At 72.3% G+C, this 56319-nt stretch carries 52 protein-coding genes (1 of these 52 cut by a window edge); 32 read left to right on the top strand and 20 right to left on the bottom strand.

What is annotated here, in order from left to right:
- Positions 1-136, top strand: partial view of a hypothetical protein gene (locus ACWCSV_RS01220; protein WP_451137792.1) — the end only. 1361 nt of this gene lie to the left of the window's left edge; only the last 136 of its 1497 coding nucleotides appear in the window; its start codon lies off the left edge, out of view; the stop codon is at positions 134-136.
- Between the two features lie 115 nt (positions 137-251).
- Here the strand turns inward: ACWCSV_RS01220 and ACWCSV_RS01225 are convergent, their stop codons facing one another.
- Positions 252-1574, bottom strand: a complete 1323-nt coding sequence (locus tag ACWCSV_RS01225; RefSeq protein ID WP_451137793.1) for an ABC transporter substrate-binding protein — start codon at positions 1572-1574, stop codon at positions 252-254.
- Positions 1575-1748: 174 nt separating this feature from the next.
- Between ACWCSV_RS01225 and ACWCSV_RS01230 the strand changes: the two genes are divergently transcribed.
- Entirely contained in the window at positions 1749-2195 is a 447-nt protein-coding gene (locus ACWCSV_RS01230) for an SCO4402 family protein (protein WP_451137972.1), read from the top strand.
- 28 nt (positions 2196-2223) lie between these two features.
- On the top strand, positions 2224-3114 hold the full coding sequence (gene purU / locus ACWCSV_RS01235; protein WP_451137794.1) for a formyltetrahydrofolate deformylase: 891 nt from the start codon (positions 2224-2226) through the stop codon (positions 3112-3114).
- 52 nt (positions 3115-3166) lie between these two features.
- Here the strand turns inward: purU and ACWCSV_RS01240 are convergent, their stop codons facing one another.
- Together ACWCSV_RS01240 and ACWCSV_RS01245 are read right to left on the bottom strand one after the other, a co-directional pair.
- Complete coding sequence (locus tag ACWCSV_RS01240; RefSeq protein ID WP_451137795.1) at positions 3167-4636, bottom strand: maleylpyruvate isomerase N-terminal domain-containing protein; 1470 nt, start codon at positions 4634-4636, stop codon at positions 3167-3169.
- Entirely contained in the window at positions 4633-5253 is a 621-nt protein-coding gene (locus ACWCSV_RS01245; protein WP_451137796.1) for an RNA polymerase sigma factor, read from the bottom strand. The genes ACWCSV_RS01240 and ACWCSV_RS01245 overlap by 4 nt, the downstream gene beginning before the upstream one ends.
- 352 nt (positions 5254-5605) lie before the next feature.
- Here ACWCSV_RS01245 and ACWCSV_RS01250 point away from each other — a divergent pair, with 352 nt between their 5' ends.
- From ACWCSV_RS01250 to ACWCSV_RS01260, 3 genes are all read left to right on the top strand, one after another.
- Complete coding sequence (locus tag ACWCSV_RS01250) at positions 5606-5980, top strand: STAS domain-containing protein (RefSeq protein WP_451137797.1); 375 nt, start codon at positions 5606-5608, stop codon at positions 5978-5980.
- A 104-nt stretch (positions 5981-6084) separates the two neighbouring features.
- Positions 6085-6651 carry an EF-hand domain-containing protein gene (locus tag ACWCSV_RS01255; RefSeq protein WP_451137798.1) on the top strand — a complete coding sequence of 189 codons (567 nt, stop codon included), beginning with the start codon at positions 6085-6087 and terminating at the stop codon, positions 6649-6651.
- 688 nt (positions 6652-7339) lie between these two features.
- Positions 7340-7843, top strand: coding sequence for an ATP-binding protein (locus tag ACWCSV_RS01260; protein WP_451137799.1), 504 nt, complete (start codon positions 7340-7342; stop codon positions 7841-7843).
- Between the two features lie 60 nt (positions 7844-7903).
- On the opposite strand, the gene ACWCSV_RS01265 is transcribed toward ACWCSV_RS01260, so the two are convergent.
- Positions 7904-8896 (bottom strand): GlxA family transcriptional regulator, encoded by a 993-nt coding sequence (locus ACWCSV_RS01265; protein ID WP_451137800.1) that lies wholly within the window; start codon positions 8894-8896, stop codon positions 7904-7906.
- Positions 8897-9054: 158 nt separating this feature from the next.
- Between ACWCSV_RS01265 and ACWCSV_RS01270 the strand changes: the two genes are divergently transcribed.
- The 4 genes from ACWCSV_RS01270 to ACWCSV_RS01285 all read left to right on the top strand — a co-directional run bounded on the left by ACWCSV_RS01270 (position 9055) and on the right by ACWCSV_RS01285 (position 13228).
- Entirely contained in the window at positions 9055-10284 is a 1230-nt protein-coding gene (locus ACWCSV_RS01270; protein WP_451137973.1) for an MFS transporter, read from the top strand.
- Complete coding sequence (locus ACWCSV_RS01275; RefSeq protein ID WP_451137801.1) at positions 10281-10760, top strand: ribosomal maturation YjgA family protein; 480 nt, start codon at positions 10281-10283, stop codon at positions 10758-10760. The genes ACWCSV_RS01270 and ACWCSV_RS01275 overlap by 4 nt, the downstream gene beginning before the upstream one ends.
- Positions 10761-11101: 341 nt before the next feature.
- Positions 11102-12466, top strand: a complete 1365-nt coding sequence (locus ACWCSV_RS01280; protein ID WP_451137802.1) for an MFS transporter — start codon at positions 11102-11104, stop codon at positions 12464-12466.
- Positions 12467-12553: 87 nt separating this feature from the next.
- Positions 12554-13228 carry a tetratricopeptide repeat protein gene (locus ACWCSV_RS01285; RefSeq protein ID WP_451137803.1) on the top strand — a complete coding sequence of 225 codons (675 nt, stop codon included), beginning with the start codon at positions 12554-12556 and terminating at the stop codon, positions 13226-13228.
- On the opposite strand, the gene ACWCSV_RS01290 is transcribed toward ACWCSV_RS01285, so the two are convergent.
- Positions 13155-14360, bottom strand: coding sequence for a flavin-containing monooxygenase (locus tag ACWCSV_RS01290; RefSeq protein WP_451137804.1), 1206 nt, complete (start codon positions 14358-14360; stop codon positions 13155-13157). The two genes, ACWCSV_RS01285 and ACWCSV_RS01290, sit on opposite strands and share 74 nt — an antisense overlap.
- Before the next feature lie 199 nt (positions 14361-14559).
- Here ACWCSV_RS01290 and ACWCSV_RS01295 point away from each other — a divergent pair, with 199 nt between their 5' ends.
- On the top strand, positions 14560-15117 hold the full coding sequence (locus ACWCSV_RS01295) for an ATP/GTP-binding protein (RefSeq protein ID WP_451137805.1): 558 nt from the start codon (positions 14560-14562) through the stop codon (positions 15115-15117).
- A gap of 78 nt (positions 15118-15195) precedes the next feature.
- Here the strand turns inward: ACWCSV_RS01295 and ACWCSV_RS01300 are convergent, their stop codons facing one another.
- Positions 15196-15618 carry a hypothetical protein gene (locus tag ACWCSV_RS01300; RefSeq protein ID WP_451137806.1) on the bottom strand — a complete coding sequence of 141 codons (423 nt, stop codon included), beginning with the start codon at positions 15616-15618 and terminating at the stop codon, positions 15196-15198.
- Between the two features lie 77 nt (positions 15619-15695).
- Here ACWCSV_RS01300 and ACWCSV_RS01305 point away from each other — a divergent pair, with 77 nt between their 5' ends.
- Positions 15696-16517, top strand: a complete 822-nt coding sequence (locus ACWCSV_RS01305; protein ID WP_451137807.1) for a helix-turn-helix domain-containing protein — start codon at positions 15696-15698, stop codon at positions 16515-16517.
- Positions 16514-16762, top strand: coding sequence for a DUF397 domain-containing protein (locus ACWCSV_RS01310; RefSeq protein ID WP_451137808.1), 249 nt, complete (start codon positions 16514-16516; stop codon positions 16760-16762). The genes ACWCSV_RS01305 and ACWCSV_RS01310 overlap by 4 nt, the downstream gene beginning before the upstream one ends.
- A gap of 37 nt (positions 16763-16799) precedes the next feature.
- Here ACWCSV_RS01310 and pspAB read toward each other — a convergent pair whose 3' ends face one another.
- Both pspAB and htpX read right to left on the bottom strand, forming a co-directional pair.
- Entirely contained in the window at positions 16800-17384 is a 585-nt protein-coding gene (gene pspAB / locus ACWCSV_RS01315; protein ID WP_451137809.1) for a PspA-associated protein PspAB, read from the bottom strand.
- Positions 17385-17445: 61 nt separating this feature from the next.
- On the bottom strand, positions 17446-18357 hold the full coding sequence (gene htpX / locus ACWCSV_RS01320) for a zinc metalloprotease HtpX (RefSeq protein WP_450774810.1): 912 nt from the start codon (positions 18355-18357) through the stop codon (positions 17446-17448).
- A 196-nt stretch (positions 18358-18553) separates the two neighbouring features.
- On the opposite strand from htpX, the gene ACWCSV_RS01325 reads away from it, so the two are divergent.
- The gene (locus ACWCSV_RS01325) at positions 18554-18922 is read left to right on the top strand and encodes an FKBP-type peptidyl-prolyl cis-trans isomerase (RefSeq protein WP_451010573.1); all 369 of its coding nucleotides are present in this window, start codon (positions 18554-18556) and stop codon (positions 18920-18922) included.
- 158 nt (positions 18923-19080) lie between these two features.
- Complete coding sequence (locus ACWCSV_RS01330; protein WP_451137810.1) at positions 19081-19866, top strand: transglutaminase domain-containing protein; 786 nt, start codon at positions 19081-19083, stop codon at positions 19864-19866.
- A 95-nt stretch (positions 19867-19961) separates the two neighbouring features.
- Here the strand turns inward: ACWCSV_RS01330 and ACWCSV_RS01335 are convergent, their stop codons facing one another.
- Positions 19962-21077 (bottom strand): tyrosine-protein phosphatase, encoded by a 1116-nt coding sequence (locus tag ACWCSV_RS01335; protein ID WP_451137811.1) that lies wholly within the window; start codon positions 21075-21077, stop codon positions 19962-19964.
- A 203-nt stretch (positions 21078-21280) separates the two neighbouring features.
- Between ACWCSV_RS01335 and ACWCSV_RS01340 the strand changes: the two genes are divergently transcribed.
- Positions 21281-21748, top strand: coding sequence for a hypothetical protein (locus ACWCSV_RS01340; protein WP_451137812.1), 468 nt, complete (start codon positions 21281-21283; stop codon positions 21746-21748).
- 71 nt (positions 21749-21819) lie between these two features.
- Here the strand turns inward: ACWCSV_RS01340 and ACWCSV_RS01345 are convergent, their stop codons facing one another.
- Positions 21820-22506: a pyridoxine/pyridoxamine 5'-phosphate oxidase gene (locus ACWCSV_RS01345; RefSeq protein ID WP_451137813.1), complete on the bottom strand. Its 687-nt coding sequence runs from the start codon at positions 22504-22506 to the stop codon at positions 21820-21822.
- A 181-nt stretch (positions 22507-22687) separates the two neighbouring features.
- Positions 22688-23338, bottom strand: coding sequence for a TetR family transcriptional regulator (locus ACWCSV_RS01350; RefSeq protein ID WP_327176296.1), 651 nt, complete (start codon positions 23336-23338; stop codon positions 22688-22690).
- 427 nt (positions 23339-23765) lie between these two features.
- Here ACWCSV_RS01350 and ACWCSV_RS01355 point away from each other — a divergent pair, with 427 nt between their 5' ends.
- The 3 genes from ACWCSV_RS01355 (at position 23766) to ACWCSV_RS01365 (ending at position 25899) form a co-directional block, all read left to right on the top strand.
- Entirely contained in the window at positions 23766-24578 is an 813-nt protein-coding gene (locus ACWCSV_RS01355; RefSeq protein ID WP_451137814.1) for a VOC family protein, read from the top strand.
- 153 nt (positions 24579-24731) lie between these two features.
- Positions 24732-25145 carry a hypothetical protein gene (locus ACWCSV_RS01360; RefSeq protein WP_451137815.1) on the top strand — a complete coding sequence of 138 codons (414 nt, stop codon included), beginning with the start codon at positions 24732-24734 and terminating at the stop codon, positions 25143-25145.
- 55 nt (positions 25146-25200) lie between these two features.
- Positions 25201-25899, top strand: coding sequence for a response regulator (locus ACWCSV_RS01365; RefSeq protein WP_451137816.1), 699 nt, complete (start codon positions 25201-25203; stop codon positions 25897-25899).
- Between the two features lie 240 nt (positions 25900-26139).
- Here the strand turns inward: ACWCSV_RS01365 and ACWCSV_RS01370 are convergent, their stop codons facing one another.
- Complete coding sequence (locus ACWCSV_RS01370) at positions 26140-27414, bottom strand: sensor histidine kinase (protein ID WP_451137817.1); 1275 nt, start codon at positions 27412-27414, stop codon at positions 26140-26142.
- A gap of 434 nt (positions 27415-27848) precedes the next feature.
- Between ACWCSV_RS01370 and ACWCSV_RS01375 the strand changes: the two genes are divergently transcribed.
- Positions 27849-30071, top strand: a complete 2223-nt coding sequence (locus ACWCSV_RS01375; protein WP_451137818.1) for an MMPL family transporter — start codon at positions 27849-27851, stop codon at positions 30069-30071.
- A 438-nt stretch (positions 30072-30509) separates the two neighbouring features.
- Positions 30510-32924 carry an outer membrane protein assembly factor BamB family protein gene (locus ACWCSV_RS01380; RefSeq protein WP_451137819.1) on the top strand — a complete coding sequence of 805 codons (2415 nt, stop codon included), beginning with the start codon at positions 30510-30512 and terminating at the stop codon, positions 32922-32924.
- A 61-nt stretch (positions 32925-32985) separates the two neighbouring features.
- Here ACWCSV_RS01380 and ACWCSV_RS01385 read toward each other — a convergent pair whose 3' ends face one another.
- Positions 32986-33606: a hypothetical protein gene (locus tag ACWCSV_RS01385; protein WP_451137820.1), complete on the bottom strand. Its 621-nt coding sequence runs from the start codon at positions 33604-33606 to the stop codon at positions 32986-32988.
- Between the two features lie 397 nt (positions 33607-34003).
- Between ACWCSV_RS01385 and ACWCSV_RS01390 the strand changes: the two genes are divergently transcribed.
- Positions 34004-34573 (top strand): hypothetical protein, encoded by a 570-nt coding sequence (locus ACWCSV_RS01390; protein ID WP_451137821.1) that lies wholly within the window; start codon positions 34004-34006, stop codon positions 34571-34573.
- A 202-nt stretch (positions 34574-34775) separates the two neighbouring features.
- Here ACWCSV_RS01390 and ACWCSV_RS01395 read toward each other — a convergent pair whose 3' ends face one another.
- The 4 genes from ACWCSV_RS01395 to ACWCSV_RS01410 form a co-directional block, all read right to left on the bottom strand.
- A complete protein-coding gene (locus tag ACWCSV_RS01395) occupies positions 34776-34967 on the bottom strand; it encodes a hypothetical protein (RefSeq protein ID WP_451137822.1) in 192 nt (63 codons plus the stop codon).
- A gap of 223 nt (positions 34968-35190) precedes the next feature.
- Positions 35191-38085, bottom strand: coding sequence for a BTAD domain-containing putative transcriptional regulator (locus ACWCSV_RS01400; protein ID WP_451137823.1), 2895 nt, complete (start codon positions 38083-38085; stop codon positions 35191-35193).
- Between the two features lie 602 nt (positions 38086-38687).
- Complete coding sequence (locus ACWCSV_RS01405; protein WP_451137824.1) at positions 38688-39533, bottom strand: MerR family transcriptional regulator; 846 nt, start codon at positions 39531-39533, stop codon at positions 38688-38690.
- A gap of 290 nt (positions 39534-39823) precedes the next feature.
- On the bottom strand, positions 39824-40027 hold the full coding sequence (locus ACWCSV_RS01410; RefSeq protein WP_003967102.1) for a cold-shock protein: 204 nt from the start codon (positions 40025-40027) through the stop codon (positions 39824-39826).
- 678 nt (positions 40028-40705) lie between these two features.
- On the opposite strand from ACWCSV_RS01410, the gene ACWCSV_RS01415 reads away from it, so the two are divergent.
- The 4 genes from ACWCSV_RS01415 to ACWCSV_RS01430 all read left to right on the top strand — a co-directional run bounded on the left by ACWCSV_RS01415 (position 40706) and on the right by ACWCSV_RS01430 (position 46761).
- Positions 40706-41584, top strand: coding sequence for a menaquinone biosynthetic enzyme MqnA/MqnD family protein (locus ACWCSV_RS01415; RefSeq protein WP_451137825.1), 879 nt, complete (start codon positions 40706-40708; stop codon positions 41582-41584).
- A gap of 1189 nt (positions 41585-42773) precedes the next feature.
- Complete coding sequence (locus tag ACWCSV_RS01420; RefSeq protein WP_451137826.1) at positions 42774-44765, top strand: protein kinase domain-containing protein; 1992 nt, start codon at positions 42774-42776, stop codon at positions 44763-44765.
- Between the two features lie 72 nt (positions 44766-44837).
- Positions 44838-46037 (top strand): cyclic dehypoxanthinyl futalosine synthase, encoded by a 1200-nt coding sequence (gene mqnC, locus ACWCSV_RS01425; RefSeq protein ID WP_451137827.1) that lies wholly within the window; start codon positions 44838-44840, stop codon positions 46035-46037.
- A gap of 70 nt (positions 46038-46107) precedes the next feature.
- Positions 46108-46761, top strand: a complete 654-nt coding sequence (locus ACWCSV_RS01430; RefSeq protein WP_451137828.1) for an amidohydrolase family protein — start codon at positions 46108-46110, stop codon at positions 46759-46761.
- A 32-nt stretch (positions 46762-46793) separates the two neighbouring features.
- Here ACWCSV_RS01430 and ACWCSV_RS01435 read toward each other — a convergent pair whose 3' ends face one another.
- The gene (locus ACWCSV_RS01435) at positions 46794-47660 is read right to left on the bottom strand and encodes a hypothetical protein (RefSeq protein ID WP_451137829.1); all 867 of its coding nucleotides are present in this window, start codon (positions 47658-47660) and stop codon (positions 46794-46796) included.
- Between the two features lie 29 nt (positions 47661-47689).
- Complete coding sequence (locus tag ACWCSV_RS01440; protein WP_451137830.1) at positions 47690-48247, bottom strand: SigE family RNA polymerase sigma factor; 558 nt, start codon at positions 48245-48247, stop codon at positions 47690-47692.
- Positions 48248-48563: 316 nt separating this feature from the next.
- On the opposite strand from ACWCSV_RS01440, the gene ACWCSV_RS01445 reads away from it, so the two are divergent.
- Entirely contained in the window at positions 48564-49256 is a 693-nt protein-coding gene (locus ACWCSV_RS01445; RefSeq protein WP_451137831.1) for a demethylmenaquinone methyltransferase, read from the top strand.
- A 242-nt stretch (positions 49257-49498) separates the two neighbouring features.
- On the opposite strand, the gene ACWCSV_RS01450 is transcribed toward ACWCSV_RS01445, so the two are convergent.
- Complete coding sequence (locus tag ACWCSV_RS01450) at positions 49499-50050, bottom strand: GNAT family N-acetyltransferase (protein ID WP_451137832.1); 552 nt, start codon at positions 50048-50050, stop codon at positions 49499-49501.
- 97 nt (positions 50051-50147) lie between these two features.
- On the opposite strand from ACWCSV_RS01450, the gene ACWCSV_RS01455 reads away from it, so the two are divergent.
- The 5 genes from ACWCSV_RS01455 to ACWCSV_RS01475 all read left to right on the top strand — a co-directional run bounded on the left by ACWCSV_RS01455 (position 50148) and on the right by ACWCSV_RS01475 (position 56170).
- On the top strand, positions 50148-51431 hold the full coding sequence (locus ACWCSV_RS01455; RefSeq protein ID WP_327176274.1) for a geranylgeranyl reductase family protein: 1284 nt from the start codon (positions 50148-50150) through the stop codon (positions 51429-51431).
- A 282-nt stretch (positions 51432-51713) separates the two neighbouring features.
- Positions 51714-52313, top strand: a complete 600-nt coding sequence (locus ACWCSV_RS01460) for a dihydrofolate reductase family protein (protein ID WP_451137833.1) — start codon at positions 51714-51716, stop codon at positions 52311-52313.
- Positions 52314-52401: 88 nt separating this feature from the next.
- Entirely contained in the window at positions 52402-53097 is a 696-nt protein-coding gene (locus ACWCSV_RS01465) for an NUDIX domain-containing protein (protein WP_451137834.1), read from the top strand.
- A gap of 549 nt (positions 53098-53646) precedes the next feature.
- The gene (locus ACWCSV_RS01470; RefSeq protein WP_451137835.1) at positions 53647-54567 is read left to right on the top strand and encodes an alpha/beta fold hydrolase; all 921 of its coding nucleotides are present in this window, start codon (positions 53647-53649) and stop codon (positions 54565-54567) included.
- Between the two features lie 391 nt (positions 54568-54958).
- Positions 54959-56170 carry an esterase/lipase family protein gene (locus ACWCSV_RS01475; RefSeq protein WP_451137836.1) on the top strand — a complete coding sequence of 404 codons (1212 nt, stop codon included), beginning with the start codon at positions 54959-54961 and terminating at the stop codon, positions 56168-56170.
- The last annotated feature ends 149 nt before the right edge of the window (positions 56171-56319 follow it).

Consider the following 56319-nt stretch of genomic DNA (forward strand, 5'->3'; position numbering starts at 1 on the left):
CGCCAACACCAATGAGACGAGCAGGGCCGGCGTGAAGAGCGGCGAGGCGACCACCGCCAAGAAGCAGGCGTCCGGCCTGTGGAACTCCATCGCCGAGAAGTACGGCCTCACCAGCCGCGCCTACACGGAGCTCTGAGCCCCCGAGGAGCCCCGAAGCCCCCCTCCGGAGCCCCGGTCCCCGCACCTCGCGTGTGCGGAGCCCGGGGCTCCGGCGCTGCTCGGCCCCGGACGGCCTCGGCCCCGGACGGGCCTCAGCCCCGGACGGCCTTCGCGTCGGACAAGGTCTCCGTGACGTCCGTGAACCCCTTCTTCTGCGACACCAGCCGCCCCCCGCGGACCACCTGGAAGGTGACCGTGCCGTTGACGATCCGGGGGTACGCGGCCGAGCCGAGCATGTCCTGGTAGCGCCAGCGCAGTTCGGGGGTGAGGCCGCCGGTGTCCACCTTCAGCCCGTGGTTCAGCACCGAGGTGACCGCCGACGCGCCCACCTGGCCGTCGCCCAGTGCCTCGACGGCTGCCGCCAGCACGGTGTACGCGATCCAGGTGGTCTGCACGGCGGAGTCCGCCGGGTCGATGCTGTCGTCCTCGAAGGCGTACTTCCGGACCGCCTCGCGCATCGTGTTCCAGCGGGCGTCCGAGGAGACCGGGTACCAACCGGTGACGTACGCCCCCTCGAAGGGGCTGTCGCGCCCGCCGGTGCTGTCGATGAGCGGCTGGCTGACGCTGCCGAGCACCGAGGAGATCCGCACGCGGTCGTCGTCTCCGGGGAGCCGGCGGAAGGAGTCGAAGAAGGTACCGGTGCGGTCGCCGAGGACGGCGGTGACACAGCCGCCGTCCGCCGCGTGGAGCGCCTTCGCCGCCTCGGAGTCGTACGAGGTCGCGGCCTCGGGGGCGACCACGTCGGCGGCGGCGTGCCGGTGGCCCAGGGCCAGCCCGGCGTCGAGCAGCGCCGCCATGCTGTCCCCGGTGATGGAGTCGGGGCGGACCAGGGACACGGTGGCGCAGGAGCCCGCCAGCTGCCTGCCGTTGCCCGCCAGGAGCGCCGCCTGACCGCCGTTGACGGGGTACGACACGAAGCTCTGGAACTCCTCGTCGGACGCGCCGTACCCGCCGATGTACGGGATGCCGGCGGCCTCCAGCGGCGCCATGAAGGTCTGGCCGTGCCGGCTGTACGCGCCCACCACCGCCGTGACGTCCCGGTCGACGGCCTCCCGCGCGCACTTCTCGGCGCCCGCGAGGGAGTCCTCCTCGTCGCAGGTCAGCACCTTCAGCTCGTGCCCGCCGACACCGCCCCGCGCGTTGACCCACTTCGCGTAGGTGGAGGCGATCGCCGTCACCCCGGCCATCGTCACGGAGTCCGTGTCGTCGGATGCGCCCGGTGCCCAGGTCATCACCGTGACCGTGCCCCCGGAGTCCGCGGCCGCCCCGGGGAGCGCTCCGCAGCCGGACAGCAGCAGGGCTCCGGCCGTCGTCGCCCCGACGAGGAGCCGGCGCGTGCCCGCGGCCCCGGGGGAGCCGGAGGAGGGGGCAGAGCCGAGGGAACCGAGAAGTGGGGCGCGTCGCCGTCCGGTCATGGGAACGGAGCCTGCCCGGCCCCGGGTAACGGAGTCGTGTGCGAAGGGCAACGGCGCGTGGCGGGGCGGTGAACTCCGGGGGTCCGTACAAACCCGACGAGAGGGAACGTACGATCGACAACCGTGCACCCAGGTTCGGAGAACTCTTCCCGTCGAGGCCGCCGCTCCACCACCATGGACGGCATGCCGCTCAATGACATGCCGTGGTGGCGCTGGCGCAGCAACGTGCGCTCGGCGCTGCACATGCTCTCGGACCCCGTCTTCCACCAGGAGTGCTGGCTGGCCGGCCGGGAAGGGTACGGAGACGTCACCGACGCCGTGTACCGCCTGGTCGAGGACACCTGGCTGGACAACTGGTCCGCCGAGAAGTACATAGGGACGATCTTCCGCGACCCGGCCGAGGCCGCCGCCGTGGACGCCGCCGTGCTGCGGGTGCTGCGCATCATGCACCAGGTCGGCGCGGACGCCCCCGTCTCCGCCTACCTGGAGCACGCGGGGTGGCCGGAGGCCGTCCAGACCACCCGCGAGGCCCATGTGCTGCTCGCCACCAACGACGGCGACGACCCGGACGCCCCGCCGCGTTCGCTGGACGTCCTCCGCATCATGACCAGATCGGCCTGAGACCGGGCGGGTGTGGCAGGCTACGGGGATGACCGCGCCGCAGCCCGCTTCCCCCGCCCCGGACGCCGAGTCCGAGCAGTACGTCCTCATCCTGTCCTGCCCCGACAAACAGGGCATCGTGCACGCCGTGTCGAGCTACCTCTTCATGACCGGGTGCAACATCGAGGACAGCCAGCAGTTCGGCGACCACGACACGGGCCTGTTCTTCATGCGGGTCCACTTCTCGGCGACCTCGCCGGTGTCCCTGGAGAAGCTGCGGGCCAGCTTCGCCGCGATCGGCGACTCCTTCCACATGGAGTGGCAGATCCACCTCGCGTCGGAGCGGATGCGGGTCGTGCTGATGGTCAGCAGGTTCGGGCACTGCCTGAACGACCTGCTGTTCCGGTCCCGGATCGGCGCGCTGCCGGTGGAGATCGCGGCCGTCGTCTCCAACCACGAGGACTTCGCCGAGCTGGTCGGCTCGTACAACGTCCCCTTCCGGCACATCCCCGTCACCCGGGACACCAAGGCCGAGGCCGAGGCCGAGCTGCTGGAGCTGGTCCGCGCGGAGAACGTCGAACTCGTCGTCCTCGCCCGCTACATGCAGGTCCTCTCCGACGACCTCTGCAAGGAACTCAGCGGCCGGATCATCAACATCCACCACTCCTTCCTGCCGAGCTTCAAGGGGGCCCGCCCCTACCACCAGGCGCACGCCCGCGGCGTGAAACTCATCGGCGCGACCGCGCACTACGTGACGGCCGACCTCGACGAGGGCCCGATCATCGAGCAGGAGGTCGAGCGGGTCGGCCACGGCGTCACCCCGGACCAACTGGTCGCGATCGGACGGGACGTGGAGTGCCAGGCGCTGGCGCGCGCGGTGAAGTGGCACGCGGAGCGGCGCATCCTGCTCAACGGCCGCCGCACGGTGATCTTCGCCTGACGGCGCGGCTCCGGCCCGGCCCGCCCGTCGGCGTCCGACAGGGCCGCCCGCGTCACAGCCGGCTGAGCGAGGCCGCCGCGAACAGCACGTCCCGGATGGCCTGACGGTCGCCGACCTGCCCCGCGGCCGCTTCCACGGGCGGCACATGTCCCGCGACGAGCTCGCAGAACTCCACGCCGTCGAGGGCGATCTGGGCCACCGCGAGGTCGGCCGAGCCGACGGCGGCGGGCGAGTCCAGCGGGATGTACCAGTCCCCGCCGCCCCGGCCCTCCACTTCGAGGTGCAGCGAGCGCCCCGGCGAACCCGCCGCGACCAGCTCCTTCGCCGGGGAGGCCAGCCCCGCCCGGCGCCGTACCGCGAGCGCGCCGGGCAGCAGCCGGGCCGCGAGATCGACCATCCGGTTCAGATGCCCCGCGGCCGGCGGGGCGTACGGGTAGTGGACCGCCCGCGCGATGTCCCAGCCGTGCACCCAGCACTCGAAAGCCCGCTCCAGGAGCGAGTCCCGGACCGACAGCGAGAAGCTCCCGTACGAGACGGAGTCGTCCGCCACCGCGTGCTCGGCGAACGAGACCGTGCGCAGCAGGGTGTGGTTCAGGTCGCGCCACGGGGTGCGGACGGACCGGGTCGCCGGACGGGACGACTCCGCCCAGACGGCCTCCGTGCGCGCGGTCGGCGTACGGGGCAGGTCCCGCGGGCCCGACGGGTCGTGCAGGCCGAGCGCCTCGGCCACGATGCCGTCGACCGCCAGCAGATGGGCGATCACCCCGGCCACCGTCGTCTTCCGGGTGGCGGGCTTCTCTTCCTCGAACCACCGCAGCCGCACCGGCGCGTGCCACTCGGCGTCGCCGATGTCCCGGAGCAGCGCGTCGAGCCGGGCGGTCTCCGCGTCGTACGGCGCCGCCCACTCCGGCAGCGGGATTCCGGCCGGACGCCGTTCGAGGCAGGCCTCGATGACCCGGGAGCGTAGCTTCGGATCCAGGTCCAGCGAACGGTCGGTGTGCAGCAGCCCCACCGCGTCCCGCAGGCGCGTCCCCTCCTCGCGGCAGGGCTGGCACGCGGCGAGGTGCTCCTCGACGGTCGCGCTCTCCTCGGCCGAGCAGGCGGCCAGCGCCCATGCGCCGAGGAGGGACCGCAGCACGGAGTGCGAGGCCTCCGGCATCGGGATCACCGGCACGGGCACGGTCGGCAGCACGAACGGAGGAGGCTCCTCCGGCCGACGGCGGGGCCGCACCGCTTCATGCTCCGCTTCCGGGCCGGCCTCGGTCTTCTCGTGCGCCACTGCCCAGGCCCCGGTCCTGCCCTCGGCCTCCGCCGCCGGTTCGTTCTCCACCCCCGGGTTCTCCGCTTCCGGCAGGTCCGCCACGTCCGTCAGGTCCGCGAGATCCGCCAGGTCCGAAGGGAGCACCGGGCGAGGGACGGCGCCGAGGGCCAGGTCGTCCGGGGCGCTGCGCGGCCCCGGTATGCGCCGGGCGCGCCGCACCTCGTCCCCGGTGCCGCCGCGTCCGTCGTCGTGGCCGCTCACAGCGCACGTCCGTAGCCGGGCGGCGAGAAGCCGTCCACCGGTGCGAGGTTGGCGCTCGACAGCAACTGGAGCCCGAGCCGCAGTCGTCGGCGGGCCTCGATCTCGGTCACCCCGAGGTCGGCGGCGGCCTGCCGGTAGTCGCGGCGCTGGATGTACGCGAGTTCCAGCGCGGCCCGCAGCGGTTCGGGCATGGTGGCCGCGATGTAGTCGGCGCGGGCCGCCGCGGTCGCCTTGCGCAGGCGTTCGTCCAGGGCGGAGGTGGCCGGTGGGGCGTGGCCCGGGCCGCCCTCCGCGCCCTGTCCTGGCCGGTCCTCGTCCTCGTACGCCTCGGCCTCCTCCGAGCGCAGCCGCGCCACGGAGCGCCGGTGGGCCAGCCGGGCCACCCAGGACCGCATGGAGCCCAGCCGGGGATCGTAGGCGTCCGGGTTCTCCCAGACGTGAGTGAAGACCTCGCGGGTCACGATGTCCGCGGCGGCGTCGTCGTCGAGCATCCGGTGGGCCTGGCTGTGGACGAGGGCGGCGAACCGGTCGTAGAGCTCGCCGAGGGCCGCCGCCTCACCGCGGGCCAGCCGTTGCTGCATCCTGCGGTCCCAGCGGGGAGGTGCGCCGTACGCCATGAAACCCCCAGCCCTGCGCCCTGCGGTCGGTCCCGGAACGTGCCCCCGTGCCCCTCGTGCACCTTGAATGTAGTCCGCGACCCCGTCCGAACACGAACCTTTGCGCCAACTACCTCGCCGCAGGGCCGCTGAATGGTAATGGGGGCCGGGTGACGGGAGAGCGGGCGGAGGGCGGTGACGGGGTGGCTTCTTGCCGGTCGGGTGTCCGGCAAACCCGCGTGCACACGGAAGGGTGGCTCGGTGTTTCATGGAGGGGCGAATGGGCAGCCGCGAGGAGGAACGGAATCCTCCGCATCGACACCGGTACGGCACCGGTCTCGTCGGGAGCCCCCGGAACGAGAGGTCCAGTCGCGTGACGCTGAAGGTGGACGAGGCCGAGCAGGGCGATTGGACCGTGCTCCGGATAGACGGCGAACTCGACCTGGTGACATCACCCGTCGTCCGTCAGTCCGTGCACGGCGCCGTCGCGGCCGGCCGGCACCAGGTCGTCCTCGACCTGACGGAGGTCCTCTTCTGCGACTCCAGCGGTGTCGGTGTGCTGATCGCCTCCCGCCGTCTGATGAAGTCCTGCGGCGGCCGGCTGCGGCTCATCCTGCCTGCCCGGGGCGCCGAGGACGGATCCCACGTCAACCGGGTGCTCGCCGCGCTCGGCGTGCGCCGCCTCTTCGAGGTCTACCCCGACGCGGACGCCGCAGTCGACGAGACCGCTCAGCCGCTGCCGGCCTGAGAGACCAAGAGACCTCCGGTGCGGTGAGGTTGTCATACCGCGTCGTCACACGGACGTCGCGCCGCGGTGACACGTGACGCCCCCGGGCGTCGTACGCTCCCGCCATGGACAGCGCAGAATACGAGCGCAAGATCGCGCACCGCTTCGCCGCCTTCGACCAGGACGGCAGCGGCTACATCGACCGGACCGACTTCAACGCCGCCGCGGCCCGGCTGCTCGCCGAGTTCGGCACGACGGCCCGCTGTGACCGGGGGCAGGCCCTCTACAGCGGGGCGGAGGCCTTCTGGCAGGGCATGGCCGGGATCGCCGACGTCGACGGGGACCAGCGGGTCAGCCGCGAGGAGTTCGTCGGCGGCGCGGTGAAGCGGCTGCGGGACAGCCCCGAGCGGTTCGCGGAGATCGCCCGCCCCTTCCTGCGCGCGGCCATCGCCGTCGCCGCCGACGGCTCGGAGGGCCCCGCCTCCTCCGCCTTCTCGCCCCGGGGCACGTCCGCCTCCAGCACGGCCCCGGTCGACGCGGTGGAGCGTGTGCTGCGGGTGCTCGGTGCGGACGTGGACATCGCGCGCATCGCCGCCCGCAGCCTGGACACCGACCAGGACGGGCGCATCGCCGAGGACGACGCCGTGGCGGCCCTCGCCGCGTACGTCACCGTGGTCGAGCCGGACGCGTGAAGGCTCCCGTGCGCGGGCCGGTCGCCTGATTCCCGGGGCGGGCCGGGTGTCCCGAGGGGCAGCCCCGGGCTCCGTACGGGGCTGCCCCGTGCGAGCCCCCTGCGCCCCGGCCGCGCACTCCGTAGTGCGCCGGGCGTGCGGGTGGGCGTGCATTCGCTCAGGCGTCCTGTCTCCCTCTTCGCGCAGATGTCCGGCCCGGCCGCCCGCCGGCGGCGGAGCGAACCGTTCCGCCAGGGGTGAGCCCGCCCGCCGCATGCGGTGACGTGCGGTGACGTACGCGCGCCGCCGTCCGCGCCGAATCGGGCACGCCTCGTGATCATTTCGTCACCGGCAGGAGTCGTCGGCGTGCTCGGGTACGCTCCGTGGGATGCGAGAGCCAGTGGAACCGGACCTTCCGGAGGCAGCCCGCGCGGCGGTCGAAGACCGGGTGCGGGGCGTTGCCGGTACCTCGGGGAGCTGCACCGGGCCGGGCCGGACGGCGATGCCAGGGGTGCGGAGGGCCGTCTCGACGGCCTCCCGCCGAGTGCGCCGCACAGTATGCACCACGCGTACTCCTTCGCGCGTGAATATGCCCGAAGCGCTTGTTGCGGTGACTGTACGTCAACCATGCTGTCGCGCACAGGAATCACGTTCCGTGATCCTGAGGAGGCGCGAGGCGATGTGTCCGCCGGTTCGGATGGTGTGAGCGGTGCAGGTGCTTCAGGTTCAGCTGGAGGTCGGGGCGGATCCCGCAGAGGTGGGACGTGCCCGCAGATGGGCGCGGTCGCGCCTGGAAGGTTCGGGGATAAGGGATGACGAGCCGCTCGCCGAGACGCTCATCCTCCTGATCTCGGAACTGGTCACCAACGCGGTCGTGCACACGGGCTGTCCGGCCGTACTGCGGATGCTCTTCGGCCCGACCGGTGCGCAGGGGGCGGGCGGCACCGTGCGCGTGGAGGTGGCGGACGCCAGCGCCCGCCCGCCGAAGCAGCGGCACGCGGAGGGCGACGACACCAACGGGCGCGGCCTGGAGCTGGTCGACGGGCTCGCCGACCGGTGGGGCTGGATGCCCGAGGGCACCGGGAAGCAGATCTGGTGCGAGGTCGACCGGAACGGCCGCGCGGCCGCCAAGGAGTGCACGGAGACCCCGCCCCCGCTCGACTCCTACGACCCGCTGCTCGCCTTCACCGACCTCTACCCCGACCTGACCTGACGTCCGCGCGGGCGCCCCTTGCCGGCCCGGATGCGGACGACGGCCCCGGCCCGGAGCCGGTCACCCCCGGGTGCCGGCGGTCGCGCGGAAGGTTCTGCGGTAGACGGTCGGGGGAACGCCCAGCGCGGCCTGGAAGTGCTGGCGGAGCGAGGTCGCGGTGCCGAAACCGGACTGCCGGGCGATCCGGTCGATGGTGAGGCCCGAGGACTCCAGGAGCCGGCGGGCGTGCTCCACCCGCTGCTGGGTGATCCACTGGCCGGGGCTGATGCCGACCTCCTCGCGGAAGCGCCGGGTGAAGGTCCGTACGCTCATCGACTCCCGTTCCGCCATGTCCCGCAGCTGGATCGGCCGGTCCAGCCGGCCCAGCGCCCACGCCCGTGCGGCGGTGGTGCTGGCGAACCGGGTTTCGGGCACCGGGCGTTGGATGAACTGGCGCTGACCGCCGTCCCGGTGCGGGGGGACGACCGTACGGCGGGCCACGTCGTTGGCGACGGCGGTCCCGTGGTCGCGGCGCACCAGATGGAGGCAGAGGTCGATCCCGGCTGCCACCCCGGCCGAGGTGAGCACCTCCCCGTCGTCCACGAAGAGCACGTCCGGATCGACCCGGATCTTCGGGAAGAGCCGCTGGAAGTGGTCGGCGGACGCCCAGTGGGTGGTGGCGGGGCGGCCGTCCAGGTACCCGGCGGCGGCGAGGACGTACCCGCCGGTGCAGATCGCGACGAGCCGGGTGCCTGGTCTGATGCGGGCCAGCGCGGCGGCGAGTTCGCCGGTCAGGCGGCCCTCGCTGTGCACCGGGCCCAGTTCGTACGAGGCGGGGACCACGACCGTGTCGGCGGTGGCGAGGGCCTCCGGGCCGTTCCGGACCATCACGGAGAAGTCGGCGTCCGTCTGGACCGGGCCGGGCGGGCGGACGGAACAGGTCACCACCTCGTACAGCCGCCCGCCCGGGTCGTCGGGGCCGAGACTCCGGGCGATCCCGAAGATGCGCTGCGGGATGCCCAGTTCGAACGGGAGCAATCCGTCCAGGGCGAGCACGACCACACGGTGGGGCACGACGACCTCCTCGATTAATCCCTGGTGGTATAGACCTTCGCCTGGTACACCAATGCGGTGTGAGCGACAAGCAGCGGGGCGCCACCCGCATTCCCGCGTACAGCGACCTGGGGACGGCACCCTCCCCGCAGCAACCGGCCCACCGGCCGGACCCGACCATACTGCCGGCGGGATTCGGGGATCACGCGGTCCCGGCGGCCCCGCTCTGGAACCGCAACTTCCGGTACTTCTTCGTCGCCCGCACCGTCGCTCTCTTCGGGGACGGCATGATCCCCGTGGCCCTCACCGCCGGACTGCTCGGCGCGGGCCGCCCCACCTCGTCCGTGGGGTACGCGCTCGCCGCGTGGATGGCCCCGCTGGCGGTCTTCGTCCTCTTCGGCGGAGTGCTCGCCGACCGGTTCACGCCTCGCCGCATGATGGTCGCCGCCGACGCGCTCCGGCTGGCCGGGGCCTCGGTGCTGGCGGTTCTCTTCGCCACCGGCAACCCGCCCCTCTGGGCGGTCTGCGCGCTCAGCGCGGTCGCGGGCGTCGGCGCCGCGCTGTTCCAGCCGGGCGTCGCCTCGACCGTGCCCCGGATCTCCACCGACGTGCAGCGGGCCAACGCGGTGCTCCGGGTCTCCGAGGCCCTGATGACGATGGCGGGCCCCGCTTTCGCGGGTGTCCTGGTCGGACTGGCGAGCGCCGGAGCGGTGTACGTGGCGAACGCGGCCACCTTTGGCGTCTCCGGCGTCTGCCTCTTCCTGATGCGCCTCGCCCCCGCCCCGCACGACGACGCGCCACGCGGCGGATTTCTCGCCGAACTGGTCGACGGCTGGCGGGAGTTCCGCGCCCGGTCCTGGCTCTGGGGAGTGATCGTGATCTGGACGGTGTACGGCTTCGCCGTGCTCGGCCCGGCCCTCCCGCTCACCGCCGTCCGGATCACCGAGGGCCACGGCTCGGGGACGTACGGCGCGATGATGGCGGTCAGTGGCGCCGGCAGCGTCGTCGGCGGTCTGCTCGCCCTCCGGCTGCGCCCCCGACGCCCGCTGGCGGCAGGGGCGATGGTCCTCCCGGCGGTCGCCGCGAACCTGGTCGTGCTGGGCCTGGACCTGCCGGTGGCGGTGCTCGCCGCAGGCCAGTTGCTGACGGGCGCGGCCTCCGCGTTCTGGCTGGTGATGTGGTCCACGACGGTCCAGACGCACGTGCCGCCCGAAGCCCTGAACCGCCTGCACGCCTACGACGTGGCGGGTTCGCTCCTGATGGTCGCGGCGGGCCGCGCCCTGGCAGGACCGGTCGCCGAGGCGGTCGGCACGTCCCGGCTGCTGCTTGCGGGCGCGGTGGTCAACCTGCTCGTCGTGGTCGCGCTGCTCGGCGCCCGACCCATCAGCCGGCTGGAACGGGCCGGATGAGCGTGCCGCTACGGGACCGGCGGCCGGCCCCCTGGGGAGCCGCGGCGCGCACCCGCGGCGCCGCGGCGGCCTCCGCCGTGCTGACCGTCGCCGCCGCCCTCGCCGTCCGCGCCGTCTCGGACGGGGACCTCGGGAAGTACGCGGGCGACGCGCTCTACACCGTGCTGATCGGCGCCCTGGTGGTGCTGGCCGCCCCGCGCGTCCGTCCGGCGCCGGCCGCCGGGGTGGCCTTGGCGTTCAGCTGCTCCGTGGAGCTCGCCCAGCTGACCGGCGTACCGGCCGAACTGGCGGCCCGCTCGGGGGTGTTCCGGCTGGTGCTCGGCTCGACCTTCAACGCCCCCGACCTGCTCTGGTACGTGGTGGGCGCGGCGTTCTCATGGGCCGTGCACCGCTGGGCCGTGCGCCGCTGGGCGGTACGGCGGGTGGCGCCCCGGGCTCAGGCCACTGGGGGGCGGGACCGCGCCCCGGCCTCCTGAAGTTCCAGCCGCCCCAGCACGTGTCCGGTGGCGCGCCCGCGGTTGCTGCCGGAGACCCGGAGCGGGAGCGCGGCGCCGGTCACCGCGAAAGGCACCGAGAGGCCGAGGACGCCGACGAGCTCCGGCCACCGGCGTTCGTCCGCGCGGACGCACGGTGCCCTTCGCGGTGGGCGGGGTCTGCTGCCCGACACGGCTCGCCCGCACGGCAGTTCGGGTGTTCGGGCTCCGGCAGCCGATCGTACGCACCGCTCGCGGGCCCGTCGGCCCGTGGCCCGATCCCTTCGACAGGTGGCCTCCAGGCCACTCGCCCGTAAGCCCTCCCACGCCGGATGCTCTGACACGTGACCCAGACAACCGAAAGCGCCGCCCGGGGCGAGAACGAGGACCGGACCCCCGTCCCGGCCGCGCGCCGCCCGACGCCCTCCCGCCCGTCCCGCCTTCCGGCCGGTCTGCGGATCCACCGTGCCTGGATCGTCGCCGCCGTCACCTTCGTGACGATCATCGGCGGCGCGGCCTTCGCCTCGCTGCCGGGTCTCCTCATCGACCCGCTGCACACGGAGTTCGGCTGGTCGCGCGGCGAGATCGGCCTCGCCGTCTCCGTCGACCTCGCGCTGTACGGGGTCACCGCCCCCTTCGCCGCCGCGCTGATGGGCCGGTTCGGCATCCGGCGGGTGGTGGCCGCCGCGCTGACCGTGGTGGCGGCCGGGGCACTGGGCTCCGTCTGGATGACCGCCTCCTGGCAACTGCTGGTCTACTGGGGCCTGCTGGTCGGCCTCGGCACGGGCTCCATGGCGATGTCCTTCTCCGCGATCGTCACCGACCGCTGGTTCGTCGCCCGGCGCGGTTTGGTCACCGGCATCCTCACCGCCGCCGGGGCCTCCGGCCAGCTGGTCTTCCTGCCGCTCTGCGCCTGGATCGTCAAGGAGCACGGCTGGCGACCCGCCTCGGTGACCGTCGCGCTCGCCGCGCTCGTCGTCGTCCCGCTCGTCTGGTTCCTGCTCCGCGACCACCCCGCCGACGTGGGCCTCGCCCCCTACGGCGGTACGTACACGGAGCGGCCCGCCCCCACGCGGGGCGCCGCGGCCAGGGCGCTGCGGGTGCTCTTCGACGCGGCCCGCACCGGGCCGTTCTGGCTGCTGGCCGGGGCATTCGCGATCTGCGGCGCCTCGACCAACGGCCTGATCCGCACCCACTTCGTGCCCTCCGCCCACGACCACCACATGCCGGTCACCGCCGCCGCCTCGCTGCTCGCCGTCATCGGGGTCTTCGACATCGTCGGCACCGTCTTCTCCGGCTGGCTCACCGACCGCTTCGACTCCCGCCGCCTGCTCGCCGTCTACTACGCGCTGCGTGGGGTCTCGCTGCTCTTCCTGCCCATGCTGATGGCGCCCTCGGTGCACCCGCCGATGGTCTTCTTCATCGTCTTCTACGGCCTGGACTGGGTCGCCACCGTCCCGCCGACGATCGCCCTCTGCCGCGAGCAGTACGGCGACGACAGTGCGATCGTCTTCGGCTGGGTGCTGGCCTCGCACCAGATCGGGGCGGCCGTGGTCGCCTTCCTCGGCGGAGTGGCCCGGGACGCCTTCGGCTCGTACGACGTCGTCTGGTACGCCGCCGGGGCGCTGTGCGCGGTGGCCGCCCTGATGTCCCTCGTCGTCCGCCGCACCCCTCTGCCCGGGGGCGGGAAGGCGGTGGCGGCGGCCTGAGCGGTACGACCCCGACCCGCACGCGTCAACTCCCGTGCGGCGTGCGGCGATCGGCGTGAGAACGCCTCCCTGACGGCGAGGCACGGAGTGAGCGGGGCGACCTGGTGGCCGCTGCCCGGGGCCGGTGGCGGCGGTGGCGGCGGGGCTGCTGGTCTGGGTGACGGCGGCGGACCTGGAGCGGTCGAGCCAGATCGCGGGGGTGGTCGGTTCGGTGGTGGGCGTCGTCGCGCTGGGGGTGGCCTTCCGGCAGCTCCGCGCCGGTACGCCCACCGTGCCCGAACCCGCCCCCGAGCCCGTACGGGCGGCCGACGGCTCCGACGCGGCACGCGGCAGCGTCCGTTCCGCCTCGGCGCACGACACCGCGCCCGGCCCCGCCGCCGGAGGCGGTACGGAAGCCCCGGGCATCACCGCCACCTCGCGGGAGCCCTCGCCGAGGCCGGGCAGTACGAACGGGCCCGCACGCTCTACACGGGCGTGCTCGCGGACATGGCGCGGGTTCTCGGCAGCGAGCACCGCGACACCCCGTCGTCCCGTACCCAGGTGGCGATGGCGCTCATCCTGCCCATGCGCCCGGCCGAGGGGATCACCCAACTGGAGCGCACCCTCGCCGACTGCGAGCGTGTGCTCGGCGCGGACGCTCCCCAGACCGTACGGCTGAGGCAGGACCTGGCCCGCACCTTCGAAACCGTCAGCGGGGTGCTCTGCCGATCCGGTGAGCGATCTTCACCGCGTCCCGGGCCATCTCGCGGAACATTCCGCTGATCGGGTTGGAGAACCCGGTGAAGTACAGCCCCGGCGCGTCCTTCGGCGCCCTGGCGCCGTGCACCACCGGCCGGCCCCGCCCGTCCAGCACCCCGAGGTGCCCGACCAGCCCCTCCAGGGCCCGCCGGTACCCCGTCGCCGCGATCACCGCGTCCGGCGTCAGCCGTGTGCCGTCGGTCAGTACCACCTCCGCGCCCTCGAACGAGGCGATGGCCGCCACCGGCCGCACCCGCCCCGCCTTCACCGCGTCGATCAGCCCCACGTCCTGCACCGGGATCGCCCCGTCCTTCACCCGTGAGTACAGCCCGGTGGTGGGACGCGGCAGCCCCTGCGCCGAGAGGTCCGGCACAGCGGCCTTCGCCATCAGCGCGCCCGCCCGGTCGACCAGCCACACCGGCAGCCGCCGCACCAGGATGCCGGTCGCCTGCGCGGGCCACCCGGCCGTCGACCGCCGCACGATGTGCGGGACCGTACGCACCGCGATCCGCACCTCCGAGGCCCCGCCCTCCACCAGGTCCACCGCGATCTCCGCACCGGTGTTCCCGATCCCCGCGACGAGCACGCTCCGCCCCGCGTACGGTGCCGGGCTCCGGTACGTGGCCGCGTGCACCAGCTCCCCGGCCCACCCCTCCCGGCCGGGCCAATCGGGTATGTGGGGCGTGTGGTTGAAGCCCGTCGCGACGACCACCGCGCGCCCCGTCAGCACCCGCCCGCCGGTCGCCGAGAGCACCCACCCGGCCCCGTCCGGCGCCCGGTCGACACGGGAGACCTCGACGCCCGTGATCACTTCCAGCTCGTGGAACTCGGCGTACTTCTCCAGGTACCGCACCACGTCGTCCCGGGACACCCACCGCCCGAACTTCCGGGGCATGGCCAGCCCCGGCAGCGCCGACCAGCGGCGGGTGGTGTGCAGGTGCAGCCGGTCGTAGTGACCCCGCCAGGAGGCGCCGACCCGCGGCGCTTTCTCCAGTACGACGACCCGCATCCCCTCCGCGCGCAGCGCGGCCGCCGCCGCCAGACCGCCCGGCCCGCCCCCGATCACGTAGACGGGACGGTCCTCCGTACGGTCGATGGAGGCCGGTATCGCGGCGGGGCGAGCTGAACTGCCATCAGTGGGCGCGGTGTCGGACATGAGCGTCGAGCCTAATCGGGTGGTCCCCGAATGGGTCTCGGCGGAGACCGGAATCCGTTGCGAATTGATCACGGGACGCGGTCGGTTGAGTTCCCGTCAGCGCTGGCGCCCGGCGGGCGTTCGGAGCGGCGGTACGTTCGGATCAGGGCGGCGGCGGTTGCCATGGAGGCCGGAAGGCGTCGCGGAAGGAGTTCCGATCATGCGGCGGTACGTTCTCACCGGCACGCCGGGGGCGGGCAAGACATCGATCCTGCACTGCCTGGCCGAGCTCGGCCACGAGGTGGTCGAGGAGGCGGCGACCACGGTCATCGCACGGTCGCAGCTGCAGGGCGAGGACGAGCCCTGGACGCGGGCGTCCTTCATCGACGAGATCGTCGCCCTGCAGCGACAGCGACAGCGACAGCGCCAGTCGGAGGCGGTCACCCCCGGCGCGGTCCAGGTGTTCGACCGGTCGCCGGTCTGCACCCACGCGCTCGCCACCTACCTGGGGTGGCCGGTGTCCCGGGCGCTGGCCGCAGAGCTCGAACGCGTCACCTCCCAGGGCATCTACGAACGCCAGGTGTTCTTCGTCCGCAATCTGGGCTTCTGCGAGCCGACCCCCGCCCGTCGGATCAGCTTTCACGAGTCGCTGGAATTCGAGAAGATCCACGAACAGAGCTATCGCGCGTTCGGCTACGAACTCATCGACATCCCCGCCGACGACCTGTCCCGCCGCGTTCAGGCGGTCGACTCGGTCATCTCCCGGACCGCTTCGTGAACCTCGCCGCAGCGCCCGGACGGCGAGCGGGCCGCCATGGGGCATCAGCCCTTGCCCGCCCCCGGCTTCCCCCGGCGCTCACTCGGTCAACTCCTCCGACTCCTCCCACGCCAACTGTGCCCGCACCAGCCCGTGCAGCAGCTCCGGGTCCACGTACTCGTCCTCCTCCGGGGCGCCGCACCGCCAGCTCAGCGGGTACGTGTTGCCCTCGGCACCCGGGATGCCGACCCAGTGGTCCCGGGCGGCCGGCCCGTAACAGGTGGCTCCCGGCGGCCAGTCGAACTCCTTGCTGGATCCAGGAGGGATCAGGAAGTACGTCCACCGCGCCCCCGCGACCTCCCGCACCACCGGACCGGGCTCACCCGCAGTGAGCGTGATCAGGTGGTGGACGACCGCCTCGCCTCGTACGCCCTTCAACCGAATCGCGTCGAAGTGAATTCCGGACAGGCGGAGTTGATGTCCGGCCACGGGGACCCATTCGGGGAGATTCTTGCTCGTCATGCCTACGAGAATCCCGCCGGTTGCCTAGCGTGACCAGTACGACACGGTCCACATCGGGTGATGTGGGGAGGAAGGCGGTGGCTGTGGGAACGAGTGGTGAGCCCTCGGGAGTACGGCGGCTCGTGGGCGACCTGATCCGGATTCATCGGACGCGCGCCGGACTCACGCAGAAGGAGTCGGCGGACCGGCTGCTGATCTCCGAATCGCTGATGGGAGCGTACGAACGCGCGGAACGCATCCCGTCGTTGGAGTTCCTGCACGACTCCGACCGGGTGTTCGACGCGGGCGGGGCGCTGAAGGCGTGCGTCGCGCTGGTGGACGAGGAGAAGTACTCGCCCCGCTTCTTGAACTGGGCGAGGTTGCAGAGAGACGCGCGTGTGATCAGCGGTTACGAGACGATGCTGATTCCGGGGCTCCTGCAGACGGAGGCGTACGCGTACGCCGTCTACCGGTCCCGCACACCCGCGTACACCGAGGACGAGATCGTTCGGCACGTCGAGGCGCGACTCGAACGACAGGCAGTGCTGGCCAGGGACAACTCTCCCCGCGTCGGCTTCGTCATCGAGGAGTCGATCCTGGAGAAGGCCCTCGGCGGACCGGCGGTGCTGAAGGAGCAGCTGCTCCATCTTCTCGACTGCATCGAGCGGTTGAACCATCTGACCGTGCAGGTCGTTCCCTCCGACCAGCACACCCACGCAGGACTGATGGGGCCGATGCAGTTGATGAACACGGCGGAGGGCCGCAGTCTGGTGTATGTGGAGGCGCAGGGCGGGGATAGGTTGATCTCCAAACCCGAGCAGGTAAGCGACCTGTTCGACCTCTTCGGCATGCTGCGGGCCCAGGCGCTCAACCCCTGGGAGTCCGCCGAGCTCATCGAGAAGAAGGCGGGGCAGTTGTGAGCACCGGTTCCGGACTGGCGTGGTTCAAGTCCAGCTACAGCGGCAACGAGGGGGATGCCTGCATCGAGGTCGCGTACGACTGGCGCAAGTCCAGCTACAGCGGCAATGAAGGCGGCGAGTGCGTCGAGGTGGCCGCCTGTCCCCAGGCCATCCACGTCCGGGACTCCAAGGTGACCGACGGCCCGACCTTCGCCGTGGCCCCCGACGCCTGGACCGCGTTCCTCGCGGGGACCGCCGGCGCCTGATCCGTACCGCTCGCTCCCGTACGCGGGTGCGTATGGTTCACAGGCCCGGCGCGCCCCACACCGGGAACCACCGGGCCAGCTCCTTCTCCACCCGCAGGTCGTCCCCGAGCGTGGCGCGGACCTGGAGCTCAAGGCCGTTGTCCCGTTTCTCCGCGCCACCGGGAGCCGGGGCGAACGGGTAGAAGGTGCCGCGCTTGTACAGGTACACCAGCGCCAGCGAGCGGCCCTCCGGGTCGCGGAAGCCGATCAGCGAGCAGAGCAGGTGCGGGCCGAAGCCGCCGTCCTGGAGCAGGGTGTTCACCGCGTGCAGGTCGTTGACCAGCGCGGCGGGGTCCTCCGGCGGCTGCTGGGCGAGCAGCCAGGTGTAGCCGTACGCGTCCTGGCTGAACTCCACCGGAACCCCGCCCCGGTCCGTGTCGGCGTCCAGCAGCTCCCGTACGTCGTCCTGGAGCCGGGCGAAGTTCGCGCCCTCCACCCCCGCGAAGCAGACCGAGCCCAGCCCTGACGGGGTGAAGCCGGTGGCGGCCTGGAGGGTCAGCGCGGCGGACGGTACGGCGAAGAGCTGGTCCAGATCAGGGCGGACCGGCTTGCTCCGACCGAGGATCGCGTCGAACAGACCCACGTGAGGCTCCTCCAGGATTACCGGGACTACTGGACTACCGGGACTACCGGGACTACCCGGCTTACGGGCGGGACAGGTCGGCGGAGATGCGGGCCAGCTGGTCGAGACGCTGTTCCAGCGTCGGGTGCGAGGAGATCAGCCGGCTGAAGCTCTCCTTCGAGGAGAAGGCGGGGACGAAGTAGAAGGCGTTGTACGGCTCAGCCTTCCGCAGGTCCTCGGTGGGTATGCGCGCCATCTGCCCGCTGACCTTCGTCAGCGCGGAGGCGAGTGCCGAGGGGCGGCCGGTGAGCAGGGCGGCGGTGCGGTCGGCGGAGAGCTCGCGGTAGCGGGAGAGCAGCCGGGTGAGCAGGAAGCTGAGCGCGTAGACGACCGCGCTGATCAGCGGGATCAGCATGATGATGATGCCCGCCGGGTCGTTGCCCCGACTGTTGCGGGCGAAGCCGCCCCACAGGGCCACCCGGGTGATGATCCCCGCCAGCACGCCCAGGAACGACGCGATGGTCATGACCGCCACGTCGCGGTGGGCGACGTGCGACATCTCGTGCGCGAGGACACCCTCCAGCTCCTCTGGCTCCAGTCTCCGCAGCAGTCCGGTGGTCGCGCAGACCAGGGCCGACTTCTCGTTCCGGCCCGTTGCGAACGCGTTCGGTACATCACTCTGCGCGATGGCCACGCGAGGTTTCTTCATGTCCGCCAGCGCGCAGATCCGGTCGATCGCCCCGTGCAGCTCCGGCGCCTCCTCGGGGGTGACCTCGCGGGCCCCCATCCCGAACGCGGCGATCCTGTCGCTGAACCAGAACTGCACGACGAACAGTCCGCCCGTGATGATCAGGATCACCGCCCACGAGCCGGGCAGCACGGCCAGCAGCACCCCGACCAGGACCACGTACAGCAGCCCGATGAAGAACATGGTCGACACCATGCGTGTGGTCAGCCCCCGGTCGGGGGCGTAACGGGAACGGGCTCTGGCCATCGGTGCCTCCCATGCCACACATGCCTTCTCTGACTCCATGGTGCTCCTGTCCGGCGGAAAGCGGACCGGACTCCGCCAGGGGGAGGGGATGCCGGTTCCCGATCCCTGGATAGCGTGATCACGACGTACGGAGACTTCCGGCGGGACGGAAGAGACTTCCGGCGGGACGGAAGCGGACAGGAAAGAGAAAGCTGCGATGGAGAAGCCCGAGATCGACCCCCCGGCGGGCGATCCGCCCACCGAACTGCGGATCAGGGACATCGTCGTCGGCGACGGCAAGGAGGCGAAGCGCGGCCAGGTGGTCCGGGTCCACTACGTGGGAGTCACCTTCGCGACGGGCAAGGAGTTCGACTCCTCCTGGGAGCGGGACGAGCCGTTCAAGTTCGCCATCGGTGGCGGCCGGGCCATCAAGGGCTGGGACCGGGGCATCGTGGGGATGAAGGTCGGCGGCCGGCGCGAACTCGTCATCCCTCCGCGCCTCGCCTACGGCAAGCAGTCGCCCTCCTCGCTGATCCCGCCGGGCTCGACGCTCGTCTTCGTCGTGGACCTGGTCCAGGTGTCCTGACCCGGGTGTCGGCGCTGCGGCACTCCGTACGTGTCGCGGGCGCCCGGTTCTCCGGGCCCCGCACCCCGGTCCTCCGTACTTGAATTCCGGCCCCCTCCGCACTTGAACGCGTTCAAGAAAACTGGGACGCTGGTCGCAGCCGATGGAGGGGGCCGATCGTGGTGAGCACTCTGCTGACACCGTGCCGAACGGGCCGACGAGCCGTGCCCGGCGAGTCCGGGGCGGGCGGAGGGGCGGGGCCGACGCGGATTCTCGACCACGAGCACCCGCGCGTCCGGGCCGCCGTGCGGAGCATCGGCACCGCGGACCGTGAGGGGGGCGGGCCCGAGGCGACGGTGGCGGCACTCCGCCGCGCCCACCGGTGGATCTCCGAGGAGGTGCGCCCCGTCTACTCGGTGGAGGAGGCGCGGCCGGTGTCCCGGGTCCTGCGCCTCGGCCGGGGTTCGTGCAGCCAGCGGATGGCCGTACTGGAAGCGGTCGCGAGGGCTTGGGGCACTCCCACCCGGGTGCGCGGACTGGTGGTGGACGGCACGTTCTGGTACCCGCGCTTTCCCCGGCTGCGTCGCATCGTCCCCGACCAAGTGATCCTGGCGTGGCCGGAGTTCCGTATCGACGGACTGCCGGACGGCGCCGCCGCACGCTGGCTGACCGTGTCCGAACTCTTCGCCGGTGCCGTCGCTCCGCAGGGCCCGCGTGGCGGAGGCTTCACGAACGAGGGCCCCGAGACGCTCTTCGAGGCCCTGTCCCGGACGGCGGTCGACTGGGACGGCCCCTCGGTCTGCCCCGCGTCCGACGCCTCGTGCGATCTCTCGGCGTACCTGCTCGCGGACCTCGGGCACGTCGGCTCCCGGGACGAACTCTTCGCCCGGCACGGGCAGACCCTGTGCGGCACGGCGAGGCTCCTGGCCGAACCCGTCCTGGGACGGCGGGCGGCGGGAGTCTGACCCCGCGCGCGCCGCCCGACCGCCGGCCCGGGCCCGGCACGCAGGGGCGCCCCTCTCCGCCGGGAGGGGCGCCCCTGACCGGAGTCCTTCCGGGCTCAGCCGACGAGCAGCGAGGCCTTCAGCTCCTTGATCTCCTTCGAGGAGAGGCCGAGGCCCTTCTTCTCGTAGTTGGCGAACGAGCCGAACGTGGCCTCGACCTCGTCGAAGCCGGAGTTCAGGTACTCGGCGCGGACGTCCAGCATCGGCTTGTACGCGGCGGCCATGTCGGCCGGCATCGCGGCCAGCGCGGCGGCGTTCGCCTCGGCGCGGTAGGTGTTGCTGGCCAGGTAGTCCTGCATGACCGTGGCCTTCGGCACGCCGAGCGCGGTCAGCAGGGCGGCGTTCGCCCAGCCCGTGCGGTCCTTGCCGGCCGAGCAGTGGAAGAGCACCGCGTGCTGGTCGTCGTCGGCCAGACCGGCGAAGACCTGCTGGTAAGCGGCCTTGCCGGTGGCCGAGCTGACCATCGCCTTCTCGCCGTCGACCATGTACTGGGCGGACTTCTCGGCCGAGGAGAGGTCGATCGCCGAGGTCACGTCGCCACCGATGACGTCGGCGATCACGTACTTCGCGCCGGCCGGCACGGTGTCCGGGGCGGAGGTGCGCTCACCGGCGGTGCGCAGGTCGAAGTCGACCTTGATGCCGAGCCGGTTCAGCTTGGCGACATCGGCGGCGGTGAGGGTGTTCAGGGCGCCCGAGCGGTAGACCTCGCCCATCTTGACCCACTGGCCCGTGCTGGTGCGGTAGCCGCCCGCGTCACGGAAGTTGACCGCGCCCTGGAGTGCGATCTCCCGGTCCGCGAGGTGGAGCGACCCGCCCTTCGACGGGACGAAGTCGAACCACTGGCGGTCGGCGGCCGGCAGGTTCTTGACGGTGACCGTGGCGTGGCTGCCGCCCTGGGCGACCACCTTGCCGTTCGCCTTGACGACCACGCCGCGGACCCCGGGGGCGGTCCAGCTCAGGGTGTACGAACCGTTGTCGTTCGCCGTCACGGTCGCGGCGGTGAACGGTATCCGCTGCTGGTGCTGCTGCTCGCGCTCGTGCGAGGCGGACGGCTTGCCCCGGTGGGCGGAGGCGTGGTGGGGGGCGGCCGAAGCGGCCGAGGCGCCGGCCCCGACGAGCAGGGCGGCGGCGGCGACGGCCGCGGAGACCTTGGCGCGGTTCATGGTGTTCATGGAGGTGAGCCTGCTTTTGCCGGACGAGCAAGGGGGAAACCCTGGATGAACTGCTGCCAAAGCGGAGCTGCACCTCTGGTCCGGTGTGCTGCGGGGGGTCCGGAGGCCCGGAACGCAGGGTTCCGGCATCGTGCGGACCGGGCGTGGCCGGGAACCCCCGCTTCCCCTGTCGCGGGTGGCGCAGCGCCGCTACCGTCGCCCGTATGACGCGGAGAGGACGCAGGCCACCCGTACCTCCGGACCCGAACCGCACCGAGAACCTCGCGCTGCTCGACTACCTCCGCGCACGGGCCGCGCGGCCCAGCGGTCCGCACGACATGGCACTCGACGGGTGGCAGCTGCACACTCACCCTGATCTCCAGGAACGCTTCGTCGTCCTCGCGTCGGGCCATCCGGTGGGGTCCGCCTACGGCGTGCCGGTCCTCTCGGTCGGAGGTGTGGCCGCGGCGCTCGCGTACGGCACGAGCATCCTGCTGGTCCGGGTCGCCGCTCCCCCCGAGAACCTCGCATCGGGAGGCAGCCTTCCGCCGCTCACCGACGGCGAGTGGTTCTCCGTCGATGCCTGGCAGGCCGACATCCCTCAGGCCGGCGGAACCGCCCGTCTCGGCGCTCTGGTGCGGGAGGCGGCTCGCCATGCCCGGGGCCAGCCCTTGGATCCACCCGGTCGGTAGGGGCGGCTGCCGGGGCCGCCCTCCGGCCGGGTGAGGGCGACTGCCGGGGCCGCCCTCCGCCGCCGGGGCCGTCACGGCCAGAGCAGCTCCCGCACCCACCCCGCTCCCCGGCGGCGGTAGCGCAGCCGTACATGGCGGCGGCGGGGGTCGCCCTGGAAGAACTCGACCTCCTGCGGCCGGACGACGTACCGCCGCCAGCTCGCCACCTCGGCCTCGGGTTCGTCCCGCGCCCGCCGCCACGCGGCATCGGAGGCGCGGGCCAGTTCCGCGAGGTCGTCCAGGACCTCGCTCTGCCGGCCGACCAGACCGGAGGCGAGCGCCCCGGTGGAGCGGGCGTGCAGATCGGCCCGGCTCTCCTCGGCGGACCCGAGGGCGACGGGGCCGCGTACCCGTACCGTCCGGCCCTGCACCGGCCAGTAGAAGGTGAGCGCCGCGTGCGGGTGGGCGGCGAGCTGGCGGCCCTTGGCGCTGGTGGCGTGGGTCGCGAAGCGCCAGCCGCGCTCGTCCGCGTCGTGCAGCATCAGCGTCCGCACGTCCGGGTGGCCGTACGCGTCGACGGTGGCCAGCGCCATGGTGTGCGGCTCGGGCTGCCCGGCGGCGACGGCCTCGGCGAACCAGGCGTGGAAGAGGGGGACGGGCGCCTCGGGGGCGGTCGCCGGATCGAATCCCGGCAGCTCGGTGTCCCACACGCGCTGGGCGTGCAGCAGGCGGAGGAAGGCCGTGTGTGCGTCGGTGCGGGACGCGTCGTCGTCGCTCATGGCGCCATTGCAGCAGGCCGCGGCGGGGGAGGGGGCTCGGGGCGCTGGACGCGGCATGTCCCGGGTACACCGACGGCGGGCCACATCGCGTGTGTGGCCCGCCGTCGGCGAGACAGGATGCCGGGCGTCCGGGGCAGGCCGTGCGCCGCCCGGTGAAGGGGGGTGGATCCGTCGCGGGCGCCTACTTCGTGGGCTTCTTGCCGGTCACACCGAGGTGCACCAACAGGGCGAGGTTCGGGCGGAGTTCGCCGACCTTGACACCCGTGCCCGTGGTCAGGGCCTTCTGGTGCGAGGCGACGGCGGCCAGCATGGCGACGAGTGATCCCGCCACCGCGGCGGGGTTGACGTCCTTGTCGACCTTGCCCTTGCCCTGGAGCTCCTTCACCGCGTCCGTCAGGGAGTTGGTGAACGAACTGAGGATCTTCACACGGATCTTGTTGAACCGCTTGTCGCCCTCGGCCGAACCGAGGTCGATCACGCGGAGAATCGCGTCGTTGCGTCGCCAGAAGTCGAGGAATCCGTCGACGAGTTCCTCGGCCGCCTGCCAGCCGGCCTTACCGACCCACGAGCGCCCGGAGGCCAGTTCGTTCAGCCCGGTGCCCTCCTTGGCCAGTTCGTCGGCGACTTCGAGGACAGCGCCTTCCACGTCCGGGAAGTACTGGTAGAAAGTCGCGGGTGAAGTCCCCGCCTTCCGTGCGACGTCGATGACTTTGACGTCCCGGTACGGCGAGGAGCTGAGCATCTCGCTGAGGCAATCGAGCAGCTTCTGCCGCGTCGCCTGACCGCGTCGACCGGCCACGCGGCCGTCGACGGTGCGTACTTGTCCTGTCATGCCGTCAGCTTACCGACGGGTGAACGGAGCGCGATTCGGCCGAGTGCAAATGGGGAATTACCCAGCGCGCAGAGGGTGGCGGGTGGTATTTCGGCCATCTTTTTCATGCGATCCGGAGAGGCCGCTGGATGCTTCTGTTGCCTTTGCGGCGCGTGCGTTCACAAGAGGTCCCGGGGGCGGGGAGATGCGCGAGAAAGTGTTATCAACAGCCTGTGGACAACTTCGGTGGACAACTTTCGCTCTGCGGTACGGCGAATCCGCCGAGCGCGCACGGAGCCGGACGGGACCGCCACGTCCCGTCGCGCCCCCGTCCCCTCTCGCGGGGGAGCGCGGGCGCCGTTACGTTGACCAGGACAGGTGTCACGCACACGTGGCGCGCCCGGCCGCGCGGGAGGACCGCGCTCCCGGCGAGGGAAGGACCCGGCCCATGGCGGCATTCGCGCACTCCGTGCCCTGCTGGGTGGAGGTGCACCTCTCCGACCTCGAAGCGGGCAAGCGCTTCTACGGCGGGCTCTTCGGCTGGAGCTTCCACGCCGGGGACGGCATGCCCTTCGCCGACGCCTACAGCGACGGGCGGCTCGTCGCCGCGCTCGCCGCCAAGACGGACGGCCGGATGCCCACCACCTGGGGCGTCCACTTCGCCACCGACGACATCCGGGCCACCGTCTCCGCGATCCGCGCGGAGGGCGGCCAGATCATCACCGACCCCGTCCGCGCGGGCCGCGCCGGGATCCTGGCGCAGGCCGTCGACCCGGACGGCGCCGCCTTCTGGCTGTGGCAGGCGGAGGAGCGGCCGGGCTTCCAGAAGCAGAACGAACCCGGTTCGTACTGCTGGACCGAGCTCTACACCCGGCGCCCCGACCGGGTGGACCCCTTCTACGCCGCCGTCTTCGGCTTCCGGAGCACCGACCTGGACGCCTCCGCCGACGGGGACCCCGGGACGGCCGGGAGCGGCATCGACTTCCGCATGTGGTCCCCGCCCGGCGCCACCCCCGGCCCCGACACCGCGATCGGCGGCCGGAGCGTCATCACGGACGACTTCCCCGAGATGATGCCCAGCCACTTCCTGACGTACTTCGCCGTCGCCGACTGCGACCGCACCGCCGAACGGGTGACGGAGCTGGGCGGCCGCGTCACCGCCGTGCCGTTCGACATCCCGTACGGGCGGATGGCGGCGTTCCAGGACGACCAGAGCGCCGCGTTCGCCGTGCTCCAGCCGGCGGAGCTGATGCTGCCGTAGACCGGAGGGCCGTGGAGCGGAGGCCGTCGACCGGGGGATGGGCGGCGGCCTGTGGGCGGGATACCGGTCGAAGACGCCCCGTGGTCCCGCGAATTCGCGCCACGGTGGCCGCAACACCCGTCTCCCGTAAGGGATTCCGCCCACAATGACGCGATGGGAAACCTCGCCCTCCGGGCCGTACTCGTCTGCGTCGGATGCGCCGTGCTGCTGACCGGCTGCACCGCCGGCTCCGGTCCGGCACGGGAGGACAGCGCCGGGACACGCGGGCCCGTCGCGACCACCACCGTCGCACCCGGCGCCGCCACGCAACTCGCGGAGCGGTACCGCGAGGCCGGAGGGGTGCCGGACGTGTACGGCATCGGGCGCGGCTCCGACGGAGACGGAGTACCGCTGCTGACCGTGTGGACGCACGACCCGGACGAGGACGACCGGCCGTTCCAGGAACTCAAGGAGTCGGTCACCCGCTATCTGGCGGAGCACGAGGGGCTTTCGCTGGAGAAGGGCTACCTGATGGACGTCTTCGGGCCGGACGGTTCCCTGCGGCACCGCCTCGACGCCCGCGCCTGACGTCGCGTCGCCGACCGCCCGTCGGCCCCCCACCGCCCCGTGATAGGACGGGCCCGTGTCCGGTACGAAGATCGACGTGGTGATAGCCGACGACCAGGAGCTGGTCCGGGCCGGGTTCCGCATGATCCTGGAGGCGCAGCCGGGCATCGAGGTGGTCGGCGAGGCGGCCGACGGCGTCGAGTGCGTGGAGCTGGCCCGCAGGCTGCGGCCGAGGGTGGTGCTGGCCGACATCCGGATGCCGCGCCTGGACGGCCTCGAGGTGACCCGGCTGCTGGCCGGGCCCGGTGTCGCCGACCCGATCAACGTCGTGGTGATCACCACCTTCGACCAGGACGACTACGTGCGCGGCGCACTGCGCAACGGCGCCTGCGGGTTCCTGCTGAAGGACGCCACCCCGGCCCTGCTGGTGGAGGCCGTGCACGCGGCGGCCCGCGGCGACGCTCTGGTGTCCCCGGCGGTGACGGTACGGCTGCTGCGGCGCCTGGAGCGCGCGGAACAGGGCGCGGCGCCGTCGGAGCCCTCGGTACCCGGCGGGGGCCCGGAGCCGCACGGACTGCTCAGCACCCGGGAGCGGGACATCGTGCGGCTGGTCGCGGTGGGCCGTACCAACCAGGAGATCTGCGACGAGCTGTTCCTGTCGCTGTCGACGGTCAAGACCTACCTGGGCCGCATCCAGGCCAAGCTGGACGCCCGCAACCGGGTCGAGGTCGCCGCATGGGCCTGGGAGCACCGGGTGGTCCGGCCGCGCGGATGAGCGGCACGCACGGCCCGGCGCCGGGGAGGACACGCGGGAGGGCGGCCGGTCGGGACCCGGAAGCGGGGCGGGAGGGACGCGGTTGCCGTTCCGCACGTGCGCAGGCCGGCGCCCGTCAGGTGCGGAGGCCGGTGCCCGCCGGACCCGCGGGAGCGGACCAGACCCGCACGCGGGGCTCCGTCCGCTCCCAGGGAGTCGCGCAAGTGCGGCACGTGTGCACCAGAACCGCCCGGACAGTCTTCAAACCGCCCACGGGGAGCCGCCGCACACGGCGCCGGCCGTGGGCGCGGGGGGCGGGGACTGGAGCCGGAAGCGGGCCCGTACCTCCCACCCGCCGTCGCGCAGCGGGCCGGTCCGCAGGGTTCCGTCCAGGGCCTCCACGCGCTCGCGCAGCCCGATGAGGCCGAAGCCGCTCTGCCCCCCGAAGCCGTTGTGGTTCGCGGACGGTGAGGCGCCGTTGGTGACCGTGACCCAGAGCCACGCCCGGTCCGCGTCGAGGCGTACGGCGGCCTGGGCGCCGGGGGCGTGGCGGCGGACGTTGGTGAGGGCCTCCTGCGCGACCCGGTACGCGGAGATCTCCACCTCCGGCGTGAGATGCGCGGTGCGCGCCGCGGCGGTCGCCTCCAGCCGGGCGGCGGCGGCCGGGGCGCCGGCCGCGGCGGGCGCGGAGTGGGCGGCCGTCAGCTCGGAGAGCTCGCTCAGCAGGTCGCCCGGACGCTGCGGGACGTGGTTGTCCTCGCGCAGTACCCGTACCAGCCGGCGCATCGATTCGAGGGTCTCCGTACCGGCCTGGGCTATGTTCCGCAGGATCGGCTCGACCTTCTCCGGCGCTGTGGCGTGGATGGCCGTCGCCGCGTGCGCCTGGACGATGATGCCGGTCATGTGGTGGGCGATCAGATCGTGCAGGTCGCGGGCGAGCGCCAGCCGTTCGGCCTGCCGGACGTCGGAGATGTTCCGGCGGCGCCGGGCCTCCAGGGCGCGGATGGCGCAGCCGAGGGTGATGGTGATGGCGAGCGCCACCGTCAGGACGTAACCGCCGGGCACGATCACCGACCACAGGCAGGTCCGTACGGGCAGCGCCAGCACCGCGAGGCTCAGGGCCGCCGCGGCGGCGGCCGCCCTCCGCGCGCTCGCGGTCTGCGCGAGGGTACGGATCACCAGGGTGAGCAGGCCCGCGCACTCCAGCATGCCGACGGACGACCCCTTCGGCGGCGCGGTCAGGCAGACGACCGTCAGCGCCAGCGACATCACCACGACGCACCAGACGCGGGGCAGCAGCGGCGAGGCGAAGCGCGTCGCGGCGCCGGGGAACCGGGTGAGCCGGGGCTCGGCGACGGCGAGCATCGTGAGCGGCCCGGTGACCAGAACGGACAGCCAGTTGGTCGCGAGGGAGAACGCGTCGGGCGCGGAACCCAGCAGCGCGAGGTCCGCCACCCAGGTCAGCGCGAACGCGAGCAGGCCGAACACGGCGATGAGCCGATTGACGGCCGGAGTAAACGGAAGATGCCAGTCCACGCGCACCAGCGTAAGGAGCCGCCCGGCGGGCGGTGTCGGCCGAATGACCGACAGACCGGACACCGAACGGTACCTGCGGCCGACACGTCCCGACCTCCGCACGCGACACCATGGTGATCACCGGCGGCCGTGCCCTCCCCCGAGTACGGCCGACGGCGGTCGTACCGTCGCACGCGGCGACGGTGCCGGGGGTACTGCCGCCCGTGGGGACGGGGGCCGGTACCGCCGTGGTTCCCGGCGTCCCCGCGCGGCACGGGAACCACGGATCCCCCGGCGTCACGGTTTTCCCGCACCAAGGCTCCTCAACGTCGAGGCCGTCCCGACTTCCAGGCCGTTCTGAACCTCCAGACCGTTCAGACCGTTCAGTCCCTGACTCTTCTCCGTGCGCACGCACCACGCGCACGCACGCACCACTTACGGAGTCCTCCACTCTCATGGCTACCTTCCTGCACAGGATCGGCCGCTTCGCCTTCCGGCGGCGCTGGCTGGTCGTCCTCCTGTGGGCCGTCGTCCTCGGAGCCGTCGGTTCCGTCGCCGCCGGCACCACGAACACGGGGTCCTCCGGGCTGTCGCTGCCCGGCACGGAGTCGCAGCGCGCCTTCGACCTCCTCGCCGAGAAGTTCCCGGCCGCCAACGCCGAGGGCGCGAGCGCCCGGGTCGTCGTGCGCGCCCCGGAAGGGCAGCGGATCGACGCCGCCGGCAACCGGGCCGCCACGGAGAAGGTCCTGACCGGTCTGAAGGGCTCCTCCTCCCGCATCGCGCAGGTCAGCGACCCCTTCGCCGCCAAGACGGTCAGCGCCGACGGCCGCACCGCCTACGCGCAGGTCACCTACACCGTCGGGGCGGCCGACCTGGCCGACGCCGACCACACCGGCATCGACAAGGCGCTGGACGCCGGCCGTGACGAGGGCCTGACGGTGGAGGCGTCCGGCGACGCCCTCGCCGAACCCGAGCAGGGAATGACCGCCGAGGCGATCGGCTTCCTGCTCGCCGCCCTCGTCCTCGTCCTCACCTTCGGGTCCCTGGTCGCAGCGGGCTTCCCGCTGCTCACCGCCCTGGTGGGGGTGGGCGTGAGCACCTCCGTGATCACCGCGGTCAGCGCCACCTTCGAGCTCGACAGCAGCACCTCCTCGCTGGCCTCGATGCTCGGCATCGCCGTCGGCATCGACTACGCGCTCTTCATCGTGTCCCGGTACCGGGCCGAACGCGCCGACGGCTACGACGCGCGGGAGGCCGCCGCACGCGCCAACGGAACGGCCGGTTCAGCCGTCGTCTTCGCGGGCGTGACCGTGATCATCGCCCTCGCCGGCCTCGCCGTCGTCAACCTGCCGCTGCTCACCGCCATGGGCCTCGCCGCCGCCGGTGCCGTCGTCATCGCCGTGCTGGTCGCGATCACCCTCGTGCCCGCCCTGCTGAGCTTCGGCAGCGAGCGGGTCCTCGGCCGGGCGCGCAACCGCACCACCGCCCCGGCTGCCGCCCGGGCCGCCAAGGTCACGGTCGGCCGTCGCTGGATAGCCCTGGTGATGCGCCGGCCCGCCGCGGTCCTGGTCCTCGCCGTCGTCGCCCTCGGCACCCTCGCGCTGCCCGCCACCGACCTCAAGCTCGGACTGCCGGACGACGGTTCCAAGGCCCCCTCCTCCACCCAGCGCAAGGCGTACGACCTGCTCTCCGAGTCGTTCGGCCCCGGCTTCAACGGGCCCCTGATCGTCACCGTCGACGACCGCACCCCGGCCACCGCGTCCGAAGCCGCCGCCTCCCTCGGCAAGGACATCGCCGCACTGCCCGACGTGAAGGGCGTGTCGCCCGCCGCCTTCAACAAGGCCGGCGACACCGCGATCATCACCGTCGTCCCCGGCAGCGGACCGACCACCGACGCCACCAAGGACCTCGTCGCGAGCATCCGCTCGCTGGCCGGGAAGTCCCAGGCCGACAACGGCGCCCGCGCCATGGTCACCGGCACCACCGCGCTCAACATCGACGTCTCGGACAAGTTCAGCGCGGCCATCGCGCCCTACCTCGTCCTCGTCGTCGGACTCGCCTTCCTCGTCCTGATCCTGGTGTTCCGTTCGATCCTGGTGCCGGTCAAGGCCGCGCTCGGCTTCCTGCTCTCCGTGCTGGCCTCGCTCGGCTCGCTCGTCACGGTCTTCCAGTGGGGCTGGCTGAAGGACCTCGTCGGCCTGGAGCAGACCGGTCCGATCATGAGCCTGATGCCGATCCTGCTGGTCGGCATCGTCTTCGGACTCGCCATGGACTACCAGGTGTTCCTGGTGACCCGGATGCGCGAGGCGTACGTCCACGGCGCCGACCCCCGTACGGCGATCGAGACCGGCTTCCACCACAGCGCGAAGGTCGTCACGGCCGCGGCCCTCATCATGATCTCGGTGTTCGCCGGCTTCATCGGCTCGCACGAGGCCATCATCAAGGCCCTCGGCTTCGCCCTCGCGGTCGCCGTCGCCCTGGACGCCTTCGTCGTCCGCATGACGATCGTGCCCGCCGTCCTCACCCTCCTCGGCAAGCACGCCTGGACGCTGCCGCGTTGGATCGACCGCATCCTGCCCGAGGTCGACATCGAGGGCGAGAAGCTGGCCCGCCGCGACCCGGCAGCCGGGGAGGCCCCGGCACCGGACGCCGTACCGGAGTTCAGCGGCCGGTACTGACGGGTCGGCGGGCCGGTACTGACGGGTCGGTCGCCCGGCACTGACGGGGGATTACGCGAGCGCCGGCCCCCGTTCCGCGCGGACAGGGGGCGTGCACGGTGGGTCCGTGCACGCCCCGCTCGCGTCCAGGACGCGCCGGACCCGTACAACACCGGCTTGCTCCGGCGCACTTCGTCCCCGCCCGCGCGCCGCGCACTCCTGTCCTTCGCCCGTACGGCGGTTGTGCGGGCCCGCACCCATAGCAGCGAGCCCCGCCCCTCTGCCACCGACGGGGCTGATGACACCCCGATTCGCCCCCGGGTTCGCAACTGGGGGCCGCGCCAGGAAGAATCGGGGTGCGCACCGCCAGGTGGTGCCCGGTGGTGAGACGCTGCACGGGGCGGGAAATCGCGGGCCGGGGTCGTGGGACCAGGGCCCGTACGGGGAGGTGGCAGGCAAGTGGAACAGCTGACGCAGCACGACCCGAGACGGATCGGCCCGTTCGAGGTGCTGGGACGGCTCGGAGCCGGCGGCATGGGGCTCGTCTATCTCGCACGCTCGGCGTCGGGCAGACGGGTGGCGATCAAGACCGTCCGCACCGAGCTCGCCGAGGACCAGCTCTTCCGCGTCCGGTTCACCCGCGAGGTCGAAGCCGCCCGCGCGGTGAGCGGGTTCTACACCGCCGCCGTGGTGGACGCCGACCCGCGCGCCGCCGTGCCGTGGCTGGCCACCGCGTACGTACCGGCCCCCTCGCTCGAAGAGATAGTGAACGAGTGCGGGCCCATGCCCACCCAGGCAGTCCGCTGGCTGGCCGCCGGTATCGCCGAGGCCCTCCAGTCCATCCACGGTGCCGGGCTCGTCCACCGCGACCTGAAGCCGTCCAACGTGCTCGTCGTGGAGGACGGCCCCCGGGTCATCGACTTCGGCATCGCGTCCGGAGTGTCCAACACCCGGCTGACCATGACGAACGTCGCCGTGGGCACCCCCGCCTACATGTCGCCCGAGCAGGCCCGCGACTCGCGCAGCGTCACCGGCGCGAGCGACGTCTTCTCGCTCGGCTCGACCCTCGTCTTCGCGGCCACCGGCCACGCGCCCTTCCACGGCGCCAACCCGGTGGAGACCGTGTTCATGCTGCTGCGCGAAGGCCCGGACACCGAGGGGCTGCCGGACGACCTCCGCCCGCTGATCGAGTCCTGCATGCAGATGGACCCGACCCGCCGCCCCAGCCCCGCCGACCTCCAGGCGCAGCTCGCCCCGCACCTGTTCGCCTCGGGCAGCGACGACAGCGGCACCGCGTCGGCCTGGCTGCCCGGCCGGGCCACCGCGATGATCGAACAGCGGCGCGGCGGCGGACGCACCATGGCACCCGCCCCCGTGCAGGCGGTGGCCCCGCCGCCACCCCCGCGCCCGCCGGCCGGCGACTGGGACACCAACCGGCTGCCCGAGACCGCCCCGATGCCCCCGCGGCCCGCCCGGCCCGCACTGCCCGTGGGCCCCGGCCCCTCGGCACCGGCAGCGCCCTCGACGGACGGCGGGCCCGTCCACCTGATCGGCGCGAAGGTCGCGATCGGACCCGGTCCGCGCGCCGCCGAGATCCGGGGCGCCGCCGCCGCGCACCCGGCGGCCGCCACCGGGTGGGTCCGCCCGCCCGCCGGGCTCGCCGGCGCGCTCCCGGCCCCGGTCACCGCGCCCGTACCGGCGCCGGCCACCGCCCCCGAGGCGGCGCCCGCCGCACCGGACCGCTGGCGCCCCTGGCGTTTCCGCATGTCCAACGACGTCTGGGGTACCCCGGTCGTCGCGGGCGGCCTCCTCTACGTCACGTCCTTCGAGATCCACGCGCTCGACATCGGCAACGGCCGGCGCCAGTTCAAGACCCGTGACGTGGCCTGGGCGATGGCCGTCGACGGCGGGACGATCCACGCCTCCGACGGCCCCTCCCTCTACGCGCTGGACGCCATGAGCGGCACCGAACGGTGGAGGCGGCGGACCGACGCCTGGGTCTACTCCCTCAAGGCCGACCGGGGCACCCTGCTGACCGGGACCCGGGGCGGCGGCGTCCAGGCGTGGGACGCCGGCGGCGGCGAACAGCTGTGGGAGATCTCCGGCGCCCAGACCGACTTCGAGACGGCGGAGGCCGGCCCGGCGCTCCACGACGGGATCGCGTACGTCTGGCAGGACGCCCGGCTGCGCGCCCTCGACGCCCGTACCGGCTCCGAGCGCTGGTCGTACCCCGTCGGCGACGCGGCCTCCTGCGGCGGTGTCCCGGTCCGGGTGACCCCGGCGCCGGACGGCAACGTCTACGTCGCGGCGGGCACCCGGGTGCTGGCCGTGGAGAGCGCCTCGGGCCATGTGCGCTGGCACTTCGAGGCGCCCGCCGTCTTCCTCTCGCCGCCCGCGTTCGCGCCCGGCCCGGCGGTGACCGGGGGAGGCGTGTACCTCGCGGACTACCTCGGCACGGTCTACGCGCTCGACGCGGCGAACGGCAAGGACCGCTGGCGCATCGCCACGGAGGCCCGCCACTCCATCGAACCCGTGCTGGTCACCGGCGGGAACGTACACGTCGGCAGCGGCAGCGCGCTCTACACCCTCGACGCGGTCACCGGCACCCCGAAGTGGCGGTTCGCGGCCGGCGGCGACGTGGTCGGCAGCCCCGTCGTCGCGGACGGGCGGGTGCACTTCGGCTCCGCCGACCACGTCCTCTACACCCTGGACGCGGCGGGCGGCACCCTGCGCTGGAAGCTCGCCACCGGCGGCGAGATCACCGGCTCCCCGGTCGCCCGAGCCGGGGTCGTCTACGCCTGCAGCAAGGACCGGTGCGTCTACGCGCTGGACGCGCTGAAGGGCACGGGCACGGGGAACAACCGGGCGCGGTAGCGGCTGTCCCCTTCCGGCAGGCTCCCGGCGCGCGTCGCGTGCCTGCCGTGTGTCGCCTGCGTCAGGGGCCGTCGTGCCGACGCGGGTCCTCCGGACCGGTGTACGGGTCCGGTTCCGGCTCGGGATACGGGCTCGTCTGCGTGGACGGGCCCGGCTCCTGCGTGGGCGGCCAGGTGTCCGGGTGCTCGTAACCGGGGGTGGGGTACGGCGCGGTGCGCGCGTCGTAGTCCGGGGCACCACCCGTACCCGCGTCCCGTCCGCGCCCGCGCCGGCGGCGGCCCGACATCACCAGGGACCCGATCAGCAGCAGAAGGCCGCCGCCCAGGGCGAGCGCCACCCCCCACTGGAGCCCGGAACCGTCCGGGTCCACCGTCAGACTCCCCGTCGCCTGGCCCTGGCGGACCATCCACAGCACGGTGAAACCGAGCGCCACCACCCCGGCGAGCGCCACCACGAGCCGCGAGCGGAGCACGACCCCGGCCACGGCCAGTACCGCCACCACCAGGAAGGGCAGGAACAAGGAGACCATCACCGCCGACGAGGTGGTGGTGATCCCCTCGAAAAGGTCCCGCACACGGTAATCGTGCCCGGGGCGGCCGTCGTACCAGTCACGGAAGGGGCTCAGGACGACGGCCGCCGCTCCTGCGAGAGCGACCACGGAGCCGAGGACGTTGCGGATCATCGTCAGCCTCCTGCGCCATGTGCGCGTACGTACCGACGGCGTACGCGCGGACACCTGCGCGACGCTCTCGCGCTCGACGCTACGCCCGACCCTCCGCCTCCGCGACTTCGAAGCGGCCCGGCGCCCCCTGGCCCCGCCACCCCGCCGTACACCCGTCCTGTGCGGTCGTACGCCCGTCTCGTGCGCCTCTTCCGGTCCGTCCCGTCCCGTGCGCCACTTTCGGCAGGCCTCGCCGACGGTTTTCGGCCCCACCAGGCACACCATGACCAATCCGTGACAGGGTCATGACGTAGCGCGGGGCCTTCGCCCCGATGCTGGTCCGGAAACGAACGTCGGGAGAAGGCGCCGGGAGAAGGCGTCGCGGAGAAGAAGACGAGACACGAGGGGGGCTGCGTCCATGATGCGGCAACAGATCAAACTGGCGGCGGTCCTGGCGGTGGTGGTGCTCTCACTCACCGGGTTCTCCAAGTCCAGTCACGGACACGGCCACAGCGGGTCGAGCCACGGCTCCGGCGGCGGTTGCTCCAGCTCCAGGTCGTCCAACGGCGGCTACCACAGCACCAGCGACAACGATGACGACTACGACTACGACGGCTCGGGTTCGGGCTCCGGATCGAGTTCCGGTCACAGCACGCCCACGAACGATCCGACCACCGGGTACACCTCGTCGGCCGGCTCCGACCCGGCCGTGCGCGTGGTCAAGTGCGCCCAGCCGGCCAAGGGTTCACGCAAGGCGGTGACGTCCTCGCAGGTCGAACTCACCCCGACCGGCTACGGCACCTCCAAGGTCCGGATCACCGTGACGTTCTTCGACTCCGCGGGCAACCTGCTCGACACGGCCCACAAGAAGGTCGAACTCGACGCCACCGACGGAATGGAATCGAAGACGTTCACGGTGCCCATGGCGTCCCCGGCCAAGGTGGACGAGGTGTACCGCTGCGACGCCACGGCGGTCCTCGCCCGCTGACGTCCGGAACGGACAACGCCGAGAGGCCCGCCGCGACCTGGTCGCGACGGGCCTCTCCCGTTCCCGTACACCGGGATGCCGCTCCCGCTCCGGCTCCGGACGCACGACGGCCGCGGTGGCTCCCCCTCCGCGCCACCGCGGCCGTTCCCCCGTGTCCCGCGGCTCCCCCGAGCCCCGGTCCCCCGTAGCGAAAAAAAGTCTGTCAGGTGACGGGCTCCGACGTGGCGTGCATGTCGTCGGTCGTCGCCGTACCGCCCGTGGCTTGCGCGGTCAGCAGCTTCGAGGTCCCCGTGGCGTGCATGTCCAGCGTGGTCAGTTCCTCGGCCGCGACCTCGGTGCCGGTGGCGTGCATGTCCTGAGTCGTGAGCTTGGAGTCCTTCTTGGCGTCCGCCATGTTCCGCTCCCCTGCGATTCTTCGTATCGGGTGCGCGAGGCCCGTGCGGCAGTTCCCCCGAAAACCGACTGCCGTACGAGCCTCGCCAAGAGCCGCTCACGTTAGTGCCACGGCCCCGCGGTCGCCCCGTCTGCCCCCCGACGCGACGGATCGACTAGAAGGAAGAGTGCCGGTCCGCGATAAACGAATGATGAACGTCCGCTGCCGGCGTCCCACCAGGGCGTCACGCGGGCAGCACGGACGCGAACCGGTCCAGCAGCGCGCGTACCCCCGCGGCCTCGTGGGAGCCCAGACCGTCGTAGATCCCGAGCGCCTCGCGCCAGCAGACCTGAGCCCGGCCGAACTGGCCGATCCGCACCAGGGCCTGGCCCAGCACGGTCAGCACGTTGGCCTTCCGCCAGTCGCCCCCGATCCCGCGCAGCGAGGTCAGCGACTGCTCGGCCCCCGCGGCGGCCTGCACCGCACGCCCGGCCGCGAGATCGACCTCCGCGAGACGGAAGAGCGTCATCCCCACCCACAGCCGCTGCCGGCTCTCGCGGAAGACCGTCAGCGCCTCCTGCAACCGGTCCGTGGCATCGTCGAACGACTCGCTCTCGGTCAGCGCCATGCCCAGGGCGTAACGGCCGTTGGCGCTCCGCAGGGCATGGCCCATGCCGTCGTAGATGTCCGTACCCCGCTGCGCCAGCTCCACCGCGCTGCCGGTACGGCCGGTCGCCAGGTGGATACGGGACAGGTTGCACAACGCGCTCGCCTCGCCCGGCCGGTCCCCGACCAGCCGGAACGCGTCGATGGCCTGGGAGAAGTACGTCTCGCCGTCGTCGTGACGGCTCTGGTAGAGCGCCATGATCCCGAGCGCGTTCGAGGCCCAGCACCCCGGCAGCGGGTCGAGCGCCGGATCGACCAGCGCCATGATCCGCGCCGCCTCCTGCTCGGCCTGGTCGAAGCGGCCCGAGGCGTGGTGCACATCGGCGAGGGTGACCAGCGCGCGCACCTCCGTACGGCGGTCACCGCAGCCCGACGCCGCCTCCAGCAGCGCCAGAGCCGTCGTCTCGTACTCCTTCGCGTTGGCCCCCGACTCCCCGAGGTCCAGCGCCGCCCACAACAGGTCCACCGCCCGCCGCAGGGTCGCGGCCCCGGTGCACTGGCGGGCGCAGGCGAGGATCGTGGCCGCCTCCGTGTACAGCCAGTCCAGCGCCGCGTGCCGGTCGGCGAAGGCCAACCCGGCCCGGCCGGTGGGTTCCAGATGGTCCACCAGCCGGTCACCCGGCCGCTCCAGCGCGTACACGCCCGCAGCGGTCGCGAGGTAGAAGTCGATCAGCCGGGAGAGTGCCCGCTCCCGCTCCACGGGAGGATGCTCGTCGCGCTCGGCGCACGCACGGGCGTACAGACGGACGAGATCGTGGTACCGGTACCGCCCTGGTGCGGCCGACTCCAGCAGGGAGGTGTCGACCAGCGACTCCAGGATGTCCTCGGCCGCCTGCGGCTCCAGACCGAGGAGCGCCGCCGCGGCCGCGAGCGACACGTCGGGGCCGTCCGCCAGACCGAGGAGACGGAACGCACGGGCCTGGACGGGCTCCAACTGGCCGTAGCCCAGCTCGAACGTCGCCTTCACCGCGAGATCGCCCGCCCGCAGCTCGTCCAGCCTGCTCCGCTCGTCGGCGAGCTTGGCCGCCAGCACCGACACCGTCCAGGTACGGCGCGAGGCCAGCCGCGAGGCGGCGATACGGATCGCCAGCGGCAGGAACCCGCACGCCGCCACCACGTCCAGGGCCGCGTCCCGCTCCGCGCCCACCCGCTCCTCGCCGACGATCCGGGTGAAGAGCTGCAAGGACTCCGCCGGAGACATCACGTCCAGATCCACCAGATGCGCCCCGGCCAGGTCGATCATCCGCACCCGGCTCGTCACCAGGGCGGCGCACCCGGGAGTCCCGGGCAGCAACGGCCGTACCTGCGCGGCATCGTGGGCGTTGTCCAGCAGCACCAGGACCCTGCGGCCGTCGAGCGCCGACCGGTACAGCGCGGCCCGCTCGTCGAGCGAGTCCGGAATCGCCGACTCCGGGGTACCCAGTGCGCGCAGGAACGCCCCGAGCACCGTCTCCGGTTCGGCGACCCGGGCCCCCGCACCCTGGAGGTCCACGTACAACTGGCCGTCCGGGAAACGGTTCCGGGACCGGTGGGCGACGTGCACGGCGAGCGTGGTCTTGCCGACGCCCCCTATGCCCGCCAGCGCCGACACCGCCATCACCGAACCCTCGGCCGTTGCCAGCCGGTCGCCGAGCTCCCGCACGAAGGACTCGCGGCCGGTGAAGTCCGCGACCGCGGCCGGAAGCTGCGCGGGACGCACGGCGACCGGCGCCACCTGAACGGATTCCTCGACCGGACGGGCCAGTTCGTCGTCGGCGGAGAGGATGCGCTGCTGGAGCCGGGAGAGCTCGGGGCGGGGATCGACCCCCAGCTCCTCCGCGAGGAGCCGCCGGGTGTCCGCGTACACCGCGAGCGCCTCGGACTGCCGGCCGCTGCGGTACAGCGCCAGCATCAACAGCTCACGCAGCCGCTCCCGCAGCGGATGCGCGGCGGTGAGCGCGGTCAGTTCGGAGACCGCCTCCGCGTGGTGGCCCAGCTCCAGATCCAGGTCGAGCCGTGTCTCGGTCAGCTGGAGACGCCACTCCTCCAGACGGGTGCGCTGGTTCTCCGCGTACGGCCCCGGCACGGAGGCCAGCGTCTCGCCGTCCCACGAGGCCAGGGCCTCCGCGATCAGATCCCGGGCCCGCGTGCGGTTGCCGGACGCCCGCGCCTTCTCCGCCGCGCCCACCGACTCCTGGGCCAGACGCACGTCGAGGGACCCCTCGCGGAGCCGGATCGCATACCCGCCCGACTCGCTGACCAGCACGTCCTGCCCGAGCACCTTGCGCAGCCGGGAGGCGTACGTACGGATCGCCGCCAACGCCCGGGGCGGCGACTCCTCGCCCCAGATGGCGTCGATCAATTCGGAGGCGGTCGCGGTACGGCCGTCCCGGAGGAGCAGCGCCGCCAACAGGGCACGCTGCTGCGGGGACCCGGAGGCCAGCGGAGTCCCGCCGAGCCGGACCCGTACGGGCCCGAGGACGGCGAAGTGCAACTCGTGGGTGGGGGCCGGGGGTTGGTTCTGCTCCTGGGGCTGGGGCTGGGCTTGGTCCTGGGGCCGCTCTTGGGCTTGGGCCTGGTCCTGGGGCTGGTCTTGGGCCCGGTCCTGGCCTTCGGGTTGCGGTCGGGTATCCGGTGCGGGGTGCGGTGGGGCTCCCGACACCGGCCCCTGCGTGGCGCGCTGCTCCGGAACGCGCACGCGTGGCCCGTTGTCGCGGTCCATTGATGCCCCCTGTCCTGCTTTCGCCCCGCCCGGTTCTGCCGCGGTCGCCGGCACCGGGACGCGGGGGAGCGCCCGGGTGTGACGTGAGGGCGCGTCCGGATCGCTCCGTACCGTTGATACCGCTGTCGACAGTCTGCCTTGTCGCGGGCTACCCCGTCAGCTCTGCGTGATGCTCTGCACAAGGCTTCGACAACGATCGCGGAACCTTGCCCAGCGGGACGGGGGCGGCGGGGGTGGGAAGGGCGTCGGCCGGGCGTTGGCGGGCGTTTCCGGGCGGGTGCTTCCGGGCGGGTGCTTCCGGGCGGGTGCTTCCGGGCGGGGCCGGGGCCCACCCGCACGGTGGGCCCCGGCCGGGGCGGGGCGCGGGCGCGTCGTCAGGCCCTGACGATCGCCTGCTGCAGCTCGGTCACCCACTTCTCCTTCTCCTCGGGGCACTCCAGGGTGACCTCCCGGGTGTAACCGACCGCCCGGTAACCGCTGGTGTCCAGCCAACGGGCGAGTACCTGCTCCGTGGAGAGCACGGAGTCCATCGCGCCCCGGTGCACGAGGGTGGCCGCCTCGAACGCGGGCAACTCCACCACCCGGACACCGCTGTCGCCGACCGGCCCGGCCGGTGCGGAGACCGTCACCCCGGCGTGCACGAGGACCGCGCCCACCGCCGCGTTCCCGTCCGGGGCGTCCTCGTACCGGGCGATTCCCGGACCGGAGGGCGTGAGGCCCGCCGCGGCCAGCAACGGGAACAACTGCTCGTACAGCGGGACGATCACCGGGGTGATGTCCTGCGGCCGGAAGCCGGCGGCCGTGCCGGTCAGCTCGGCGACCCGTACCGCCGGAACCTGCTTGATGACGATGTCGTCGGTGTCCATGCGTCCCTCACTCTCGATCGACCGGAGTCGCGCCTCCACCTGGTTCAGTCGCGCTGCCGCCGCTGCCGCCGCTGCCATCGCCGCCTCCAGCTCCGTACACCGCAGCCGCAGCATCCCGCGCAGCTCCTGCGCGGTGATCTCGTCGTCGAGGATGCTCCCGACCTCTTGGAGCGTGAAGCCGAGATCCTTGAGGGCGATGATGCGGTTGAGGCGAGCGAGTTGGGCTGCGCCGTAGAAGCGGTAGCCGTTGGCCGGGTCGGTACGGTCCGGACGCAACAGCCCGATCGCGTCGTAGTGACGCAGCATGCGGGGCGATACCCGTCCGTACCGGGCGAAATCTCCGATGGTGAACATGATGTCTCCGAGTGCACGGCTTCACACGGTGTGAGGGTCAAGGGCGGCGCGCGGAACGGGGCGGCGCGGAAAACGCGGTGCGGAACAAGGTGGTGCGGGGGCAGCGACGTGCGGAACAAGGTGGCGCCGGGGCAGCGACGTGCGGAGAGCGGTGTGATGCGCGGAGAGCGGTGTGATGCGCGGAGAGGGATTGTGCGGCGGGAGCAAAGGCAGGAGCCCCGCCCTTGCCGAGGCAAAGGGCGGGGCTCCTTGGGTACTGCTTACCGGCCGCGATCGGCCGACCCGGGCAACTAGGCCGGGGTGACGTTCTCAGCCTGCGGGCCCTTCGGACCCTGAGTGACGTCGAAGTTCACGACCTGGTTCTCCTCGAGGGAGCGGAACCCGGACGCGTTGATCGCGGAGTAGTGAACGAAGACATCCGGGCCGCCGCCGTCCTGGGCGATGAAGCCGAAGCCCTTTTCAGCGTTGAACCACTTGACGGTTCCGGTAGCCATAAAGCCCTCCTTGGGCCAAAGGGTTGCCCTGCTCCAGAACCTGCAAAGAAGTCTGAAAACTACAAAAGCCTGCGGGTTACATGATCCGCAGGCTTTGTACTGCAAGGGAAACCAAACTGCAACTTGCGGGCGAGCCTAGCACGCAGCCTCTGGGGAGCGGTAGAGGGAAAGATCACTTCACTCGAATGTTTGATTGGGCGATCCGATAGGTGACCGGCACGTCGCGCGGCGGGTGCGAGGGAGGGCGTGAGGGCGGGTGCGGAGGTGGGGTTGAGAACTGGTCCGGGGGTCGGCCAGGGCGGTCTGCGTGGAGGGGCGCGGAGGGGGCGCACGGCAGGCGGTGGTGAGGGGCGCGAGGGGGCGCGCAACGTGGTGCGGAGAGGCGCGTGAAGTGGGGGGCGGGACACGTGGGGGAGCGGCCCCGGAGTGGAGCCGGGAGCGGGTGCCGGTGGAGCGGCGTGAGGCATGGGGCTGAGGTTGTCGGTGCGGCGATACTCGGGCAGGTTTGCCGACGCGGTGCTGCCGACGCGGTGCTGTCGGTGCGGTCCTGCCAGTGCGGTGCTGTCGGTGGTGTGGGGCTGGGCTGTCGGTGTGGTGATGGCTCCGCGGACGCCGCTGTGTTCGCCCGCAGATCGCCCCGGTGGTGCTGTTGTCCGAACGCAGGTCTAGCCTCGCGATGTGGACAATTCAACCGTCTCTCCCGTCGAAGGCGGCCATCGCCGCAGCCGGCCCCGTGTCGGCCACATCCAGTTCCTGAACTGCCTTCCCCTCTACTGGGGGCTGGCACGGACGGGGACCCTGCTCGATCTGGAGCTGTCGAAGGACACCCCGGAGAAGCTCAGCGAGCAGCTGGTCAAGGGTGACCTGGACATCGGCCCCATCACCCTGGTGGAGTTCCTGCGCAACGCCGACGACCTGGTCGCCTTCCCCGACATCGCGGTCGGCTGCGACGGCCCCGTCATGTCGTGCGTGATCGTCTCGCAGGTTCCCCTGGAGCAGCTCGACCGTGCGCGGGTGGCTCTCGGTTCGACCTCCCGTACGTCCGTCCGGCTGGCTCAGCTGCTGCTCGCCGAGCGCTACGGGGTACAGCCCGACTACTACACCTGCCCGCCCGACCTCGCCGCGATGATGCAGGAGGCGGACGCCGCCGTGCTGATCGGCGACGCCGCACTCCGCGCCAACCTGCACGACGCCCCGCGTCTCGGCCTCCAGGTCCACGACCTGGGTCAGATGTGGAAGGAGTGGACCGGGCTGCCGTTCGTCTTCGCCGTCTGGGCCGCCCGCAAGGACTACCTGGCCGCCGAACCGGAGTACGTAGACAAGGTGCACCAGGCTTTCCTGGCTTCGCGGGACGTGTCCCTGGAAGAGGTCACCAAGGTCGCCGAGCAGGCCGCTCGCTGGGAAGCCTTCGACGCGGAGGTGCTGGAGAAGTACTTCACCACCCTCGACTTCCGCTTCGGCCCCGACCAGCTCGCGGGCGTGAAGGAGTTCGCCCGGCGGACCGGCGGCACCACCGGCTACCCCGACGACGTGCACGTCGAGCTGCTCGGCAACTGACCCCACGCCGTCCGGCCGTCCGACTGCCCAGGCTTCCGGCTGCCCAGGCTTCCGGGTGGCTGGACGTCCGGGCAGCCGGGTGGCCGGTGGCCGGACGGCCGGTGGCCGGGCAGCCGGGCGGTGGGGCGGGAGGCTTGATGGCCTGGTGGTGGAGGCGGGAGGCCGGTTCCGTGTTGTCTCCACGTCTCCGGGTCTCGCATGCCCCAGTACCTGACGCTGCCCACAGGTCCTACAGCCCTACGGCCCCGCCGCCGCGGTGACCGCGTACCGTCCGCCGCCCATGCGCTCCGGCCGATACGGGCTCCGCCGCTCGCGCTCGGACGGGCAGCCACCGCCTCTCCTGGAGCCCTTCCCGGAGTCCCTCCCGGGTTCCTCCTGGCGTGACCCCTGAGGTGACCTCAGGACGGCCCGGGAGCCACCGCGGGATGCTCCCGAAGGGTCGAACCCGTGTACGGCTTCGGCGTACGGGGCGCCCGTACGATCCGGTCCGTCGTGACGACGCGATTCGGTGGCGATCCGTACCTTCCTCTTCGCGTTCCTGGCGCTCTCGCGCACCTTTCTCTCGCTTCTCGACTTTCGCCGCCTTTCGCGGCTTTCTTCCAGAACGCCCGATTCCTCGGTGGTCGCTCTCGGATGCGATGCGGGGTGTCCGAGGCGAAAGCGGGCCGCGGAACCGGGGGAGAGTGCGCGGAGGTGTGTGGGGCTCCGTCCGGGACTCCTGTACGGGTCGCCTCTCTCGCGCCTCCACGGGAATGGCCGGGTGGTGAGGGGGCCTTTGGCATGCATGTCCAAGGGGCGCCATTCTTTCCCGCCGTGTTCCCCTCGGGTAGCCCGCGTTTTCTTTCTCCTATTCCTTTAGGGGCGGCCTCCTCGCCGGCGCCTCGAAGTTCTGTGTTTCCGTGTGTTCCGGTTCTCCGTTCTTCTCCATCCGCTCATGTTTCATTCGCCCGCCCGTAACTTCTCTGCTTTCCTCTCCGGTCCAGGAAGCGCCTGACGGGGGGCAGGTCGCCGCTGTCCCGGTGGGTGGTGGGCGGAAGGGAGTAGAAAGCGGAATTTGGCATTCCGAGCCCCCCCCGTGGAGGGGCATGCTTTCCGGTCGGGGGAACCGGTGGAACGTTTTCCTGTGACCGGGCGACGGGCAGCCCTTACGCTTCGGTCGAGGTCCGGTCGCTTCACAGGGGGAGTCGCCATGCAGCCGCTGGAAGCCGGCGAACCGCGCACCATCGGCGCCTACCGGCTGCTCGGCAGGCTCGGCGCGGGCGGCATGGGGCGGGTCTACCTGGGCCGGAGCACGGGAGGCCGCACGGTCGCGGTGAAGGTGGTGCACCCGCACTTCGCCCTCGACGAGCAGTTCCGGGCCCGGTTCCGGCGCGAGGTGGACTCCGCGCGGCGCGTCGGGGCCCGGTGGACCGCTCCCGTGCTGGACGCCGACCCCGACGCACCGGTGCCGTGGGTGGCGACCGGATACGTGGCGGGGCCGTCCCTCTCGCAGGCGGTGACCCGGCACGGCGCACTGCCCGGTCAGGCCGTGCGGGCGCTGGGCGGCGGCCTCGCGGAGGCCCTGGGCGCCGTGCACCAGCAAGGCATCGTCCACCGTGACGTGAAGCCTTCCAACGTCCTGCTCGCCCTCGACGGCCCCCGGCTCATCGACTTCGGCATCGCCAGAGCCCTCGGCGCCACCGTCTCGCTCACCTCCACCGGGGCCTCCGTGGGGTCGCCGGGCTACATGGCACCCGAGCAGATCCGCGGAGGCGACATCTCCGGAGCGGCCGACGTGTTCTCGCTCGGCGCGGTCCTCGCGTACGCCGCCACCGGCTCCGCACCCTTCCCCGGCGACTCCTCCGCCGTGCTTCTGTACAAGGTGGTCCACGAGGAGCCCGAACTCGGCGATCTCCGGGGCGAGCTGAGGGACCTCATCGCCGCGTGCCTGGCGAAGGACCCGGACGCCCGGCCCTCCCCGCCCGACATCGCCCGTGCTCTCGCCCCCGTCGGCGCGGCGGTGCTGGTGGCGGCGGGCTGGCTGCCCGCCGAGCTCGTCCATGAGGTGAGCCGGGACGCAGTGGCGCTGCTCGACCTCGAACCCCAGGAGGGTCCGGTGCTCTCCGGCCCCGTCCCCTTCAGCAGCGCCTCGCTCTCCGTACCTCCCGCGGACAGGCGAGGTGTTGGGGACCGTACGACGGCACCCGACGACGGCAGCGGCGAAGAGAACGCGCACGCGGGCGCCCAGTCCTCCGATGCAAGGCCCTCCGACGCCCAGTCCTCCGGCGCCCAGTCCTCCGACGCGCGGTCTTCCGGCGGCCAGTCGGCCGGTGCCCGGTCCGCCGGTGCTCTCGGCGTCTTCGGCCCACCGATCCCGCTGCCGTCCGACCGGTCCGGAGGCCGCTCCCCGTCGGATCCGCCCCACTCCCCGCACGGGCCGCGGTTCTCCGTCTCCATGAGCGCCGACAGGCTGCCCGAGCAGCGGCCCGGGGCCCGGGCCGGGCGGAGGGTGAGCTGCACCGTCGCGCTGGCCGTCGCCGGTGCGCTGGCCGTCGTGGGTCTGACGTCGGGCATGCTCGGCGACCTGTTGCCCTGGGGCGGCTCCGGTGACGCCAGCAAGCGCAGCACCGGCAGTGCCGCCTCGCCTCCCTCCGCCTCCGCCTCCGCCCCCACGGACTCGGCCACGGGTGCCTCCGCCGGCACCGGCTCGGGCACACCGTCCGGCGGCACCTCCTCCCCACCCGCTCCCGGCGGCGGCCCCGGTGACGGCGGAGGAAGCGGCGGTGAAGGAGACGGTGGTGAAGGAAGCGGCGGGGGCGACGACGGGATCGCAGCCCTGCCCAAGGTGTTCGTGGGGACCTGGTCCGGGCCGACCCTCGAACGCTCGGGCGCCTCGCACGGCATCCTCACCGCCGTCTTCACCGAGGGAAAGAAGGGCCAGGACGTCGTCCGGATGACCCAGTCGATCCGCTTCCTCGATTCGCAGGTCTCCTGCTCCAGCATCGGGACGCTCACCTCCGGCACCGAGAAGGTGCTGAAGATCCATGAGCGCTCGGTCGCCGACAGCTCCGCGAGCCTCTTCTGTACCGGGGCCGAGGCGGACCTGACCTTCACCCTCAACGACGACGGAACCCTCGCCTACCGGTCGTACGAGGAGGCCGCCGGACTTCCCACCGGCACGCTGAGCCGGTCCGGCCGCTGAACCCGGCAGGGGCTGGCGTAGGCTGATTCGGTCCGTGGATCCGTCGAAACACCGCCGAAAGGTGACAGCCCGGTGACCGAGAAGGCCGACCTTCAGCCCATCCTCGACCGCGCCGCCGAAGGCGGGCGGATCTCTGCGGAGGAGGCGCTCGACCTGTACCGGTCGGCCCCGCTGCACGCGCTCGGAGCCGCGGCCGACGCCGTGCGCCGGCGCCGCTACGCGGGTACGGAGCACATCGCGACGTACATCATCGAGCGCAACATCAACTACACCAACGTATGTGTCACGGCGTGCAAGTTCTGCGCCTTCTACGCCGCGCCGAAGGACACTGCCAAGGGCTGGTCCCGCGACCTCGACGACATCCTGCGCCGCTGCGCGGAGACCGTCGAACTGGGCGGCACCCAGATCATGTTCCAGGGCGGCCACCACCCGGACTACGGCGTGGAGTACTACGAGGAGCACTTCTCCGCCATCAAGAAGGCGTTCCCGCAGCTGGTGATCCACTCGCTGGGCGCCTCCGAGATCGAGCACATGGCCCGGATCTCCAAGGTGTCCGCCGAGGAGGCGATCCAGCGCATCCACGCCGCCGGTCTCGACTCCTTCGCCGGTGCCGGCGCCGAACTCCTGCCGGCCCGCCCGCGCAAGGCCATCGCTCCGCTCAAGGAGTCCGGTGAGCGCTGGCTGGAGATCATGGAGATCGCGCACAACCTCGGTGTCGAGTCCACCTCCACCATGCTGATGGGCACCGGCGAGACCAACGCCGAGCGCATCGAGCACCTCCGCATGATCCGTGACGTGCAGGACCGTACGGGCGGCTTCCGCGCCTTCATCCCGTACACCTACCAGCCGGAGAACAACCACCTGAAGGGCCGCACGCACGCGACGCTCTTCGAGTACCTCCGCATGATCGCCATCGCGCGCCTCTTCCTGGACAACGTCGCACACATCCAGGGCTCCTGGCTGACCACCGGCAAGGAGGTCGGCCAGTTGTCGCTGCACTATGGCGCGGACGACCTCGGCTCGATCATGCTGGAGGAGAACGTCGTCTCCTCCGCCGGTGCCAAGCACCGCTCCAACCGCCTGGAGATCATCGACCTGATCCGCAAGGCCGGTCGGGTGCCCGCCCAGCGCGCCACGACGTACGAGCACCTGGTCGTCCACGACGACCCGGCGCTGGACCCGGTCGACGACCGCGTCGTCTCGCACATCTCGTCCACCGCCATCGAGGGCGGCACCGCCCACCCCGAGCTGAAGCTCCTCGACGCCAACTGAGCGCTCTCCCGCGACCGCCATTGCGACCTCCTTCCGTCTCTCCCCGACCGCTCCGGGCCAGGTGCTCACCGTGCTGACGATTCATTCCGCCGATCTGCTGCTGCCCGGCCCAGGGCGGCGGGCGGTCGCCGGTGGTGCGGTGCTCGTCAGGGACGGAGCCGTCGCGGCCCTCGGCCCGTACGAGGACCTTGCCGCCGGCCACCCGACGGCCCGGGTGCGCCGTTGGCCCGGGCTGCTGACGCCCGGGCTCGTCCAGCCGCAGGGCAGCGCGCTGCTGGAACGGGCCTACCACCCCGACCCCCGGGAATCGGACGTCCTCGGCACCGAACCCCTGACGGGCGCCGCGCTGAGTGGCGTGGACATGGACGACAGCCGGTGGGGCGCGAGTGCGCGGCGCGGGGTGCAGCGCATGCTCGCCCACGGCACCGTCGCCGTCGTGGGACCGCTCAGCCGGCCCGCGGTGGCGGACGCGGTGCAGCGATCGGGGATGCGGCTCCTCGGCGGGACCCCGGCCGAAGAGCCGGGTGCGCGGGCCTCACTCGACCCGCTCGACTCGCGTCGTACGGCAGCCGAGGCGTTCGCCGCTCCGGCACTCGACGCCGGGAACCGGGCTGCGGACTTCGCGATCTTCGACGCCCCTGACGAGGAAACCCTCCTCAGGGTGGGCGCGGCCTGCTGCGTCGTCACCGTCCTCGGTGGACGGATGGTCCACCGGCGGCGCTGACGGCCCGGCCCCCGGGACCGTACCGGGCTGTGTCAGCCGCCGACGATGGTGGTCCGTTCCTCCTCCATCGGATGCTTGTCGGCGTACGCCACGAGCCGCAGGAAATCGGCGTCACCGGCGAGCGTGGTCAGCTGCTCCACCGTGACGGGCGCCGAGGCGGCGTGCAGGTCGTCCGGCGAGACACTGATCTCGACCAGGCTGTCGCCGTAACCGAACTCGACGCTGATGCCCATGGTGTCCAGGGAGTTCATGGCCGCGGTCCGGGCGGTCGCGTGTATGCCCCCGGGCAACACGACCTGCCGGCAGGTGAGGTGCTTCGCCGGGTCGCTCACGCACGCAGCCGCATGGTGGTCCTCGCCCCTACCCTCAGGTCGCACGGAGAAGGTGAGCGGGAAGACCGCGGTGCCGTCCGTCAGTTGGTACTGGTCGACCCGGAGGTCCACCGGCCGGATCGTCCCGGCGCCGGGGAGCAGGTGGTCCAGGGTGGTCGCGGCGGTCTGCTGGAACCTCTGCTGCCGCTTCCGCTCGGCGGCCGGGAGGTCCGCCATCGAGGACTCGCCGGGCGAGGGCACCACGTGCACGGGCGTGCGGTAATCGGCGGTGGGTTCGGATTTCGGACCAGGATCTCGGCCGGAATCCCGGGCAGAGCCCACCCCCGTGGCCTGGGCAGGGGCCCCGCTCGACCAGGGGGCCGTCACCGCGAAGATCCCCAGCGCCACCGCGGCGGTCACCCCGGCGCCCATCACGACCTGGGCGCGCGCACGGCGTCGGCGTCCCTGGGCCACTGCACCCGCCACCAGATCCCCGGGCGGCTGGGCCTGGTCGGAGGCGTGCTCCATGGCGGCCCTGAGCAGCGCCGCGCTCGTGTCACGTTCAAAGTCCGTGGGGTCGGTCAGCATGGTCGTACTCCTCTTCGTGTCCGTGTGTCTCATGCCTGGCGGGAATAGAGGTGGGCGTCGCCGAGCCGCGTCCGCAGCCGGGCCAGCGAGCGGGAACACTGGCTCTTGACCGTGGATTCGCTGCACCGCATCAGCCGGGAGACCGTCTCGACGCTCAGGTCCTCCCAGTACCGCAGGACGACCATCGCCCGGGCGCGCGGCGGCAGTTCGGAGAGCGCGGAGAGCAGCGTCACCGTGAGCTCGGGCCCCACGGGAGAAGGGGCCGGGTCCGCACGGGAGTGGGCGAGCAGATCGCGGAGACGGCGGCGCCGCTCCGCGAGGTAGGTACGGGTGAGGACGGTGCGGGCGTACGCGTGCGGGTGCTCGGCCGCGACCACCCGGCGCCAGTGCTGGAACAGCTTCGCCAGTGTGGTCTGTGTCAGGTCCCGGGCCGTCTCCGCGTCACCGCAGAGGAGATAGGCCGTGCGGTACAGCCCGCGCTGGGCGGCTCGCGCGAACTCCTCGAAATCCTGGGCCGCTAAGCCCTGCACCGGTGTACGGGTGCGGCCGGAAACGGCTGTGGAGTCCCGGCCTCGTGATGTGCTCATCTTTCCCCCTCGTCCCTGTCGTCTTCACCTCTGCTGTTCTTCACCCCTTCTAGAGCGCTCCCGCAGCTGAAAGGTTGAGGACGAATTTCACGGATTTTCCGGGCGCCGCACCCGGCGTTTCCGGGCGCCGCACCCGGCGTTTCCGGGCGCCGCGCACGGAGTTCCCACGCGCCCACGCACAGGGCTTCCGGGCGCTCACACGCGCAGGGTTTCCGGGCGCTCACGCGCAGGGCTTCCCGGGCGCTCACGCACGGAGGTGCGGCGACCGGGCAGCGCCGCCGTCGGGTTGCGGGGGGCGGGCTGCTTGAATGGGAGGGTGACCCGAGCATCCCTGGAAAAGCAGCCGCACGAAGTCGCCTCGATGTTCGACGACGTGGCGCGACGGTACGACCTGACCAATGACGTGCTCTCGCTCGGACAGGCCCGGCTCTGGCGCAAGGAGGTCGCCAAGGCGGTCGACGCGCGCCCGGGGCAGAAGGTCCTGGACCTGGCCGCCGGTACGGCCACCTCCTCGCAGCCCTTCGCGCAGGCCGGCGCCTACGTCGTGCCCTGCGACTTCTCGATCGGCATGCTGAAGGTGGGCAAGGAGCGCCACCCCTGGATGCCGTTCACGGCGGGCGACGGGACGAAGCTCCCGTTCAAGGACGAGACCTTCGACGCGGTCACCATCTCCTTCGGGCTCCGCAACATCCAGGACACCGCCGCCGCCCTGAGCGAGCTCCACCGGGTCACCAAGCCCGGCGGCCGCGTCGTGATCTGCGAGTTCTCGCAGCCCACCTGGACGCCGTTCCGCACGGTGTACATGGAGTACCTGATGAAGGCGCTGCCGCCGCTCGCCACCGCGGTGAGCAGCAACCCGGACGCGTACGTCTACCTTGCCGAGTCCATCCGGGCCTGGCCCGACCAGGCGGGACTCGCCACCCTGCTGCAGAAGGCCGGCTGGTCGAGCGTCGCCTGGCGCAACCTCACCGGCGGCGTGGTCGCGCTGCACCGGGGTGTACGCGCCTGAGCGCCGCGCCGACGGCACCCTGACCGACGCAGCCCGCGCCCGCGGACGGACGCAGCCCGCGCACGCGGACGGACCCAGCCCGCGCACCCGAACAGAAGCAGCCCACGCGCGTGGTGAGACCTGTCCCGCACGCGCGCAGGGAAGCATCCCGCCCATGCGGACGGACGCAGCCCGCGCACCCGAACGCCCCCGCGCACGCGGCGGGTGGGTCCGGGTGCGCGGGCGAGCGTCTCGCCGGGCCGTTACGCCCCCTTCCGCACCTCCGCCGCGTCCCCCAGCGCCAGCCGGTAGCAGAGCGCGGTGCGCGGGACCCCGGTGGTGATCTCGTACGACTCGGCGTGGTGCATCCCGAGTCGCTCGGCCACCGCGACCGAGCGGCGGTTGCGCGAGTCGATCATCGCCACGACCTCGGGGACACCCGCCGCCCGTACGCGTTCCAGCGTGGCGCGGGCGGCAGTGGTCGCGTACCCGTGGCCCCAGGCGGCGCGACTCAGCCGCCAGCCGATCTCGATCGCTCCGACCGGCCCGAAGCTGGGGTGCGGCCATGGCTGCGCGCCGGTGAAGCCCAGCACTTCGCCTGCCTCGTCGGTCACCGTCCAGAGACAGAAGCCGAGTTCGGCGTCGTGCCGGCGCTGGCGCGCGGTCAGCTCCTCGTACACCGAGAACTCCGCGCTCCGGCCGCCGTGGAACTCCATCACCTCCGGGTCGTCGAAGACCCGGTACCAGCTCAGGGCGTCCTCGTCGGTGGGGACCCGCAGGTGGACCGCCGGGTGGGAGGAAGGCGCGATCGTCATCGGGGAGCCCTTCGGTAAGTTGATCTGCCGGTCCCCATAGACTGCATGGGACCGGTGCCCCGCGGCACGCGTTTTCGAGTCTTCGGGAGATCCGACCGTGACCGAGCCCCTCTCCGAACACAGCGCGGACGTGATTGTCGTCGGAGCAGGCCCAGCCGGCTCCACGACCGCGTACTACCTCGCCAAGGCCGGGCTCGACGTCCTGCTGCTGGAGAAGACGGCGTTCCCCCGGGAGAAGGTCTGCGGCGACGGCCTCACCCCCCGCGCGACCAAGCAGTTGGTCTCCATGGGCATCGACATCTCCGAAGAGGCCGGCTGGTCGCGGAACAAGGGACTCCGGATCATCGGCGGCGGTGTCCGCCTCCAGCTCGACTGGCCCGACCTCGCCTCGTACCCGGACTACGGCCTCGTGCGCAAGCGCGACGACTTCGACGAGCAGCTCGCCCGGCAGGCGCAGAAGGCGGGCGCACGGCTGTACGAGCGTGCCAACGTCGGCGCCCCGATCATCGACGAGCGCACCGGCCGCATCACCGGCGTCAACGCCAAGCTCGGCGAGGAGAAGACCCCGGTCACCTTCCACGCCCCGCTGGTCGTCGCAGCCGACGGCAACTCGACCCGGCTCTCGCTCGCCATGGGCCTGCACCGCCGCGAGGACCGCCCGATGGGCGTCGCGGTCCGTACGTACTTCACCTCGCCGCGCCACGACGACGACTACCTGGAGTCCTGGCTCGAACTCTGGGACCGGCGTGGCCCGCAGGACCGCCTGCTTCCCGGGTACGGCTGGATCTTCGGCATGGGCGACGGCACCTCCAACGTCGGCCTCGGCATCCTCAACTCCTCGTCCGCGTTCCGGGAGCTGGACTGGCGTGAGGTCCTCAAGGCCTGGTGCGCGTCGATGCCGGCGGACTGGGGCTACACCCCGGAGAACATGACGACGCCCATCCGCGGCGCCGCCCTTCCGATGGCCTTCAACCGCCAGCCGCACTACACCAAGGGCCTGCTGCTCGTCGGTGACGCGGGCGGCCTCGTCAACCCGTTCAACGGCGAGGGCATCGCCTACGCCATGGAGTCCGGCCAGATCGCCGCCGACGTCATCGTGCAGGCCACCGCCCGCGCGACCCCGGCCCAGCGCGAACTGGCCCTGCACAACTACCCGAAGATCCTCAAGGACACCTACGGCGGCTACTACACGCTGGGCCGCGCGTTCGTGAAGATCATCGGTAATCCGAAGATCATGAAGATCGCCACGCAGCGGGGCCTCACCCACCCGCTGCTGATGAAGTTCACCCTGAAGATGCTGGCCAACCTCACCGACCCGACGGGCGGCGACGCGATGGACCGCATCATCAACGGGCTGTCGAAGGTGGCACCGAAGGCCTGAGATACGGGCCTGAGGCACGGGCCTGGGACATGGGGCCGGGACCGGACGCGGGTGCGTCCGGTCCCCGCCTTGTTACGCCCGCCCTGTCCCGCCCCCCCCGTTCCCGTCCGGTCGTGTCCCGTCCGGTCGTGTCCCGTCCGGTCGTGTCCCGTCCGGTCCCGGGCGGCGCGGCGCGACGAGTTTTCGCCGGTCGAGCTGTCTTCCTTACGTACACCGCGAGTGGACGACGGAAGACCGATGGAAGACCGGCGGAGACCGGACGGAAGACCAGGGAGCGAGCCCGTGCGCATCGTCATCAGTGAATTCATCAGCCTCGACGGCATCGTGCAGGCGCCGGGCGGTCCGGAGGAGGACACGGACGGCGGGTTCGCGCACGGCGGCTGGTCGCACCCGTTCTTCGACCCGGAGATCGTGGGCGGGGCCTTCGACGACGTCCTGGCCAAGGCGGACGCGCTGCTCTTCGGGCGCCGTACCTGGCAGACGATGGCCGAGGCGTGGCCGGACCGGGCGGGCGACCCGTTCGCCGACCGGATGAACACCATCGAGAAGTACGTGGTGTCGAGGACACTCTCCGCCCAGGACCTGGGGTGGGCCAACACCACTCTCATCCCGGGCGATGATGCGGTCGGCCGCGTCCGCGCGCTCCGTGGGGCCGAAGGCGGCGACCTGGCGGTCATGGGCAGCCCCACTCTCGCGCGCGCCCTCCTGAGCGAGGGGCTGGTCGACGAACTGCGGCTGATGATCATGCCGGTGCTGCTCGGCGGCGGTAAGACGATCTTCCCGGTGGACGGCGGCCTGCGCGCCCTGGAACTGGTCTCGACGGTCACCAGCCCCGCCGGGGTGAATGTGTGCACCTACCGCCCGGCCGGCGCGAACGCCTGATCGACTCTCGCGAACGCCTGGTCAAGCCGGCTACCCGAGCCGGGTAATCCCTTGCGCCGGCGTCCGGGCGTTGCACACCATCGGGTCCATGAGAGCTGACGTGCGGTACGACGACGATGCCCTGGTTCTGACGAGCGATCCGACGGAGGAAGGTCTCTACCACCTGCCCCGCGCCGGGGAACCGGTGGACGGGAGCCGCCGCCGGACCCTCACCCTCGCGGAGGCGCTGCACGTGCGCATCCGGCCGGTCGGTACGGCGGAGGCGGTACTCCGTGACTGGTCGGTCAGCGGCCCGAAGAGCGGCCCGGCGCGGTGGGCGGACCCGACCACCTCCGTGCCGAGGCGCGTACGGGCCGGAGCGATCGTGATCCGCGACGGACAGATCCTCCTCATCCGGCAGTCCGACCGCCGCGACACCTGGTACGAGATCCCCGGCGGCGGTGTGGAGGCGGGGGAGACCCTGCACGAGGCGGTGGTGCGGGAGCTGTGGGAGGAGACCCGCCTCGGCGGGAGCGTGGCCGGGGAGGTGGCCCGGGTCTGGAAGGAGGGGACCCGGCAGCACTACTTCCTCGTGCACGCCGAGGGGGAGGTCGGCGCCGAGGACCAGCTCGACAACTACGGTGGCCGGCCGGTGTGGATGCCGGTCGCGGACCTGCCCGGGACCGCGCTCTGGCCCCGGCGGCTGAGCTGGCGCATCGCCCACTGGCAGCACGCGGGCTGGCCCATAGTGCCATTCGAACTGGCGGACAGCGTGAAGGACTTGGGTAAGCCCTGCGCCTGGTAGGCAGGGGGGGGGAGGCGATGAGGGGGAGGCGGTCGGCGGGGACCGGTCGGCGGGCTGGTCCCCGGTGGCCGGTCACGGTGTGCGGTGCGCGTCGCACCCGGCGGGCGACAGCTGTACGTAGGTCAACGGGCGCACGTTCCGCGGAAGGGGTGGCGGCCCCTGCGGAGCCTGGGCGGGAACCCGCAGGGCTCGCCCCGGTACAGCGCGCCGAGGGCGGGAATCCAGCCGCCGCTGTCCGCCCACCGGCGTGCCTTGTCGGCCTCGTGCGGCGGCAGGCCGAGGCTCTGACTCGCGCGGAGCCGGCTGCGGATTGGTCGTACTCGATCGGGAGAGTGGCGTGGAGCGCGGTGTCGGCGGCCGGCCGGCCGAGCAGGCCGTTCCGGGGGATAGCCCCACCCTGCTCCCTGGCCCCAGCAGCACTGCCGATCGGCGTGCCAACCGGATGTTCCCGGGGCGGGCTCCGCCGGAGGATGGATCGCGTCGGATCGCAATCGATGGCCATCCGATTGCATCCGATCGCCAGCCAGGCCCAGGCACCGAGGACCACTCATGTCACATATACGCCCCTCCCGCCGACGTACCCGCCGCGCGCTCTCCGCCGTAGCCCTGCTGGCGGTCACCGCCGGGATCGTCACGGCCTGCGGTGAGGAGGAGTCCGGGGCCCCGAAGGCGACGGCCTCCACGTCCTCGGGGGCGGGGCAGGCGGCCGCGTCGAAGCTGCGCATGATCGACAGCGACGGCCACCGCGTCGCGTTCCACATCACCGCGGGTCGCGGCCCCGCCATCGTCCTCGACTTGGGAGGCGGCGAGGACTCCTCGTACTGGAAGGACATCGCGCCCCGGCTCCATGCGGACACCGGTGCGACGGTCATCACGTACGACCGGGCCGGCCTCGGCCAGAGTGAGGCGGTGCCCGGTCCGTGGGACGTGGAAGGCGCCGTCAGCGACCTGAAGACGGGGCTCACCGAGCTGGGGGTCACCAGGGACGTGATCCTGGTGTCCCACTCGCAGGCCGGCGAGGTCGCGACGTACTTCACCGGCGAGAACTCCGAGATGGTCTCCGGCTCCGTACTCGTGGACGCCAACCTGCCCCCGTTCTTCACGGATGAGGAGATCGGCCGGCTCGTCGCCGCGAGCCAGCCGGAGGTGGACGCCGCGAAGAAGGATCCCAACACGCCCGCGAACCGCCAACTCATCGAAACCGCCGAGAACTTCACCCCGGCGCACCAGGCCTACAACAAGATGTCCTGGCCGGACAGCGTCCCCGCAGACGTCATCGTGTCCGAGAAGACCCCCTTCGACGGATCGCCCGAGGACGCGCAGCGCTGGCGCGATGCCGCCGCGTCGTTCGTGAAGCAGGCGCCGAACCGGACGCTCGTCACCGCGACCGGCAGTTCGCACGACGTCCCGAAGGACCGGCCCGACTTCGTGGTGGAGCGGATCGAGACGATGGTGTCGGCGCGGGGCTGACCCCGTGGCGGCGGAGGAGGCGGACGACGGTTCGGGTACGGACGGCTCATGCGGAGGCGGGTGGCCTTGCGCGCACCGGTGGCCCTGTGTGGGTACGGGTGGCCCTGCGGGCGCCGGTGGCCCTGTGGGTGCGGGTGGCCCTGTGGGTGCGGGTGGAGTCCTGTGGGTGCGGGCGGCCCGTGCGGGTGCGCGGCGAGGTGGCCGGGCGGGTGGGCTGAGGTCGGTAAACCTGCACATCCCACTTCCCCTATAGGGATGAACCGGGACGCATCCTCTCGCCCGGGGGTTCCGGGCCTGATCATGATGAGCCCTGTCTCGGTGACGTCCCTCAGTTTCCGTGCCCACTGCTCCGGTGGGCCGCTGGGGCGTGCGCAGACGGAGGAGCATCACATTGTCCGGTCAGCAGGCTGAGCAAGGTGTCGGCGAGTTCGCGGTCGGCGGGACGGCCCACGCCGCGGCGCGGACCACGGTCCAGGCGCCCCGGCCCGACGAGGAGTGGGAACTCCCCAACGGATTCGCCCACGTCTTCTACGGCGAGAACAACGACGGCATCCGGAAGCCGGTCCTCCTGGCCGACGGTTTCAACCTCGGTCCGTCCGACCTGGAGAAGCTCTTCCTCGGCCTGGACGGCGGCGAGTACGCCCTCCTCACGGAGATCCGCCGGTCCGGCCGGGACGTCGTCCTCATCGGCTACGACGAGCGCAGCGCCTCCATCCTCGACAACGCCAAGACCGTCACCGCCGCGATCCAGCGCACCATCGCGGAGCGGGAGGGCAACGCCCCGCTGACCGTGGGCGGCTTCAGCATGGGCGGGATCATCACCCGCTACGTCCTCGCCAAGCTGGAAGGCCAGGGCATCGACCACCAGACGGCCCTCTACTTCTCCTACGACAGTCCGCACCGGGGCGCCGTCATCCCCATCGGGCTCCAGGCCTTCTCCTGCTTCATCCCGCCGGCCAACAAGTTCGCCCAGCAGATGGACAGCCCGGCCGCGCGCGAGATGCTCTGGCGCCACTACGACCGGGAGACCGGGAGCGTGGAGGCCGCCCCCGAGCGCGAGAAGTTCCTCGCGGAGCTGCGGTCGGTCGGATTCTGGCCCCAGCGCCCCCGCCTGATCGCGGTGGCCAACGGCCGCGGCGACGGTCAGGGGTTGGCCATCAACCCGGGTCAGGTCGCGCTCGCCAGCGTCGGCCGGCTGACCTACCCCGGCACCACCTTCTACACCCAGGCCGAAGGCCACGAGGCCGTCGTCGCCGAACTGAAGCGGCTTTTCCCGGCGGCCGAGAAGACCATCACCACCAGCGGCTTCCCGGAGCTCGACGGTGCGCCCGGCGGCACGCTCGACTCGTACGGCATCCTCGGCGCGATGCTGGAGAAGTTCGGGGCCGAGATCGAACTGAACCACCCAGACGTCTGCTTCGTCCCGACCGTGAGCGCCGTCGCCATCCGCGACATCGACCAGCCGGACGACCTCTACGCGAACGTCGACGGGCTGCCGCCGGAGGAGAGTGACCTCGACGAGTTCCTCTGCTCGTCCGATACCACCGGGCACACCCGGATCACCGAGCAGCTCGGCGGCTGGATCCTGGAGCGTCTGCCGTAGAACCGCCGGGGCCGTTCGCCCGTCGGCCTACCAGCCACCGCCCCCAACGCACCAAGGGCCGCCCCTCCCGAGCGGGGAGGGGCGGCCCTTGGCCGTGCTCGGCCCGACGGCGAGCCGTGGGCGAGCTCGGGAACCAGCGAGCTTGTGAA

The sequence above is a fragment of the Streptomyces sp. NPDC001770 genome (genome assembly GCF_053596135.1).

Bases quoted from the DNA above. Each gene is read 5' to 3' on its own strand.
- ACWCSV_RS01335 (WP_451137811.1), bottom strand. From the start codon at position 21,077: ATGAACACCATGAACCGCGCCAAGGTCTCCGCGGCCGTCGCCGCCGCC.
- ACWCSV_RS01345 (WP_451137813.1), bottom strand. From the start codon at position 22,506: ATGAGCGACGACGACGCGTCCCGCACCGACGCACACACGGCCTTCCTC.
- ACWCSV_RS01255 (WP_451137798.1), top strand. From the start codon at position 6,085: ATGGACAGCGCAGAATACGAGCGCAAGATCGCGCACCGCTTCGCCGCC.
- htpX (WP_450774810.1), bottom strand. From the start codon at position 18,357: ATGGCCAGAGCCCGTTCCCGTTACGCCCCCGACCGGGGGCTGACCACA.
- ACWCSV_RS01275 (WP_451137801.1), top strand. From the start codon at position 10,281: ATGAGCGTGCCGCTACGGGACCGGCGGCCGGCCCCCTGGGGAGCCGCG.
- ACWCSV_RS01465 (WP_451137834.1), top strand. From the start codon at position 52,402: ATGAGAGCTGACGTGCGGTACGACGACGATGCCCTGGTTCTGACGAGC.
- ACWCSV_RS01470 (WP_451137835.1), top strand. From the start codon at position 53,647: ATGTCACATATACGCCCCTCCCGCCGACGTACCCGCCGCGCGCTCTCC.
- ACWCSV_RS01230 (WP_451137972.1), top strand. From the start codon at position 1,749: ATGGACGGCATGCCGCTCAATGACATGCCGTGGTGGCGCTGGCGCAGC.
- ACWCSV_RS01410 (WP_003967102.1), bottom strand. From the start codon at position 40,027: ATGGCTACCGGAACCGTCAAGTGGTTCAACGCTGAAAAGGGCTTCGGC.
- ACWCSV_RS01420 (WP_451137826.1), top strand. From the start codon at position 42,774: ATGCAGCCGCTGGAAGCCGGCGAACCGCGCACCATCGGCGCCTACCGG.
- ACWCSV_RS01435 (WP_451137829.1), bottom strand. From the start codon at position 47,660: ATGCTGACCGACCCCACGGACTTTGAACGTGACACGAGCGCGGCGCTG.
- ACWCSV_RS01375 (WP_451137818.1), top strand. From the start codon at position 27,849: ATGGCTACCTTCCTGCACAGGATCGGCCGCTTCGCCTTCCGGCGGCGC.
- ACWCSV_RS01390 (WP_451137821.1), top strand. From the start codon at position 34,004: ATGATGCGGCAACAGATCAAACTGGCGGCGGTCCTGGCGGTGGTGGTG.
- ACWCSV_RS01325 (WP_451010573.1), top strand. From the start codon at position 18,554: ATGGAGAAGCCCGAGATCGACCCCCCGGCGGGCGATCCGCCCACCGAA.
- ACWCSV_RS01350 (WP_327176296.1), bottom strand. From the start codon at position 23,338: ATGACAGGACAAGTACGCACCGTCGACGGCCGCGTGGCCGGTCGACGC.
- ACWCSV_RS01440 (WP_451137830.1), bottom strand. From the start codon at position 48,247: ATGAGCACATCACGAGGCCGGGACTCCACAGCCGTTTCCGGCCGCACC.
- ACWCSV_RS01450 (WP_451137832.1), bottom strand. From the start codon at position 50,050: ATGACGATCGCGCCTTCCTCCCACCCGGCGGTCCACCTGCGGGTCCCC.
- ACWCSV_RS01405 (WP_451137824.1), bottom strand. From the start codon at position 39,533: ATGTTCACCATCGGAGATTTCGCCCGGTACGGACGGGTATCGCCCCGC.
- ACWCSV_RS01300 (WP_451137806.1), bottom strand. From the start codon at position 15,618: ATGACGAGCAAGAATCTCCCCGAATGGGTCCCCGTGGCCGGACATCAA.
- ACWCSV_RS01360 (WP_451137815.1), top strand. From the start codon at position 24,732: ATGGGAAACCTCGCCCTCCGGGCCGTACTCGTCTGCGTCGGATGCGCC.
- ACWCSV_RS01245 (WP_451137796.1), bottom strand. From the start codon at position 5,253: ATGGCGTACGGCGCACCTCCCCGCTGGGACCGCAGGATGCAGCAACGG.
- ACWCSV_RS01355 (WP_451137814.1), top strand. From the start codon at position 23,766: ATGGCGGCATTCGCGCACTCCGTGCCCTGCTGGGTGGAGGTGCACCTC.
- ACWCSV_RS01290 (WP_451137804.1), bottom strand. From the start codon at position 14,360: ATGTCCGACACCGCGCCCACTGATGGCAGTTCAGCTCGCCCCGCCGCG.
- ACWCSV_RS01225 (WP_451137793.1), bottom strand. From the start codon at position 1,574: ATGACCGGACGGCGACGCGCCCCACTTCTCGGTTCCCTCGGCTCTGCC.
- ACWCSV_RS01340 (WP_451137812.1), top strand. From the start codon at position 21,281: ATGACGCGGAGAGGACGCAGGCCACCCGTACCTCCGGACCCGAACCGC.
- purU (WP_451137794.1), top strand. From the start codon at position 2,224: ATGACCGCGCCGCAGCCCGCTTCCCCCGCCCCGGACGCCGAGTCCGAG.
- ACWCSV_RS01385 (WP_451137820.1), bottom strand. From the start codon at position 33,606: ATGATCCGCAACGTCCTCGGCTCCGTGGTCGCTCTCGCAGGAGCGGCG.
- ACWCSV_RS01395 (WP_451137822.1), bottom strand. From the start codon at position 34,967: ATGGCGGACGCCAAGAAGGACTCCAAGCTCACGACTCAGGACATGCAC.
- ACWCSV_RS01295 (WP_451137805.1), top strand. From the start codon at position 14,560: ATGCGGCGGTACGTTCTCACCGGCACGCCGGGGGCGGGCAAGACATCG.